The sequence below is a fragment of the Rhodococcus sp. 05-2254-5 genome (genome assembly GCF_002258575.1).
In the GTDB taxonomy this organism is placed as follows: domain Bacteria; phylum Actinomycetota; class Actinomycetes; order Mycobacteriales; family Mycobacteriaceae; genus Rhodococcoides; species Rhodococcoides fascians.
This window is the reverse complement of record NZ_NOZG01000032.1, coordinates 1-57,287: the sequence shown is the minus strand read 5'-3', so window position 1 is coordinate 57,287 and position 57,287 is coordinate 1. Positions and strand designations below refer to the sequence as shown.

The following is a 57,287-nucleotide window of genomic DNA, read 5'->3' as shown; positions in this document are numbered from 1 at the left end:
TCGCAGACGTGTTCGGCACCCGATCCTCGGGGGAGCCGAAGAAAGGAACACATGACCAACGACTGGAATGGCCCGTCACGGAAGATCCTCGTCATCGGAGCCGGTGAACTCGGCATGCCCGTGCTACGCAACGTCGTCCGTCGAGCCGCTGGCGTCGCGGAATCTGTCGTCGATGTCTTGCTCCGTGGGACCACCATCGACTCCACCGTCCCGGCCAAGCAGCACGACGTCGCGGAGATCCGCGAACTCGGGATAGGCATCGTTCGTGGTGACCTGGTCGAGAACACCGTCGATGACCTCGCTGCGGTCTTCGCCGACTACGACACCGTCATCGGCTGCACCGGGATCACCGCAGGATTGGACACTCCGATGAAAGTCGCGCAGGCGGCATTGCAAGCGAAGCTTCCGCGATACTTCCCGTGGCAGTTCGGTGTCGACTTCGACGTCATCGGCCGGGGTAGCCCCCAGGACATCTTCGACTCCCAGCTCGACGTGCGGGATCTCCTCCGTTCACAGCACGACACCGAGTGGGTCATCATCTCCACCGGCATGTTCATGAACTACCTTTTCGACGCCGGCTCCGGGATGGTCGACCTCCCGAACGACACCGTCAATGCCCTCGGGACCGTCGACACTGCAGTGACCGTGACCACGCCGGAGGACATCGGCGCGCTCACCGCGGAGATCCTCTTCGCCGAGCCGCGCATCCGTGACGAGATCGTCTTCGTCGCCGGGGACACGATCACCTATGGCCAACTCGCCGAGACCCTCGAAACAGTCCTCGGTCGTCCGTTCGCGCTCCGGGTGTGGTCGGAACCGCTCCTGATGGCAGAACTCGGTGCAGACCCGGACAACATGACCCGGAAGTATCGTGCCGTCTTCGCGCAGGGACGCGGTGTCGCATGGGACAAGGCCGACACGTTCAATGCCCGGCACGGGATCCCGACCACAACGCTCCGCGAGTGGGTCGCACAGAACCTCGCCGAACGCACCACCCCTGTTGTCAATCGTTGATGGACGCGCCGATCCACTTCTCGAGGTTCGGTCGCCACTCACTGACTTACGGATATCTGGCGGTCGGCACATATGTGTAATACGGTGGACTCACCAGCCCACCACCTCGAGGACGATCCATGAGCGTCGAAGCGAACACCCGGAAGATCGAGAAGAGCGTCGTCACCGATTTCAGTGACCGCATGAGCTACGGGTCCTACCTCGACCTCGATACGCTGCTCAGCGCTCAGAAACCGGTGAGCACCCCCGAGCATCACGACGAACTGCTGTTCATCATCCAGCACCAGACCACCGAGCTGTGGCTCAAGCTGGTTCTGCACGAGACGCTGGCCGCGCGTGCGGCATTGGATGCCGACGACATCGGCACAGCGCTGAAATGCGTGGCCCGGGTCAAGCACATCCAGAAGACGCTGACCGAGCAGTGGTCCGTCCTGGCCACACTCACCCCGACGGAGTACTCCCAGTTCCGCGACTTCCTCGGCAACTCCTCGGGTTTCCAGTCGTATCAGTACCGGGCCGTGGAGTTCGTGCTGGGCAACAAGAATGCGGGCATGCTGACGGTCTTCGAGTCCGATCCGGCTGCTCACGAACAGCTTTCGACGCTGCTGCACCAGCCGAGCCTGTACGACGCGTTCTGGCAGTCGTTGGCGCGGCAGGGGTACGACGTACCGGCGTCAGCGCTCGATCGCGACGTCACCGCGGCGTACACGTTCAACGAGGATCTGATGCCGCTGATCAAGTTCGTCTACGAGAACCACACCGAGCATTGGGCGGTGTACGAAGCCTTCGAGGAGCTCGTCGACTTGGAGGAGAACTTTCAGCTCTGGCGCTTCCGTCACATGCGCACGGTGCTGCGCACCATCGGAATGAAGAGCGGGACGGGAGGGTCGAGCGGCGTCGGGTTCTTGCAGAAAGCACTCGACCTCACCTTCTTCCCCGAATTGCTCGCTGTGAGAACGGACATCGGCCGATGATGGAACGTGCAGTCGAACTCGACGCCAATGACCCGCTCCGGAGCTACCGCGACAAGTTCCTCGGTAGTGACGACCCGTCGATCACCGCATATCTCGACGGCAACTCGCTGGGCCGGCCCACCAAAGCCAGCGTCGAACGGATCAACACCTTCATGACCGACGCCTGGGGTGGTCGCCTCATCCGCGGCTGGGACGAGCAGTGGTTCGACCTCCCCGTCACCATCGGCGACGCCCTGGCCGACGCCACCCTCGGGGCAGCGGCCGGGCAGACCACGATCGGCGATTCGACGACGGTACTGCTGTACAAGCTGGCGCGGGCGGCCATCGCCATGCGGCCCGGCCGCACCGAGATCGTCATCGACCGCGACAACTTCCCGACCGACCGCTATCTACTCGAAGGTATTGCGGCCGAGATGAATATGACTCTCCGATGGATCGAGACGGACCGCCGCGGAGGCATCGAACCGGAACAACTCGCCGAGGTGGTGGGGGAGAACACCGCCTTGGTGGTGATCACCCACGTCGCCTACCGGTCCGGCTTCCTCGTCGACGTGGCCGAGGCGACGCGCATCACGCACGAGGCCGGCGCTCTGATGCTGTTGGACGTGTGCCATTCCGTCGGGTCGGTTCCGCTCGAATTCGATTCGTGGGGAGTGGATCTGGCCGTCGGGTGTACCTACAAGTACCTCAACGGCGGTCCGGGTTCGCCGGCCTTCGCGTACGTGCGTAGTGACCTTCTGGCCGACTTCGTGCAGCCGATCTGGGGCTGGATGGGCCGGGCCGATCCGTTCGAGATGGCGCAGGGTTACGTTCCGGCGCAGGGTATTCGACGCGTCATCAGTGGCACGCCGTCGGTGTTCGGCATGATCGCGATGCAGGACACCATCGAGATGGTCGCCGAGGTGGGGATGGACGCGATCCGTGCGAAGTCCGTTGCGCTCACCGAATACGCCCTCGAGCTCGTGCGCGAGATGCTGGTACCGCTCGGGGTGGAGATCGCCTCACCCGAGGATTCGAATCGGCGCGGTGGTCACGTCACCATCGACCATCCGGAATTCAAGGCCATCACTGCTCGGCTGTGGGAGCAGGGTGTCATCCCGGATTACCGCGCACCACAGGGTATTCGGCTGGGGTTGAGCCCACTGAGTACCTCGTATCGCGAGGTGTATCTGGGTATCGTGGCGATTCGTGACGAACTCCGCGCCTAGCACTGCCGGGGCCATCCTCGACGACTTCGAGTCGCGTCCGGGTAGTGCGACGTCGTTGGTGCGCACGGTGCTCGGTGCCTACGTTCGCCCTCTCGGCGGGTGGTTTGCCATCGCCGATTTCGTCGTCTGGATGGACACGCTGGGAGTGCCACCGGAAAGCACGCGCATTGCGGTGACGAGGTTGAAGAAGAAGGGCGTCGTCGAATCAGCTAATCGAGAGGGCCGCACCGGCTATCGGATCACCGAGCAGGCCGACGCAATGTTCGCTCGGGGAGACGGACGCATCTTCGGCTTCCGGCGGATGGCCGACGGCGATCCATTTCGGTTGATCTCGTTCACCATTCCCGAGACGCAACGCGCGGCGCGGCACCAGCTGAGGCGTCGGCTCACGTCGATAGGTTGTGGGACCGTCTCACCAGGATTGTGGATCGCGCCCGAATATCTCGCGGCGGAGGCCATTGCCATCGTCGACGCGTTGGAGTTGTCGCAGTACGTCACGACGTTCGTCGCGTCCGAGGTCGCGCCTCCCGGCACGCTGCGCGAAAGTGCCGAGCAGTGGTGGGATCTGGCCGGCATCGCTGATCGGCATCGGGCATTTCTCGACGCTTTCGACGGCGGGTCGCCGGCGCGGAACCCGCGCGACGCGTTTGTCACATTCGTGCCGTTGCTCGACGAATGGCGCGTCATTCCCTACGTCGACCCGGGTCTTCCGCCGTGTATGACACCGGAGGACTGGCCGGGCACCCGGGCCGTCGCCACGTTCGAGACGGCCCGGGAGCGCTACTTCGATCTGAGTATGGAATGGGTCGCGTTCTAGCGATCCTGGTACGACGGCTCGCGCTTCTTGATGTACGAGATGACGCGGTAGGTGATGGGCATGACGATGACCTCGGCCAGCGTCTTCCACAGGAATCCGACGATGACGTAATTGACGAAGTCGGTCCACGTGGTGATGCCGATGACTCCGGCGGCGATGGAGCAGAAGATCAGCGTGTCGAAGAATTCGCCGACGATGGTCGAGCCGATCAGTCGCGCCCACAGGTGCTTTTCCTTGGTGCGTTCCTTGATCTTGACCAGGACGACGGAGTTGAGTAGTTGCCCGACGGTGTAGCCGGCGAGACCGGCGAGGACCAGTCGGGGGACAACGCCGACGACGCTCTCGAGGGCGGCCTGGTTCTCGTAGAACGAGGCGGCGGGGAGTTCGATGGCGATCCAGAAGCACACCGAGGTGAGCAGCAGGGAGCCGAAGCCGAGATAGATCGCGCGGCGCGTGGCTTTGAAGCCGTAGACCTCGCTGAGCACGTCGCCGAGGATGTAGGCGAGGGGGAACAGAAAGAATGCGCCGTCGGTATTGATCGGCAGAATTTGGAACGGTCCGAGCATGACGTCGGACGAGGCGAAGAAGGCGACACCTTTGCTGGCGGCCACATTCGAGATCAGCAGCGTCGCGACGAACAACGCGACGATGGTGGGGTAGTAGCCCCGGCTGATGTGAGCGAACGTGGCCTGCCCAGACTCGGTGCCGCCGTCAGGGGCGGTGTGTTGGGTAGTAGTCACCTGACAATCCAAGCACCGAGACGACGATGGGCGCGAATCCCGGGGTAGGGGATTCGCGCCCATCGAGGCGGATTACGGGTCAGGCGACGTTGCCACGCACCGTGACGCGGTAAGCGTAGGTACCGGCGATGATCGTGATCGGAATGGTCACCAGCAGACCGAGGCCGAGGGGGATCGCACCGACGATGTTGAGGCCTACCAGGGCGAGAGCGAGCACGAAGAGTGTTCCACCGTTCGACGCAATGGCCTGCGCGCTGGCCTTGATAGCCGGGATGGGTTCGTCGCCGCGGTCGATGACGAACTGAAAGGTCCACCACGTGAAGAACGTGATGACGATGCCGGGGATGATCAGCAGGACGAAGCCGATGCTCGTTGCAATGCCGACGAGGATGCCGGCGATGATGACGGCGGCGACGTTGCCGAATTGGAAGAAGGACCCGAACGCGGGCTTGATCCCGTCCACCTCGTGCAGAGCGCCGCGGACGAGCGCCGCCTGGATGAGGAGTGCGACGACACCGACGATGATGCTGAAGACCAGGCTGAGGACGATGCTGTCGGAGCTCAGAACGAAGTTCAGGACGCCCTGGATGATCGCGGCGATCAGGACGATGCCGATCCAGACGAGGGCGTTCTGCTTGAACTTCTCGAACGCGTAGCCGATGGCCGTTCCCACGGATAGCTGCGTCGGCATCGGTGAGTTACCGAACGACGGAGGCGGCGGGTAGTTGCCCTGTGGGGGAGGTGGGTAGTTGCCGGGTGGTGGGTAGCCACCTTGCTGGGGATAGTCGCCGGGAGGAGGCGGGTAGTTCCCGGGCGGCGGGTAGTTGCCCTGCGCGGGTGGTGGGTAGTTACCGGGTGGTGGGTAGCCGCCGCCCTGCGGCGGGGGATAACCACCGGGGTTCTGTGGATCCTTGTCGGGGTCGTAGCCGCCTGAGGTCATGGTGTCCTTCTCCCTCGGGATGAGTTGTCGCAGTCACTGTACGTCCGATTCGTCCCCGAGTCGGGTCCTGTCGCGTTGCGACGTGATCTCGATCGGTTCGTGGTCAGACGATCGAGGGGTCGAACACCCACGGTTCGCGCGGCACCAGCCTCGGCTTCCACTGTTCGAGCAGTTCCTCGGCGTTCTTCACGTCCGGCATGCCGAGGGAGCCGGTGATGAGCGCCCACGCATCGGGCCGTTCGCGCAACGTGACGGCACCGTCGCGCTTGGCAAGGCGCTTGCCCTCGACGTTCAGAGCGAGGGGCACGTGGACGTACGTCGCGGGGGTCAGGCCCAAGAGTTGAGCGAGGTAGCCCTGCCGCGGCGCGGACGTGAGCAGGTCGTCGCCGCGCACGATCTGGTCGACGCCTTGCGCGCCATCATCGACGACGACGGCGAGGTTGTAGGCGGGGACGCCGTCGGAGCGACGCAGGACGAAGTCGTCGACCTGGCCTCGGAATAGGCCGCGCAGCTGATCGACGATGGTGAATTCGGTTGTCTGCGAACGCAATCGAATGGCCGGTGGGCGGTCCTTCGCTGCTCTCTGGTCTGCGGTGAGATCGCGGCAGGTTCCGGGATATGCGCCGTCGGGTGCGTGCGGCGCCGACGCGGCCTGCAGGATTTCCCGACGCGTGCAGAAGCATTCGTACGTCAGCCCGGCGGCGGTGAGCGTGCGAATCGTGGCGTCGTAGATATCCCGACGCTCGGATTGCCGCATGATCGGACCGTCCCAGTCGAGTCCAATGGCGGCGAGGTCTTCGAGTTGACGTTGTTCGGAGCCGGGTTTGGCGCGGTCGAGGTCTTCCACGCGCATCACGAAACGTCGGTCGGTGGAGCGGGCGAAGAGCCAGGCCAGTAACGCGGTTCTTAGGTTCCCGAGATGCAAGTCGCCGGAGGGACTGGGAGCGAAGCGTCCGGCGGGCATGGGGACATCGTAGTTTCAGATTCGTTGGGCATTGGCGTGGCGGGCACGGCTTGACTTGCGGTGTCAGGTCCGCCGAGAGCTCTTATCCGTGTGAGCGGACGAGCAGGGCTGTAGCCGATGCGAATTCCAACTGCAGTCCCCTGACACGATAGTCGAAATAGGCTGGCACGGTCAGCTGTACCCAACGCCTGGGTCATCGAACGTTCCGCAGGATTCCTTCTGGTCAAAGTTCTGCACAACCGCCGTCAAACTTCTGTACGTACTTCGTCAAGGGCGTGTCGGTAGGTGCCCCAAATCGCCAAGACCCAGTCGCGGCTGCCCGCAGTGCCGACAGTTTGCTGACTTAATAGGATCGTGCTCAACGGCGTCGTCGGTCAGCGGATGGTACGCAATCCAGTGGTCAGCCCCCGCAAGTTCGTCTGTGAGACCCCCGACTGACATGAGCCAGTCATCGACGGCACGAGCTGCGGCCACGGCGTTTAGAGAAATCACGCTGGGGGCATGGACGTTGTCATCGTCGACGTAACGCTGTCTGTTTCTCTGCACCTCGCTGGTCGCTTCCTCTGTAAGGCGCCATGCCGGAATCAAGCCGTTGCACTGAAGGCATCCGCTCCCGGGACTGCTCATCCTCGAGACGGAGAAGATATCGGCTACGCGACCTTCTACGATTGTCACCTTGGCTCCTACCTGCGTGTGGGGAACAAAGTACTGATGAGTGATCGAGTTAACTAGCCTGCGCGCTAGTGCTGAGTCAGCCGCGAGGAAGATGTGATCACAGTCAGTCAGCAGCGAGGCGACGTCAGCGTCGATCACCGATCGGGCGATCGCGGTTACTCGTACGGTCTTCGAGGATTGACGGGCGACTCTCTTGGCAATGTTCACCTTGCGCCTCGCGAGGCGAGCACCGAGTCGTTGCATCCACCGAGGTCGTGTTTTCCGTTGAAGACTCGGCAAGCAGTCGATTTGGCGGGCGCCGACAACCCTGGGCAGGTTCGTCGGGTCGAGCCGGTCCGGGTCAATTAAGATCAGTTCGCCGACCCCGAGCCGTCCGAGGTACTCAGCAATCAACGAACCGCCTCCACCGAGGCCTACGACAGCAACTTTGCAGTCAGCCAGGATTGCCTGACCACGGTCGCCGAAAATCCGGGCTTGACGGTCGTACGTCGTGTCCGCTGCTGCGTGTGGAACGGGTGCTGGGGTTATTATCAGCTGAGGCCGTCCGACGACGCGTAAGTGCTTGACTGAGTGCCGCTTTCCGTCATCAGTCCAAATGTCGCCGGCCACAGCGTTTCTGGCGAACACCAGAGCGCCAACTGGGACACCATCGTTGATGTCCAGCAGGGCTGGATATCCGCGTACGTGGGAGCCAAGGTCCGTTTCAGAGAAGCTGACGTGGTCCCGTCCACCGTGATTGTGCACCGCAAGGTAGGCGAACCCGCCATCGGCGCACACATCGATGTTGCTGGCAACGAAGGACGCGGTGAGCTTTCTGTAGCCGCGGCTGCCTTCGACGTAGTCGACTCCGTCCACTGCCGGTACTACCTCGTGTACGAGAAGTCTTGTGCCACGGGGTGAGCGGGCAATACCGCACCGCAGAACGGCACCGTGCTCGTCACCGTCGCCAGGGAACAGGTGCCCATTGAGTAGCTGCCACTGTTCCCCGGTCATCACGACTGACCAGGTTTCGCTCACTGTTCGCTCAGCCATTTCAGTACTTTCAACACTTTCGTTGCCGCCGTGTCGATCTGCGGATCCAGCCTGCTACTGCGGCGAGATAGTTGGGTGCCTGGTTCTCCCCGTGGTCCCCAGGTCACCGACTGAATGCCCTCGCCGTGGCCTTGACCGTCCTTGCGGCGTAGATCGTGACGCACAAAGAGCGGATAGACGTCCGCTTCCGGATACGGGAAGGTGATCTGGAATGCGATCCAAGATGTGGCTTGCTCGTAGGCTGATCCCACGGAGACAGTGTCTACGGTGACCCACGCGCCACCCGTTCCGTCGACCTCGTAGGTGACGGCGGCTTCTGGGAAGGTCTGTCGGAGTTGCTCGATCGCCTCCGCGATGGGTTCAGTAGTCGTTGTGGTCATGAGTTGTCGTCCCCATCGTTGGCGCGGAATTCGTCGTCATTGCGGACACGTATGAGTTCGTCGTCGCCGACGGGTTTGAACTTCTGCCCATCTTTGCGGGATAGGAGGAAGTCTGCCTGGATGGGAACCCCTTGTCGGATCGCAGCGTCCTTGATCGACGTGCCGGTGTGTTGGATACCGTCAAGGGTCACGGAGCGACGGTTGACGGTCACACGGATCTGTGTCGGCGGCAGGGGTTTGGTAAAAAATCGGTCGCCGTTGACGATGGTGACGAGCTCGCCGACGTCGATAGGATCATCGAGATCGTCCGGGATGTCTTTCCAAATTCCGTAGTCACGGGAGACCGCGGGACTAGGAACGTTGCGCAGCTGAGTTTCGGTGAGCGCAGCTGTGCGTACCACGTATGGGTTCTTGTCGATGTAGATAGTACGGGGTCGGTCGGTGAAGAACCGGGCGTTGTGTTCTATGGCGACGGTGTCCGACGGCGCGACCAGGTAGTCCTGCGCGTCCGGGACGTCGAGCCACATGGTCTCGGGGGTTGGCGTCACGAGCGTGCGCAGCTCGGTGCCGCTGAGACTTCGCTGATTGACGGTGAGCGGCTCGCCGTCGATGTAGATCTGAGTGTTGTCTTTCTGTGTTGTGCTGTTGTGCATGGGGTCTTCTCCTCGTGTGTTGGCCGATCTGTTGGATCGGCTTCACCAAGGTCTGACGTCACATCGCGAAGATTGTCCGGTAGCCGGTTTCGTCAATCAGGCGCACTCGCGGCAGATCGCATTTCCGCCGTCGAACTGGGAGGGGTGCTTCTGCAAAAAGCACTCCGGACACAACCGATCGCGTGCAGTCCGAGCAGCGTCGCACCCGCAATGGCCGCTTTCGCATCGCGGGTCGCCACACGTTCGACAGCGGTCATTAATAGTGAAGGCGCGATCGCACGTTTCGCAGGTCCACCACTTTCCACCTGCTCTAAAGGCTGTGTCGGGGCGAGGGAGCGCTAGGGGGATCCAGGCAGCGTTGTCCGACACGAGGATGGCGACCAAGTAGTCGTTGTCGAACCACCTCGCTTGTCCGTACAGCGAGTCACTTGTGTTGCCGTTTCGGTAGACAATGTGGGTTTCGTTGCGGGTAGCACCGCCTTCCGTATTTCTGAGTGCAGCAGCGATCAAGTCCGTACCGGACTGATCGGACCCCTTCGCCGGCGGCACGAGGCTCCGAGGCGCAGCAAACCGGACCAAGCCCTCTCGGTCCATAAGCACAACGACTCCAGCCCCCCGGAGCTGCCTAGCCGCCCATACACAACACGCTTCTCGTGACGCTGACGAGAAATTCGTAAATAGATCCACTACGTCTTGAGCAACTGGTCCTCGAGGATCGATCCGCGGCAAGAGGTTCTCATCCGGAAGGAGCACCTGGGCTGCGAACGCGTCGCAGGCTTCCTCTTCGAAGCGTTCTGTATCGCTGTAGCGAAAAACCGTGCTTCCCAAATTAGGATCTGTCTGTTGAAGGTGGTGGCCGAGTTCGTGAAGCGCCGTGAAATTCCTTCGCCGGTAGGACAGCGACTTCGTCACCACCAACGTCGGCGGATCGGACTTGTAACTTCCTGCGACAGAACATCCATCTGCCCCAGTCGTTTCGTCGATCGACTCCACAGCCAGTCCACTCCACCGGTGCAATTCTGCAACCGCGTCGGATTGGAGTCGTTCCAATGCTCCAGGAAGCGTTCTTTCAACTACGGCCATCATTGCTCGGGCCTGTAGTTGAGCTTCGTAGATGTACATCCCCTGCATTGTGGCTACACTTTCTTCCTCGCGGTCCGATATTGAGCGATTCGGGCGGGCCAGTCTGGCTGTTGGACACCGGTTTGTCGGGCAGCCAATGCAAATACTTCATAACTTGTTTGCAACCGCACGGAGAATTCATCAGTTTGTTCCTGCTGAGCTTGTTCTTTCCAGTATGTTCGCCACTTTGGATGGTCAACTTCGATAACGAGCTCGACAGGCAACGGTTGCACTGTTTCCTCAACCAGCTCTCGGTCTACCCCGGTGGCGTCACTTACCGCGTCTACTATCTCCGGAGTCATCGGCCTTTTACCGCGCATTAGTTTCATTACCTCAGGCTGACCTAAACCTAGGGGCTCCAAAGCAGTCATCAGGGCCATCAAGTTTGCATTTTTTCCTAAGACGCTTGCCAACGTCCGAGTTGCTTGCCCTCTTCCTGTCTCGACAGGCAAGGCTGCTGTTGAGTGCAATGTCTCCAGGTCGTCCTCGATTTCGGCCATCACCGACAGTGATCGATCAAATTCCGTCTCGACCGGATTGCCCCGCCTAATTCCGAGTGGAGGCTGTGTTAGTACGGATGCCGTGGGTAATAGCGCGTTTAAGACGTCGGCCGTCCACTCGTCGATAATCTCGTCGAGCACGCGAAGAGGAACCACACTTTGCAGGTCTATCAACAAAGTCGCCTCAACTCCGAACGCAGTGTGGGAAGGGCCGATTATCAGACTGCGGTCGTTGGCGATGTTCGGCTCGACCGTCAATGGAATCACGCCGACGTCGGGTTCGTGAACTGGACGCGTGATCAAAACCAGCAGGCTGACGTCGTCCCAAGCCGCGCGCCACACTTGACCAGGTGCGATCTTCAGATCGCGGGTGTCACCGAACCTCTCCTTTCGACCGCGATCCGTAAGAGCCCGCGGTACTCGCGCTTGCTCTGCGAGCTCGCTCAGACGAATAGGCGCTTCTGGATCGGCCACGATTCACCTCCTGTCGACTCGATGCTTGCTGTACCCCGGCATAGTTCTCTGACGTCCCACCGCGGGGACGATCCGAACATGTCTAGTGAGCCGCGGGGCCTCCGCATAACCAGATCACCTCCAAGGCGACTTGGCGGGCTTCAGGTCCAGTCCCTGCCAAGTTCGCAATCTTCGCCTTGCAACGAGACGCGAGTTGCGACGCTTGACTGCGGCCAAGGCCGAGGCGTTTCTGGACTTCAGCAGGATTGTCTACAACGGGAAGGATCGACCGCTCATCGTCTGAGAGCGTCGAAAAGATCGCCCAGGCAGCACTGGCCGCGTCAACTTCCGAATCCGTCGCGATGACGAGTTCTTCTGGTGACAACCCCTCTGAGCGGAATTCTTCGCTGTCCGCGTCGGAGATCGGCCGTTCGACTGGATCGAGGGCGGCGGCGAATCTGCGTGCAAGAACGTGGACAATTTGTGCGGTTTCGAGGCTGCCGTCAGCAGTCATCAAGATGGCACGAAGGATGCTGACTATCGACGCCCGGTCTGCGATAGGTGGGCGACGGGTGCCGCTCGACCACTTCGGGACCCTCACGTCGGAGACGTTCCACGCAGCAGCGACCAGGACCGCTGGGTCGCCACCCCACGGAGCGTTCCCTGCTAAACCGACCAACCGCCAACGACCAGCCCCTTCCTCACCCGCAGGTATCGTCTCAAAATCGTCCTCCTCCTTCAGAACCTTCTCAAGTGAGCGGCGTATGGCTCCGATAGCTGTCGCTCGAACTTGGTCGATCAGCCAATTCCGTATGGACCGGCGCAGTAAACGGTCAAATGAATCTTGATCCGTCGCTTGGGTCATCAACATGACTGTCAGCGGTTTGACTCTGTCAACCAGGAAATCCTGGACCACGTCATCTAACTCCCGCTGTCCAAAAGCAGGAAACCTGTGGAGCTCCCCGCGAATCAAGCCCGTGATGATCGCGAGACCCTGCGCACCGAGAAACCCGCCATCGTGCAACTCCTCGAACGCAGAGATTGAGCACCTCCTGGCAGCAGCTCGGCCTGGCACCTGATCGTAGCGAAGCGCTCAACCTCATGACCTGTTAATGAGATTTGCAGCTACTGGGCCAGGCCTTTCCCCATCAGACCGCCATGACGTCTTGACGGCGCGGAGACTGTAGTTCTCGTGGGCATTGGAAGACCCATAGCGTCGGATCCCAGAGCAAGGGGACTGCGAACCGTCTCATCCTCAACCTCAACCCGTGACAAACCTCGCCCCACCCGGAATCTGCAATCCCACGGCGTCCCCGACCCGCACAGCAGATCCCGCCGCCAGCTCCACCTTCAGCACTGTCGATCCCACCGTCACATCGGCGATGCTGCGAAATCCGGTAGGCCTCGAGGCAGAAACAGCCCCACGAATCCCGTTGTCATTCAATGTGATCAACTCATGTCGAAGCAGTAGCACGGCACGCCCAGCCGGCAAAGAAACTCCTTCGACCTCCAGCTCCCCGAGCTCGGAGCGATGCACCCCAACCCCGTCCCACTGCCCCTCGATTTCGTTCATCCCACCCATCAGTCGCGACACTGCGAGCGTGCTCGGACGCGTGTAGGCCGTCGCGATATCGGAGTGATGCTCCAGTCGGCCGTCGATGAGTACTGCGACCGAATCGGCCAGCACCGCCGCTTCTTGTTGATCGTGGGTGACGAGCAGCAGGGTCTGATCCAACGTCGAACGCAATTCGCGCACCAGGTCGTGCATCTCGGTGCGCAACACCGGGTCCAGCGCACTGAAGGGCTCGTCCAGCAACAACACTCGCGGTGAACCGGCGAGTGAGCGCGCCAACGCCACCCGCTGGGCCTGTCCACCCGACACCTCGGACACCGCTCGGCCCCCGATGTCGCCGAGATGCACCAGTTCGAGGTACTCCCGGGCACGTTCGCGCGACCTCTTGCGACTCTCCCCAGCAGCGCGGTACGCGAAGCCGATGTTGTCGAGAACCGACATGTGCGGGAACAACATCGGACGTTGAAACACCATCCCGACGCCGCGGTTCTCGGCCGTAACACCGTTCACCTCGTGGCCGTCGATCTGCACCGTGCCGGTGGTGGGTGAATCCAATCCCGCGATGAGCCGCAGCGCCGTACTCTTGCCCGAGCCCGACGGCCCGAGAATCGCCGTGCAGGATCCCGGTGGCACGGTGAGATCCAACGAATCCAGAGCCGCAACCGATTGACCGGCATGTACTTTCGTGAGTCCGTGAACGGACAGTTCGACGCTCATCGTGCACTCCTACGACGCAACCGGGCCAGCATGAGCACCAGCAACAGCGGCGGCACCACAGCGGCGACCGACAATGCAGCCACCACCGAATCGTTACCGGTGCCTGCGGCGAAGGAGGCGACGAGAATGGGCACGGTGACCAGTCTGCCGCCACCGATCAACAACGTGATCACGTAGTCGCTCCACGCGACGAGGAACGCGAGCAACGCCGCACCCGCCAACGCCGGAGCCAACAGCGGAATGCGAATACGCCGTAGCACCATGGCATTCGACGCACCGAGAGTGCGTGCCTCCTCCTCGTAGCCGATGTCGTACGCGCCGAACGCCACTCGCATCAGGTACGTCGTGTACGGAATCGCCGCGACCGTCAGCAACGCAATCACCGCCACCGTGCTCGGAATGCGCGAGCGCAGCACCAGAACATCGAGTCCCAACGCCACAGCAAACGGGGGCAGGGTCAGCGGAGCGAAGAGAACCCCGGCCACGAAAGCGGGGAAACGCACGGAACCGTTCACCAGTGCGCGAGCGGCCAACGCGCCCAATGGTGTTGCGATGGCGGCGACGGCGAGAGCGAGGAGGGTAGACCGCACGAACGCATCGACACCACCGGCGTCGAGGGCGCTGCGGACGCCGTCGAATCCCCATTCCTGGGGAACCGATCCGGGAAACGACCAGCGATTGCTGATGGCCCACAAGACAACCGGAATCAGCGGCAACAGGAACCACAGGACCAGAACGGACCTGCCGACAGCGGGAAGAATCCTGTTCACTTCCACCCTGTTCATTTCCACGCTGCCGATCTGCGCAGATAGTGCAGCGCCACCGCGGCTACGGCCACCGTCAGAGCGGTGGCGACCGTCGCAGCAGCAGCTGCCTGCGGACGCGTCTGAAGATCGATCGAGGTGAACAGTCGAATGGCCATCACCGACAACGGCTCCGGATACGGGCGACCCAGAATGCGGGCTACCTCGTACGAGCCGACCGTGTAGGCGAACGCGATGGCCGCCGATGCGATCAGCGCGGGCCGAGCCAACGGCAGCGTGACCAAACGGAGCCGAGCCCACCGTCCGGCACCCAAGGTCGCGGCCGTCTCGTCGAATGCCGCTACTCGGGTGGCGAGCGTCCCGGCCACGACGACGGCTACGAAAGCCGATTCCTTCCAGGCGTATTCGGCGACAACGGCGATCCACCACCTCCCACCGACCAACTCCGGCCAGCCGCCGTCGGTCATGCCGAGAATGCGCGGCAGCATCCCCGAATCCGCCAGCAACAACGCCATCGCCGCCGCGCCGATCAGGTGCGGCACCGTGACCGTCACCCCAGCAGCGACCAACGCGGCGCGTCCACCCGACAACGCCGTCAGCGCCGCGGCAAGCCCGATCACCGTGGCCAACGCCGTCGAGACGATGGCGATCGACAGCGTCAGCACCACCGAGCGCCAGAGGTCACCGCCCAGAGCGGAGTACGCGTCGACCGATAGTTCGGGGGTTCCGACCAACGGCATCAGACCCAGGCTCTGCAGCACCACGGTTCCCAGGCCGCCGCCGACGACGAGAACAACCAAGACGACGGCGGGGAGGACCGCCGCTGTGCCGCGAAAGCTCCTCGTCGACGCGCTCACTGACCGGCGAGCACGCTTCGACGCCAACCCTCGTCGACCGGCGAGACCCAGTCGGCTGACAGTTCTGGATGCGCGTTGGCCGACAGCTCTTCGTAGGACGGCAGAACCGTCGAACTCGGCAACGCCTCGAACCTGGCGCGGGCGTCATCGGGCAATCGGTCGATATCGAGCACGGTGAACTGCCCCCACACGTCCGGCGTCGCCTTTGCAAGTTGTTGCTCGGGCGACAACGCGAGATTGGCAACCACCTGCGCCGCGGCCGACTTCCCCGACGTCGACGGAATGGCAAGGAAACTCGCATTCCCGACGGTTCCCTCGTCGAGAGTCAGGACGCGGGTCTCCGGCGGGAAGGTGCCGTCGGCGACAAGTTTCGGGAGGGTCGCGGGGCCGTACGTCATGGTCATGTCGACCTGACCGCCGGCGTAGAGGGCGTCGAGCTCGAAGGAGGACTGCGGATACGTCGTTCCCTCGCGCCACAGTGACGGGGCGAGCTCGTTCAATCGATCGAACAATGCCGGGGCGAGTCGGTCGTAGGAGTCCTGATCGAACTGAGCGGGAACCTCGTCGACGCCGCCGGATTCGTTGACCAGTGCCTCGCGCACGAACACCGAGCCGGTGAAGTCCGGGGGAGCGGGATAGGTGAAGCGGCCCGGGTTCGCGCGCGCCCAGTCGAGGACGCCGTCGAATGTCGTCGGCGGATCGGGAATGGCTGCTGCGTTATAGACCAGGGTGAATTGAGCTTTGTGCCAGGGTGATTCGCAGTTCTCGACCGGAGTGCCGAAGTCGTCGCGCAGCAGCGGATCCTCGGGATCGGTCAATTCCATGTTCGGCAGATTCTGCGTCCACCCGCACAGCCACGCGCCGGCCTGCTTACCGGTGCCGAAGTTCGCGCCGTTGACCCACACCAGATCCACCTCGCCGTCGGTGACCCCGGCCTGCCGCTCGGACAGGATGCGGTTGACGGCATCGGTCGTCGATTCCACCGGCACGCGACGCAATGTGACGCCCTCCGCGGCGGCCGCGGGGGTGAGCACGTCGTCGACGTAGGCATTGCCCTGCTCGTCGCCGCCGTACATCCACAGCGAGACGGTCTGTCCTTGCGCCTGCTGTTCGATCTCGCTCCACGACTGCGCCTCGGCTATCGGTGCTTCCGAATCCGGCGCAGCACAGGAGGTAAGCAGCAGCCCTGCGCTCGCCGCAATCGCCACTGCGCACCGTACTGAACGAATCACCCGGGGGCCTCCAGATCAACCGAAGCAGCCGTCGTCGACGCTGCCCTCACCACCGTAATCGGTCGAATGCGACAACCGCTGAACACGCGGGCAGACCGGCCGTGTGCACAATGGATCGTGAACCGTCGGACGAGAGGCACACACCGTGACGCAGGACCGCCCGACGCGTAGTCGCCGCGGCACGACCCTGAAATTGCTCGCGGCTGCCGTGATCGTCATCGCTGTGGTGATCGTGCTGAGCACCGTCGATCTTCCCGATCCGTCGTTCATCCGCGATCGCGTGGCGTCGGCCGGGCCGTGGGGCATCGCGTTGTTCGTCGTGCTCTATGCCGTCCTGTCGGCCACTCCGTTCCCCGCCAGCACGTTGACCATCGCGTCGGGACTGCTGTTCGGGTTGGCAGTGGGCGCGACCGTCGTGGTGTTCGCCGCCACGATGGGGGCATATCTCGGGTACTGGGGAGCGCGGGCGCTCGGCCGTGGACAGGTGGCCCGCACGGAATGGGACAGGCTCCGCCGGCTCGACGCCATGCTCGGACGACGAGGATTGCTGTCGGTACTGCTCGTGCGACTGGTGCCGCTGCCGTTCTCCTTGGTCAACTATGCGGCCGGAGTGAGTGCCGTGGGGCAACGTGACTACGTGGTGGGCACCATGATCGGGATCGTGCCCGCGACCGTCGCGTACACCGCGCTCGGTGCCTACGGGACCTCGCCGCTCTCATGGCCGTTCGCCATCGCATTGCTCGCGGTCCTGGCGATCGCGGCCGGATCGGCGCTACTGGCCCGACGTCTCGGATTGACCGGAGCTGCCGAATGATCGACAGCTTCCTGCGCCGACACCTCGAAGGCCCGCTGGATCGTTGTGCACACGCGCTCGACCGTCCCTCGTTCACCCCGGATCGGATCACCGCCGCGGGACTCGTGCTGGGCCTGGGGAGCGCACTGGCGGCGGGGCTGCAGTTCTGGTGGCTCGCGTTGGCATTGTGGATCGTCTCCCGAATCGCCGACGGCCTGGACGGGCCTCTCGCGCGTAGGCGTTCCACTACGGGCGGTGCCGGTGGATTCTTCGACATCACCGCCGACTTCGTGGTCTACGGCACCACGGTGGTGGGCGTCGCGGTAGGTGCCTCGGCCGGATACGACGCCCCCTGGTGGCCGTTCCTGCTGGTGCTGTTGGCGTACTACATCAACGGCACCGCATTTCTTGCGTTCTCCTCGATTGCCGAACGCACCGGTCGCACCATCGACGACGGCCGCTCGCTGTCGTTCCTCGGGGGATTGGCCGAGGGTGCCGAAACAATTGCGGTGCACAGTCTCTGGTTGCTGCTGCCGGGTATCTCCTGGCAGATCGCCGTGGTGTGGGCGGCGGTGGTCGCTGTGAGCTCCACCCAGCGGATCATCGCCGGGTATCGCGCCCTCTCCTGATCCACCTGCCCCGGACCTTCGCCAGTGCGGCCGTTGCTCGGGAAATTACCGGAGAACCCAACTGCGCCTTCACGTCTGCGATCGCCGCGTTCCACGGACCGTCGTTGTACGTCGGATACGGGTGCGTGGCCCCGGCGAGATCGCGGGTACGCAAACCCTGCTCGATGGCGATGATCAGCTCCCCGATCGTCTCGCCCGCCCGCGGACCCACCACGCAGGCACCGACGATGCGACGCTTGGCGTCGAGCACGAGCGTCGTCGATCCGTTCGTTGCACTCTCGGTCACGGCGCGATCGACGTGGTGGTGCTCGAGTGTCTGCAGCCGCAACCCACGCTGACGCGCAGTCCGCACATCGATTCCGGCCGAGGCGATCTCGGGATCGGTGAACGTCACCCGCGGGGTTCCCGTCGTACTCACCTTTCGGTTCAGGCCCAGTGCCGCATTGCTCGCGGCCAGACTGCCGTACACGCCGGCAGTGTGCGTGAACTGCGGATGACCGGTGAGATCTCCCGCCGCCCAGATGCGGGGATTGGTGGTCCGCAGATTCGCGTCGACATGCACGAATCCGCTGTCGTCCACTTCCACACCGGCCGTGTCCAACCCGAGCGACGCGGTTCGTGGAGTCCGTCCGGTGGCGACGAGCACTCGATCGAATTGGATCTCGACACCTGCGTCGGTCACGGCCGAGCCGTTCTCGATGCGTACGACGGCGGTGGAGGTCAGGACGCGCACGCCCTCGTCGGTCAGGGCCTGCGTCAGTATCGACGAGGCCTCAGGGTGCTCGCGGGGAAGGATCGTCGCTGACCGTCCGACAAGGGTGACGTCGGATCCGAGACGCGAGAATGCTTGCGCCATTTCGCAACCCACCGATCCGGCTCCGACGATGAGCAGCCGCTCCGGCAGGGCCGTCAGATCCCATAGAGTGTCGCTGGTCAGGTAGTCGACGCTATCGATACCGTCGATCGCCGGCACTGTGGGATGCGCGCCGGTGGTCACGATCGCCTGACCGAAATGCAGCATCCGCGTGCCGACATTCACCGTGTTCGGACCGGTGAACACGGCGTCACCGCTGATGACGTCGACCCCGGCCGCAGTGAGTGCCTCGGGTGAATCGATCGGCGCGATCTCGGCGATCGACCCGTGCACGTGCTGCATCACGCGCGCAAAATCTACGCGCGGTGGTTCGGTGTCGATGCCGAACCGGGATGCGGATCGAACCGTCTGTGCCACCGAAGCCGCCGCGAGCAGAGCCTTCGACGGCACACACCCGGTCCAGAGGCAGTCGCCGCCGGTGCGGTCCCGCTCGACCAACACGACGCGAACGCCGAAGCCGGCCGCGGTCTTCGCCGCCACGATGCCGGCGGTGCCGCCGCCGACCACGACCATGTCGGGACGGTCGTCGGGCACACTCGAAGACGAACGACGAATTCCCATACCTCCCACTATGCCCGCGCCTTGGAGCGACCCGAGATGAGACGACCGACCAAGTACACCTTCTCGGCGCGCCTGTACGACGTGATCTCCGCCGAATGGCCGGTGTACCGAGCCGGACGGGACGCGGCGTTCGAGCTGATGAATCTGCCTGTGGGGAGCCATGTTCTGGACCTCGGCTGCGGGACGGGGCTGAACTTCGCCGGGTTGCAGCGGATGATCGGCCCGACCGGCTCGATCACCGGAATCGACGCCAGCCCGCAGATGCTCGAACAGGCGCGACTTCGAGCTACCCGCGCGGGGTGGATGAATGTCACATTGATCCCCGCCGACGCCACCGCCCTGACGTCCGCCGATCTGGGGGAGCAGGCCCCGTTCGATGCTGCGTTGAGCACCTACGCGCTGTCGTTGATGACGCCATGGCAGGCGGCGCTCGAATCGATGATCTCGGCTACACGGGTGGGCGGCGTCGTGGCCGTCGTCGACATGCAGCGGCCCGTCGGACGAGCCGCTGCGTGGACGCCGCTCGCGAAGCTTGCGTGTCGACTGGGAGGGTCGGATATCGAGGCGAATCCGTGGACGGCGATGACGCCACTGCTGCGGGATCTTTCGACCCGCGCTGTCCGCGGAGGCCATATCCAGATTCGCGTCGGGACTGTCAACTCTGGCTCGGCAGAGCCGAGTTCATGAACGGTGGCGTCGAACGGCTCGTCGTCGCGCGAGGTCTGCCTCGTCGACCGGCGATCGAGTCAATTAGTGCGGCCATACCACCAGCGTCCGCGCATCGGGTGCATCGTCACCCGGATATCCGATCGAGCCACTCGGCCAACAACTGCCGCTCCGAATCGCTCAGTACGTCGATGTCGGAAATTGAGGCTCGCAAGGCAATCGCTGCACCGTGCGCAGAGCTTTCGGGATACCGAGGTGTGTCGACGACGATGTGGCGCATGACTGCATCGAACAGCTCGTCGGCGAGTCCGACGTCTCGGCGATCGTGCTGTGTGCCGAGGATGGTCAGGACAGCACCCGTACCCGCGGCATGAATGAGCTCCACCGCGCGCTGCTCGGTGACCCGAAGTCGGCCGGTGCGGGCTATCCGGCGAATCCGTGCCGCGAGAACGGCTTCTCCTTCCCGGACCGCGGGAGAATCGGGCACTCGAGCAGGGTCGCTGAGCAGAGCGAACAAGGTTGGGTTGGCGATCCCGAACTCGATCTGTGCGCGCCATCCGGTTCTCAGATCCTCCACGGGGTCACCGTTCTCGGCGAGCTCATTGTCTGCGATCTCGGACTTGGTGGACACATAGGTGGCCATGACATGTTCGGCCACGGCGTCGAGCAGACCATTCTTATCCCCGAACAATCGGTAGATGGCCGGTGCCTGAACCCCGGCCGACTCGGCGACGCCGCGAGTGGTCACCGCCCCAGGGCCGTTTTCCTGCAGAAGCCGAGCTGCGGCATCGACGATTCGTCGACGGGTGCTGTCTCTGGTGCTCGTCGACGAATCCATCACGTATCGACGATAACGCACTGTTGCTATCGTTGTGTTTCCGGTGTTACCTTCTATTTGATTCCTTTGATAACTGGAGGTTGTCATGATTGTCATCACCGGAGCTACCGGGGCATTGAACGGTGCCACCGTCGACCATCTACTCGACCTCGTTCGCCCCTCGGAGATCGCCGTCGCGGTTCGCGATGTGGCTCGGGCGCAGCGCTTTGCGGATCGTGGCGTGCAGGTGCGTCGAGGCGATTATGACGATTCGGACTCGCTGACGACGGCGTTCGACGGGGCAGACCAGGTGTTGCTCGTCTCGTCCAGCGATCCCGGGGCCGACGCGACAGCGTTGCATCGCAACGCGATCGACGCGGCGGTCGCCGCCGGTGCCGGGCGCATTCTCTATACGAGTCACCAGGGCGCGGGGCTCGACAGTCCGTTCAAGCCTGCGCGCGATCATGCTGCGACCGAGCAGATGTTGGCCGACAGCGGTGTGGCGTGGACGTCGTTACGCAACGGCTTCTACGCACACAGCCTCGATTTCGTCATGGGCGATTGGCGCGAGACCGGCGTTGTATCCATACCTGTGGACGGCCCTGTTTCGTGGACCGACAGAGCGGATTCGGCGGAAGCTGCCGCCGCGATACTCACGTCGGATGGCGCATACGAGGGCCCCACGGTGTTGACGGCCCGCGATGCTCCGACAATGACCGAGGTAGCGGCCATCGCGTCGACAGTCGTGGGTCGAAAGATCGAGGTATCGATCGTGGGTGAGGAGCAGTGGGTCGCCGATCGCGTGGCTGCAGGTGCGAACGAGTTCATGGCTCGCTTCACCCTTGGCATCTTTCTCGCCGCCCACGACGGCCGATTCGCCGGTACCGACCCGCTGTTGGGCGAACTGCTCGGTCGCGAACCACGAACTACGCGTGACTTTCTCGTGTCGAGTGAACGCGCGACGTGACATAGCCGTGCCCGCCGCCGTTGCCTTCAGTTTATCGCTGAGTTGGGGGCTTGCGGCAAGACCCAGTCGGTGGTGCACACTCTTCCGGCTACCGACACGGAGGAATTTCTATGGCAGACATGGCGGATACACCGGAGCGATTTCGGGTGCACGAGTCCGGTGCCTACTTTCATGGCACGAAGGCCGATCTGAAGGCCGGCGATTACTTGTCTCCCGGCTATCGCTCGAACTACCGTCCCGAGCACATCTCGAATTACATCTACATGACCAAGGTGCTGGACGGTGCCGTGCTCGCGGCCGAGATGGCCGTCGGCGAGGGGCGTCCTCGGGTCTACATCGTCCAGCCGACCGGCAGCGTCGAGGACGATCCGAACGTGACGGACAAGAAGTTCCCCGGCAATCCGACTCATTCTTACCGCAGCGCGGAACCGGTACGCATCGTCGAAGAGACGTCCGAGTGGGTCGGGCATTCGCGCGAATACCTGAGCCGGTTTCGTGAAGGTTTGGAGAAGTTGCGACAGACGGGAACTGCGATTCTCTACGACTAGGCGGTGAGTTTTCGCTCGTACCGGGGTCCACCCCAGCATGACGACACACACAGTTTCCGTTCCCGGTGCAACCCTGACGTACGACGTGGTCGGCGAACTCGAGCCCGGGGTCACTCCCTTGGTGCTCATCGGCTCACCGATGGATGCGAGCGGATTCGGGACGTTGGCATCGCATTTCCGCGACCGCGTGGTCGTCACGTACGACCCGAGAAACGTGGGACGCAGTCGACGAGACGACCCGACTGCCGCGGTCACCTTCGACCAACATGCCGACGACCTGCACGCAGTGCTCACCGCCGTCGGCCATGGGCCTGTGGATGTATTCGCCTCGAGCGGGGGTGCAGTCAATGCGCTGGTACTCGTGAGCAAATACCCGTCCGACGTTCGGATGTTGGTGGCCCACGAACCACCCGCCGGAGGCACCCTGCCGGACCGCGAGAACATCGCGACCGTGTGCGCAAACATGGTGGCCGCATACGATGCTCACGGCCGCGGGCCGGCCATGGCCCAGTTCATGGCGTTGCTCATGCACGCAGGACCCATCGACAACACGTTCTTCGATCGCCCGACACCGGACCCGGCGCAGTTCGGCCTCCCGGCCGAGGACGACGGAACCCGCGACGACGCCCTGATGTCCAACATGCGCGGCGGCGGAGTCGATTTCGCACCTGACGTCGATGCAATGCGTGCTGCTCCCACCACGGTTGTGATCGGAGTCGGCGAGGAATCCGGCGGTCCCGAGGACGGTCACATCGCCGCTCGCGCAGCGTATTCCACAGCGGCGCTCCTCGGATCGGAGCCGATTGACTTTCCCGGCGGCCACTCGGGCTTCCTCGGCGGCGAATTCGGTCAGACGGGAAAGCCGACCGAATTTGCCGAGACGCTACGAAAAGTATTGAGCTGACAGAGCTTCCGTCCTACAGAACCAGGAGCAATCATGGGCCTCATCACGTTGGAACTGTTCGCCACCCTCGACCTCGTCGCGCAATCACCCGGAAGCCCGGAGGAAGACCCCGAGAATTTTCCCTACGGCGGCTGGCAGGCTCCTCTGCTCGACCAGGTTTCGGGGGCACAGGTCGCCGCCGCATACGAGGGCACGGATGCGCTCCTACTCGGGCGGCGTACCTACGACATTTTCGCCGCGTACTGGCCGCACCAACACGATTCGTTCGCAACGTTGTTCAACACCATCCCGAAATACGTGGCCTCGCGCGGCACACCCGATCTGCGGTGGGACGGTTCGACTCAACTCGGACCGGACCTGGCCGGGGCGGTGCGTGAGATCCGAGATCGACACGACAACATCAAGGTGGTCGGAAGTCTCGATCTGGTGCAGACCCTGTTGCGCGAGAAGCTCTTCGATCGAGTCGATCTATGGGTGCATCCCATCCTTCTCGGAGTCGGGAAGAGAGTGTTTGCCGACGGCACCGTGCCCAGCAACCTGACGCTGCTCGAGCCACCAGCCGTCGGAGGCAAAGGCACCGTCTACCTGCGATACGGCCTCGACGCCGGGACTCCGGACGTCGGCAACATGGACGACGTACTGGCCGACTAGATCGGAGGGCAATTCACTTCTTCTGCCGCCGGCTCCCGCCGTGCCAATCCTGTTGCACGCCAACCTCGTCCTCCGTCACCCCGAGTGCCTTCAACTGGGGGAGTTCACGCATGCTGCGCTTCATCTCGGCAAATCCAGGGAATCGCGCGAGTCCGATCACGTTGTCCCACAGCGGCACTGCCTCCTCGTCACTGGGGAGCCTGCTGATCACCGGACCGAAGAACGCGACACCGTCCGGCGGCTCGAAGGCGATGATGGGTGTGCCGACGTCCTTACCGGTCAGCGACAGCGCATGATCGGTTTCGGCCCGGATCTCGTCGTCGATCGTCGAATCATCGAGTGCTGCAGTGTGATGGGTGGGCAGCCCGACTTCCTCGAGGATCGGCCCGAGGAATGCCGCGGTGCCGCGATGTCCGTGACTCGCAGCGTCGTCGGGCACCGCCTCGGTGTCGAAGATGTGCGTTCCGAGGGCCCGATACAGCGGCCCGACAGCGTCCGACCCATGCTCACGACGAACAGAGGCAGCGGCCCGCAACAGTCGCAGACCCGCGGTGTGGCCGGCCTCGTACTCGGGTGGGAAATGGGCGTCGTAGTCGATGTGGGAGTTGAGCAGGCGAAGCGAGATGAACCGCCAGTCGACGGTGTAGTCGCGTTGGGCTTGAACCTTGCGAACCCATTTGCTGGTCATCCACGCGAACGGGCATACCGGATCGAAATAGAAATCGATATCGGACATCAGGGGACTCTCCTTGTGGGGCGTAGGTTCCGTGCGTTCATTTCTCACCCAGTAGAGCCGAGTGTTGTTCGGTGACCACCGCACGAATCGCGTCGATCACCGCCGACACTTCGGGGCGTCTGAGAGTTTCGGTGCGGGTGACGAGCCAGTAGGTCAGTGTCACCGCGATGGCCTCGGGCAGGATTCGTTGCAGGTCGGGGTGTCGGTCGGCCATGAAACACGGCAACAATCCGATGCCCGCCGAGGCTCGTGTGGCCTCGACGTGGACGAAGACGTTGGTCGACGTCACCGATTCGCGCATCGTCGGAGTGAAGTTGGGGGCCAGATCCAGATCGTCGACGTGCAGCATCGAGTCGATGAAGTAGATGAAGGGATGGGCGGCGAGGTCGGCCGGCACCTGCGGTGTGCCGTGCTCGTCCACGTAGGTCTGCGACGCGTACAGACCCAGCACGTAGTCGCCGAGCCTGATGGCCTCCGCGCGATGCACCTGTGGTTGTCCGACGACGATCTCGATGTCCAATCCGGACCGTTGCCTCGACGCACGTCTGGTGGTCGCGACGATCTCCACCGACACCAGCGGGTGGGTGCGTTGCACGCGAGCTGCCGCAGGAGCTGCGATGTACGCGCTGAAACCGTCCGTGGCCGAGATGCGTACGACGCCCTTCAGCGCACCCGCGTCGCTCGAGACCAGCGTCTGCAGTGCGTTTTCGACGGCCTCGGCAGCGGCGAGTGCGCCGTGCCCCAGTTGGGTCAGTTCCCAACCTCCGCCGGCGCGGGTGAGCACTCGTCCGCCGAGGGTGTCCTCGAGTGCGGCGATGCGTCGGGAGATGGTCGTGTGGTTGATGCCGAGGTCGTCGGCAGCGGAGCTGTAGCGTCCGGTTCGACTGACGGCGAGCAGGACCAGCAGGTCGTCGGCACTGGGAACCTTCCCGTCACCGCGTGTCATGTGTGCAGTTTTGCAGATCGAACCTGCGTCCATGCCTCTTGCGCAGAAAAAGATCTGCACCAATACTCAGACCAACCCCGCTACATGTGTGGTCTGTCACAAACACGAGCACGCAGTGCCGAGCAACACAGGAGAAGCTATGAGCGTCGACCGACCGCTGGCAGAAAGGTCCGAGCCGGACCCCGATGCCACCCCCACCGGCCTGAAGAAGGTCGTCGGAGCATCGATGGCCGGCACCATCGTCGAATGGTACGAGTTCTTTCTCTACGGAACCGCCGCCACACTGGTGTTCAGCAAGATCTTCTTCGCGGCCGGAACCAGTGAGCTCGACGCCATCCTCGCGGCCTTCGTCACCTACGCCGTCGGCTTCGTCGCGAGACCCCTGGGCGGCATCGTCTTCGGACACTACGGCGACAAATACGGCCGAAAGAAGCTGCTGCAGTTCAGCCTCGTCCTCGTCGGCGGAGCCACGTTCCTCATGGGCTGCCTACCGACATTCGAGGCCATCGGCTACTGGGCCCCGGCACTGCTGGTCACCCTGCGATTCATTCAGGGCTTCGCCGTCGGCGGCGAATGGGGCGGCGCGGTTCTCCTTGTCGCAGAACACAGCCCGAACAAGAGCCGCGGATTCTGGGCCAGCTGGCCGCAGGCAGGCGTGCCCGCCGGTAACCTCCTCGCCACCGTCGCACTGCTCGTCCTGACGACAACCCTGTCCGACGAAGCGTTCCTCAGCTGGGGCTGGCGCGTCGCGTTCTGGCTCTCTGCCGTCATCGTTTTCGTCGGCTACTACATCCGTACCAAGGTTTCCGACGCCCCGATCTTCATCGAGGCACACAAGCAGGCCGAGGTTATCAAGGCCGCGTCGTACGGCGTCTTCGAGGTTGTGAAGCGTTATCCGCGTGGCGTATTCACCGCGATGGGCCTGCGCTTCGGTGAGAACGTCATGTACTACCTCGTCGTCACCTTCTCCATCACGTACCTCAAGGTGGAGGTCGGCACCGACACCAGCACGATCCTGTGGTGGATGCTCATCGCCCACGCGATCCACTTCTGCACAATTCCGTTGGTGGGCAGGCTCGCCGACCGCATCGGCCGCCGTCCGGTGTACTTCGCCGGTGCCCTCACCGCGGCAACGTGGGGCTTCTTCGCCTTCCCGATGATGAACAGCGGCCACAACGTCGTGATCCTGCTGGCCATCATCATCGGCCTGATGTTCCACGCCTTCATGTACGCCACGCAGCCGGCCATCATGGCCGAGATGTTCCCGACGCGGATGCGGTATTCCGGTGTGTCCCTCGGCTATCAGGTCACCTCGATCGTCGCCGGCTCGCTGGCCCCGATCATCGCGGTGAAGCTGCTCGACATTTACGGCTCGTCCGTCCCGATCGCGGTGTACCTGGCCGTGGCCTGCGCGATCACCGTGGTTGCCGTCGTCGTAGCCAGGGAGACAAAGGGACTGGCGCTCGAAAGCATCGACATCGCCGACGCCAAGAACTTGGCCACCGAAGCCGAGCTGGCCAAGGCCGGTCTGCTCGATCCGAGTGTAAAGCGGTGACCGACCTGACCGGACGCTCCGCCCTCGTCACCGGGGGAGCGTCCGGTATCGGGGCCGCCTGCGCGCGTGAGCTCGCCGGCCGCGGTGCCCGCGTCACCATCGCCGACGTGAACGACGTCGCAGCAAAGGAATTGGCAGCCGAGCTCGAAGGCGAGGTGTGGTCGGTCGATCTGCTCGACACCGCCGCACTGGACGACCTTCGGCTCGACGTCGACATCCTCGTCAACAATGCGGGTATCCAAACCGTCGCACCGATCGTCGACTTCGACCCGGGCGCGTTCCGCCGCATTCAGACGCTGATGGTGGAGGCACCGTTCCTGCTGATTCGTGCGGCGCTGCCTGGGATGTATGCACGCCGGTTCGGCCGAGTCATCAATCTGTCGTCGGTGCACGGACTGCGGGCATCGGAATTCAAGGTCGCCTACGTCACCGCCAAACACGCACTCGAAGGACTGTCGAAGGTGACAGCCCTCGAAGGTGCCGCGCATGGCGTGACGAGCAACTGCGTCAACCCCGGATACGTCCGCACACCGCTGGTGGAAAAACAGATCGCCGATCAGGCCAAGGCGCACGACATCCCCGAAGACGAAGTACTCGAGAAAGTACTGCTGACCGAGGCGGCCATCAAGCGACTCGTCGAACCCGCCGAAGTCGCCTCACTGGTGGGATGGCTGACGTCCAAGAACGCAGGCATGGTCACCGGGGCGTCCTACACCATGGATGGTGGTTGGTCGGCTCGTTAGATTCAGTGCCGCCCGTCTGCTGCACCCCCCACTTTGGGATCAATGTGGGTTTCAGTCGCTCAGATTGCAACGAAGTCGCATTCATCCGGATCGGGTCGCCGCACCCCACCGGATGAATGCGGCTTTGTTGCACTCAGACGGACTCGAACGCCCATTGATCCGGAGACGGGTGTGCTGATCGGGAGACGGGTGGGCGCGAACCGGAGCACCCCTCCCCGAACAGCAAGAAGCCCCCGTGACGTGTCACGGGGGCTTCTTTGGCGGAGGATAGGGGATTTGAACCCCTGAGGGCGTTAACCCAACCCGCGTTCCAGGCGAGCGCCATAGGCCACTAGGCGAATCCTCCGTGGGCGAGCTTACCCGGTTACCCCCACCAACTCCCAAATCGGGAGGCGCGAAGGGTGGTGATGCGTTGCTCGACGGGAGGCGGCTACACTTCCTAACGGATCCCGCGCGGCGCGCATCCTGTGAACTCCCCCAGGGCCGGAAGGCAGCAAGGGTCAATGGGCTCTGCCGGGTGCGCGGGGTCCCCTTTATTTCAGTGACATAGACACTGTCCGGGGAACCCAGTCACCGAGAGGCCGCTCCGCATGCCAGCGCAAACCCAGTTGGGTCTGATGAACCATGAGGAGCTCGCCTCCGAGCACGAGCGGCAGAGCGCGAAGTACACGCAGCTCAAAGCCGAGGATCTGAAGCTGGATCTCACCCGCGGCAAGCCGTCTCCCGAGCAGCTCGATCTCGCTGCCGAGCTGCTGACGCTCCCCGGCGCGGACTACAAGGACGGCAACGGCACCGATTGCCGCAACTACGGTGGCCTTGCGGGTCTGCCGGAATTGCGTGCCATCTTCGGTGAACTGCTCGGCATCCCGGTGAAGAACCTGGTGGCCGGTAACAACGCCAGCCTCGAGATCATGCAGGACCTGGTGGTCTGGGCTCTGCTGCACGGGCTGTCGGATTCGCCGCGCCCGTGGTCGGCTGAGCCGAACGTTCGTTTCCTGTGCCCGGCCCCCGGCTACGACCGTCACTTCGCGATCACCGAGAGCTTCGGCATCGAGATGATTCCGGTGCCGATGGGGCCCGACGGACCGAACGTGCACGAGATCGCCAACCTGGTGGCGTCGGATCCGCAGATCAAGGGCATGTGGGTGGTGCCGAACTACGCAAACCCCACCGGAGCCGTCTACTCGGAGGAAGTCGTTCGCGCGCTGGCCACCATGCCGGCTGCTGCGCCTGATTTTCGTCTGTTCTGGGACAACGCATACGCGGTGCATCCGCTGACCGAGGAGTTCGCGCCGTCCTACGACGTCATCGGGATGGCGGCGGAGGCCGGTTTCCCCAATCGCGCGTTCGTGTTCGCCTCGACGTCGAAGGTCACGTTCGCCGGTGCGGGCGTCAGCTTCTTCGGCAGTTCCGAGGAGAATCTTGCCTGGTATCAGAAGCACCTCGGTAAGAAGAGCATCGGACCGGACAAGCTCAACCAGCTACGGCACCTGCGATTCTTCGGTGACGCCGAGGGGGTGCGGGCTCACATGGCCAAGCATCGCGAGATCCTGAAGCCCAAGTTCGCGCTGGTGCAGCAGATCCTCGAGGACCGGCTCGGTGCGTCGAAGATCGCGTCGTGGACCGAGCCGAAGGGCGGCTACTTCATCAGTCTCGACGTGCTCGAAGGCACGGCTGCGCGGTCGATCGCGCTGGCCAAGGATGCCGGAATCGCTCTGACGGCCGCCGGCTCGGCCTTCCCGTACGGAAAAGATCCGGAAGACAAGAACATTCGCCTCGCCCCGAGCTTCCCGTCGCTCGGTGAGCTGGAGAAGTCGATGGACGGCGTCGCAACCTGCGTTCTGCTGGCCGCGACGGAGAAGCTGCTCGAAGGCTGAACGCATGTGAGTGGAAACTCGTAGCAGGCTACGCGTTTCCACTCACATGCGGCGAAGCCGCTCTCAGTGCCCGACGACGACCGCACCCTCGGGAGCGGAGGGCAGTGGCCCCTTCTTCAGGAGCGTGGCCGAGAGAACCGCGCCCAGTAGGAAGATGCCCGACGCCCACCAGAAGGTGGTCGTGTAGCTGGCAATTTCGGCGTTGGCCTGCAGCAGAGCCGCATCGGTTGCCGTCGCCATGTTGGAGCTGACGTAGCTGGTCGCGGCGTTGGCTGCCACGGTGCTCAGCAGTGCGGTACCGATCGAGCCGCCCACCTGCTGCATGGTGTTCACCGTCGCCGACGCGACGCCGGAGTCGTCCGGAGCGACGCCCGAGATTGCGCCCTGCATGGCCGGTGCCATGGTGGCACCGAGTCCGAGACCCATGATGATCAGGCCGGGCAGGATGTGCGTGACGTAGCTGCTGTCCAAATCGATCTGGGTGAGCAGTCCCATTCCTATCGACGCGACGACCAGGCCGGTCGTCATCAGGATCCGCGGCCCGAACCGGGGGAGGATCAGTGCCGTCGACAGTGTCGCGGTGAGGATCAGCGACGCGATCATCGGCATGAACGCGAACCCGGTGGTGATCGGGGTGTACTTCAGCGTGCTCTGCAGGTAGTAGGTCAAGAACAGGAACACCGCGAACATGCCTGCTCCGGTGACGAACACCGCGAGGAAGGATCCGGCCCGGGTGCGATCCAGAACGATGCGCAGCGGCAGCAGGGGGTGTTCGACGCGATTCTGGATGGTCACGAAGACGGCGAGAAGAACGACACCTGCCGCGAGGAAGCCGAGGGTGACGGGGTTGCTCCAGCCGTCGGACTCGGCGTGGGCGAAGCCGTAGACGATCGAGAACAGCGCGGCGGAGACGGCGATCGTTCCGGGGATGTCGAGCTTGGGTCGGACGTCGACCTTGTGCTTGGCCAGGAACAGGAAGGCTCCGACGAAGGCGAGCGCAGCGAAGATCAGGTTGACGTACAGGCTCCAGCGCCAGTTGGCCCACTCGGTGAGCATGCCGCCGAGCAGTAGACCCAGTGCACCGCCGCCGCCGGCGATGGCACCGAAGATGCCGAAGGCCTTGGCGCGTTCCTTGGTGTCGGTGAAGGTGGTGGCCAACAGTGACAGGGCCGCGGGTGCCAGCAGTGCACCGAAGACGCCCTGACCGGCGCGGGCTGCGACGAGCATGCCGAAGTTGACGGCCGCGCCGCCCACTGCCGACATCAGCGCGAAGCCGACGAGGCCGATGAGGAAGGTGTTTCGTCGACCGAAGAGGTCGCTCAGGCGTCCACCGAGGAGCAACAGGCTGCCGAACGCGAGTGCATAGGCGGTGACGACCCAGGAGCGGTCGGCGTTGTCGAAGCCCAGATCGAGCTGGGCGGCGGGGAGTGCGATGTTCACGATGGTCGCGTCGAGCACGACCATGAGCTGGGCCAGTCCGAGAGTGGCGAGAATCAACCAGCGATTCCGGTGCGCACGCTCGTCCGCCGGCGTCGTGGTCGACGTTGCGCCGTCCACGTTCTCCGATGAAAGGGTGGTCATGGTGTCCTCGGGTTCGACTATGCGGAGGTGTATCCTCCGGTTGTAGGGCAAAGGTAGCAGCTAAGTGGAGGAATGTCCTCCGCTTATCGGGTGAAACGGACATCGAATGAGTGTGAGAGCGGACACAGCGGCATCGAAGCCCCTACGGGCGGATGCCGAACGCAACCGACGCCGCATCGTCGACGCGGCTCGCGAGCTGTTCGCTTCCCGCGGTATCGACATCACGCTCGACGACGTCGCCGCACACGCCAAGGTGGGCGTCGGCACCGTCTATCGCCGCTTCTCGTGCAAGGAAGAGCTCATCGACGGCGTCTTCGAGCAGCGCCTCGAGGGAATGCTCGCCAGTGCCGAACGCGCCCTCGAAGCGGAAGATCCCTGGAGTGGGTTGGTGGGCTTTCTCTCGGACGTATGCGAGGAAATGGCCTCCGACCGCGGCCTCGGTGATGTGGTCCTCGGGTCGGACGAGGGGTGCCGCGGCATCGCGGAGATGCGCCGACGGATCGATCCGTTCTTCGCGAAAATCGTCGATCGCGCCCTCGAATCCGGTCAGCTGCGTCCCGATGTGGCCGTCACCGACTTCTATCCGGTACTGGGGATGATCGGCTCGACCGTCGAATTCTCCAGTCATGTCGATCCCGCGAACTGGCGTCGTTACTTCACGGTGCTGCTCGACGGCCTGCGCGGTGATGCGGTACCCCGATCGGAGCTCCCCGGACGTCCCTTCACCGACGACGAAGTGGATACGGCGAAGGCGGCCATGCACGGTCGCCGCCGCTGACTGGTGATTCGTCCAACTTCGGTCTGTACGTTGTGTGCGCCGTCACGTAAGGTGCGTCACGGTAAGTGCTACGCGGGGTAGCGCACACCTGGCAGCAGGTGTTCAGACGTTGGGGGTTCGATTTGCGTTCGACGCGTGTCTTCGGTTCGGCCGTGGCAGTGATGGCAGTGTTCATGGGGGTGACTGCGCCGGCCGTGTCGGCAGCACCGTCGACGGGTTCGACCGTCGAATCCGACTTCTACATTCCGCCGAGCCCGCTGCCTGCCGGCGCGGCGGGCGACGTGATTCGTTCCGAGCCTTCGCATCTCGCGCTGTCGGTGCCGGGCATCGGCGGCACCCTGCCGGGTGAGGCAACCCGAATCATGTACCGCAGCACCGATTCCAACGACGACGCCAACGCCGTCACGGGTACCTACATCGACCCGGCCGCGCCGTGGACCGGTCCGGGGCCGCGCCCGCTCGTGGTGTTGGCACCGGGAACGCAGGGGCAGGGCGATCAGTGCGCGCCGTCCAAGATGCTCAACAACGTCATCACCTACACCCCGCCGCTCGGATTCATGGTCGAGTACGAGGTACTGGCCGCGTATTCGCTTCTCTCCCAGGGCTATGGCGTCGTGATCACCGACTACGAGGGTCTCGGCACGCCGGGCGCGCACACCTATGTGAACCGCGCGTCCGAGGCTCATGCAGTGCTCGACGCGGCCCGCGCAGCTCGGCAGCTGCAGGGCACCAAGATCTCCGGCGACGGCCCGGTCGCGGCCTACGGCTACTCGCAGGGCGGCGGAGCTGCCGCAGCGGCGGCCGAGATCGCCGATGAATACGCCCCGGAACTCGACCTGGTCGGCACCTACGCAGGAGCGCCTCCCGCGGATCTGAAGCAGACCCTCGAGCAGGTCGACGGCACGATCCTCACGGGCGTGATCGGGTACACCCTCAACGGTCTGCTCAATTCCGACCCCGGTCTGCAGCCGATCGTCGACGAGAACATCAACGACGCAGGCAAGGCCATGCTCAACCTGGTCGCGAATCAGTGTGTCGGAGAGACGATTCTGAACGTCGGGCTGCACCGCACCACCGAGTACACCAAGACCGGCGAGCCGCTGTCGGTGGTACTCGACCGACTGCCGAAGGCTCAGGAGATTCTGGCCAAGAACAAGATCGGCGAGCGCACGCCGAACGCTCCGGTGCTGATCCAGTCCGGTACGTCCGACGACATCGTGCCTCACGGGCAGGCCGTCGGCCTGGCCGGTGACTGGTGCGGCGAGGGCGCGACCGTGCAGTTGAGTTCAGCGCAGGTTCCGGCAATCGTGCCAGGATCCGGTGCAGGACACCTGATTCCGGACATCCTGGGTCTCGGCGAGGCGCAGAGCTGGATCAAGGACCGGTTCTACGGAGTGCCTGCACCGTCGAATTGCTGATCGGCAACCGATGATCGAACGGCCCGCGCTCACCGAGCGCGGGCCGTTCGGCGTTCCCTCCCATGTCGGCCATCGATTCGTGTTCAGCAGGCATGACCGACGTCACACCGTCGAGTTCTCCAACGAGCCCACAGCGGTGTGAGGGTGTAGAAGGATGCGCAGCAGGGTACTGCCCTGCAATGCCCTGAGGTTGGGCTGTCGAGCGGTTGGGGTGAGTGAACATGCGGGACAGTTACACGGAGGCGCTCGACACGTTGGCGTCGGAGCTGTCCGAAATGTCGCGAATCGCGGAACGAGCGATGGCTGACGCCACGCGCGCGCTGCTCACCGCTGACATCGTGCTCGCCGAGCAGACGATCGAGTACCGCGAAGAGATCGACACTCTCGCCGTCGAATGGGAACACGAGGCCTTCGCCTTCCTCGCTCGACAGTCACCGGTTGCCCACGATCTGCGCCGTGTCGTGTCCGGGATCAACATCGTGGCCGACCTCCAGCGCATGGGTGGGCTTGCGGTGCACATCGCCGAGCTGGCCCGCCGCCGTCACCCCGCACACGTCCTCCCGCCCGAGGTCGAGGGCGTGTTCACCGAGATGGGTCGGGTAGCCATCGCACAAGCGGAGGCGACCCAACGTGTGCTCGAGACGCGGGACGCCGAACTCGCCGCGAGTCTGCGAACGCAGGACGAGGAGATGGACGCACTGCACCGCAGCCTGTTCATGTTGACCTCCGCGCCCGACTGGCCGCACGGTGTACCGGCCGCCGTCGACATCACGTTGCTCGGCCGCTTCTACGAGCGGTATTCCGACCACACTGTCGAGGTCGCGAAACGGGTCATCTTCCTGGTGACCGGAGCGCGCCCCACCGACGAGTCTTAGTCTGCGAGAACCGCTCGGAGATGGCAGGATCGGCACGATGAAACGTGACGTCTCCGCGTACCTCGATGTCGATGTGACCGAGGCCAGCACCCTCGAGTTCCAGATCGCGATCGCGCCGCACCCAGGAACCGAAGTGTGGGAAGCACTCTCGTTCACGCTCGACGGTCAACCCGTCGAAGCGCAGGAAATCAGCGGCGCGCACGGCACCCGCATCCACAAGCTGCACGCCGATGTCGGCAAGCTCGAAGCGTCGTACTCGGCGACGATCTACGGCAACACCGACCCGGCACCGGTATCCGATTACGACCTGTCGCTGTATCTGCGGCCGAGCCGCTACGCCGAGGCAGACAAGTTCTTCGGTTTCGCAGCAACGGAATTCGGCTCGTACCCGCCGTCGGAGAAGCTTCTCGCCGAGGTGTCGTCCTGGGTGGGAGCTCGGCTGAGCTACGTTCCCGGAAGCAGCGACCCCATCGACGGTGCCGTCGACACCCTCCTCGCCGGTGCCGGAGTATGCCGCGACTACACCCACCTCGTCGTCGCACTGCTCCGCGCAGTGAACGTGCCCGCTCGACTCGTGGCCGTGTACGCGCCGGGCTGCGATCCGATGGACTTCCACGCAGTCGCCGAAGCCTTCGTCGAAGGGCAATGGCGAGTGGTCGACGCTACCTGCCTCGCGCCGCGATCGACCCTGGTGCGTATCGCAACCGGACGCGACGCAGCCGATACCGCATTCCTCGACAATCACGGCGGATCGATCATCCTCAACAGCGCCGTCGTCGGAGCCGTCGTGGATGGGCCGCTGCCCTTCGACGACATCACCCAATTGGTGTCCATCACCTGATCGGGTCGCTACTGCCGGACATGGCAGGATCGAGCCCATGTCTCGCACTCTGAACCTCGTCGGCGATCCGGAGGCCGATGCATTGCTCGCCGAGGATCCGTTCGCGCTGTTGATCGGCATGCTTCTAGATCAGCAGGTGCCGATGGAATCCGCCTTCGCCGGGCCGAAGAAGCTCGTCGACCGCCTCGGTGATCTGAAGGTCGATACCGTCGCCGACGCCGATCCGGACGACTTCGCCGCATTGTGCGCGCAGACCCCGGCCGTGCATCGTTTTCCCGGCTCGATGGCCAAGCGCATCCAGGGACTCGCCGCATTTCTGGTCGAGAACTACGACGGCAAGCCGCAGGAAATCTGGACCCGCGACGACCCCGACGGTGCCGAGGTTCTGAAGCGTCTCAAAGCACTTCCCGGCTACGGCGATCAGAAGGCGCGCATCTTCCTCGCGCTGCTCGGCAAGCAGATGGGCGTGACGCCCGACGGGTGGCGAAAGGCCGCCGGAGCGTACGGCGACGAGGGTGCGCGTCGATCCATCGCCGATGTCGTCGACGAGAAGTCCCTGCTCGAGGTACGCGAATTCAAGAAGGCAGCGAAAGCGGCAGCCAAGAACAAATAAGTCTGTCGGTGCCCGTCGGTACGTTGTGGCAGAACTTGCACCGGGGGGACGAGATGACCGAGAAGATCGGGACGTACGAGGGGTGGCTGGCCTCGCTCGACGAGGACGCACTGACGGATCTGTTGCGACGTCGACCGGACGTGGCAACCGACCCGCCACCCCGCTCGTTCGGGTTGCTCGCGCAACTCCTCGGCTCGCCCTGGCGGGTGGCGGCCTTACCGCGGAAACTCGACAGAGGTGCGCTCGACCTGCTCGAGTTGTTCGCGCTCATGGAAGATCTCAGCCGCGCCGAGATCGGCCACTGGACGGGCGAGGGAATCTCGAACGAGACGGCGCATATCGATACGGCCCTGAACACGCTGATGGCCTACGGCCTGATCTGGCCGCACACGGCAGGGGGCTCGGACGCGGTCGAGTACCGCCCCGTCGATCTGTCCGGCGTGTTCTCGCACCCATTCGGGCTTGCCCGTAGGCAGCGAAAGTTGTTCTTGCACTGCGCCGTCGAGCAGGACCGACTTGCTTTGCTGACCCGCCTCGGAGTCGACTCCTCGCACGATCGAGCCGAACGCGCCGACGCCGTCGCGGCCGCGATGACCCCCGAACGTATCCGAGCTTTGTACGACGACGGCCCGCCCGAAATGCGAGAGATGTTGTCTCGCTTCGTCGATGGACAACCGGCGTCGTTGATCTTCGACGTGCCGCCGACCGCGGGTACCGCAGCCTTCGAGCGCGGATTGCTGTATCGATTGGACGGGCATCGCGTCGAGATGCCGTTGGAAGTGAGCATCGCGCTGCGAGGAGACGGGTGGCGATTGCCCATCGAGCTCAGGCCGCCGGAATTCGCCACTCGTGTTCTGTCGCAGAATGACTCGCGGCGAGCGCGCTCCATCGCCTTGCTGCAGTTCTGTGAGCACACGCAGGCGTTGTTGACGGCAATCGACACCGATGGCCTGGCAATGATGAAGACCGGTGGCCTCGGCGCCAAAGAACTCCGTGCGCTGACTGCTCGTCTGGGATTCGCCGACGAGCATTACACCGCGCTGATGCTGATGCTGGCGCGCGAAGCCGGTTTGCTCGCTGACCGGGGAAAGACCGGTATCGCATTGACCTCGACGTACGAAACATGGTCGACGAGCTCGCGATCCGAACAGGCGGCAGCATTGTTGGCCGCGTGGTGGTGCTCGTCCTTCACACCGACCCACCGGGTGCCGCGATCCTCCCAGAAGACCGCGCCGGTACTCAAGAAGATGCTCGACGATCCCGCGGCCGCAGACGTGCGCTCGACGGCCTTGGCGGCGCTTCTGCGCCTCGACGGATCCGACAGCCCGACGCCGGTGTTGTCCGATCCCGACGAATTCGCCCGCTACCTCGAGTGGCATATCCCGGTGGTCTCGACGAGCGCCGGGCCCGGCCACGTGCGCGCACTCTGGGCCGAGGCCACCCGCCTCGGAGTTCTGGTCGACGGCGCACCGACCGATCTGTGCGCCACCCTGACGGACTTCCGAGTGGGCCGAGACGGCGACCCGCGCCAGATCGCCTCCGCGCTGGCAACGCAGCTACAAGATGTGGCCGAATGGGTGCCGTTCTCGGTGCGCCTGCTGCCCGATTCGACCGCAGTGGTCACCGGGCCGCCGAGCACCGAGGTGGCGTCGATACTCGGTGCGGCCGCGCAACCCGAGTCGCGGGAAGTGGCATCGGTCTGGCGGTTCACGCCGGCGACGATCCGCAGCTTCTTCGACACCGGCGGCACCGGGGAGGAGTTGATCGACGCCCTCGCCGAGATGGCCGCCACCGACGTTCCCCAAGCCCTGGCCTACACGATCCGAGACTGTTGGCGCACCTACGGCGCACTGGCCGTGCGCAAGATCCCGTGCGCCATCGTCTCCGAGGACGTCGTACTGCTGACGAACATCGAGACGGACGAGGCATTGGCGGTGCTGAAGTTTCAGCGGCTCGCGCCGACAGTCCTGATCAGTTCTGCCACACCCATCGACACTCTCGCGGTGCTGCGCAGGCACGGATACTCCCCGGTGCGACATTCCGACACCGGCCGGCTCGAGCTGGACAGCGCGACCAAGGTCCGCGCCAACACCACCCGAACCCCGCACCCGAGCGCACCTGCAGCACCACGTCGACGCGAATCACGCGAGCTGGCACGGCTGCTGCAGACAGGCGACCCCGGCACCGTCGACGACGCACGGGTGCGCTCCGCACTCGGCAGGCACAGCAGACTGCTGCCACGGGAGCTCGATGCGCTGACCGACGCCGCAGCGCGCGGCGCACCCGTCTCGATCGACTATCAGAACTCCAAAGGCGCAATCGTGCGGCACGCGATCTCGGACGCGCTGCAGGACGGCAATTGGCTACTCGCGCTGTCGACGTCCACCGGCACCCGAGAAAGCTTCGCGATCATGAACATCAGAGCGGTGTCCGCCGGTCCACACTGATGCACGATGCAACTCTGTCGTCGGTCGCCGGTACCCTTTCGGGCGTGGCCCTCTACCGGAAGTACCGTCCCGCGACGTTCGCCGAAGTCGTCGGTCAGGAGCACGTCACCGAACCGATCAGCGTGGCGCTCGATTCCAACAGAATCAACCACGCCTATCTCTTCTCAGGCCCTCGTGGCTGCGGAAAGACGTCCTCGGCGCGCATCCTCGCCCGATCGCTGAACTGCGCCGAAGGACCGACCTCCACCCCCTGCGGTGTGTGCAACTCCTGCGTCGCTCTGGCACCGGGCGGGCCCGGCAACTTCGACGTCGTCGAGATGGACGCAGCCAGCCACGGTGGCGTCGACGATGCCCGCGATCTTCGAGACAAAGCCGTGTACGCCCCGGCCGAGTCGCGCTACGTCATCTTCATCATCGACGAGGCACACATGGTCACCCCGGCCGGCTTCAACGCGCTGCTCAAGGTCGTCGAGGAACCGCCGGAGCATCTGGTCTTCATCTTCGCGACCACCGAGCCGGAGAAGGTGCTCCCCACCATCCGCTCGCGAACCCACCACTACCCGTTCCGACTGCTCGCGCCGTCGACGATGCGCGGCCTGCTCGAGAAGATCTGTGGTCAGGAACAGGTACCGGTCGAGGACGCGGTCTATCCACTCGTCATCCGCGCGGGTGGCGGTTCTCCGCGTGACTCGCTGTCGGTCATGGACCAGTTGCTGGCCGGAGCCGGACCGGAAGGCGTCACCTACCCGCGAGCTCTGTCGCTGCTCGGCGTCACCGACGTCGCGCTGATCGACGAGGCCGTCGACGCACTGGCCGCGGGAGACGGCGGCGCACTGTTCGGCACCGTCGACAAGGTGATGGACGCGGGCCACGACCCACGTCGCTTTGCCATCGACCTTCTCGACCGCATGCGAGACCTGATCCTCATGAAGGCGGTACCCGACGCCGGTGAACGTGGCCTGGTCGACGTGCCGGGTGACGTCCTCGAACGGCTCCGCGACGAGGCGGACCTGCTCGGCTCGGCGACGCTGACCCGCTACGCCGAGATCGTGCACTCGGGCCTCGGCGAAATGCGAGGGGCCACCGCGCCGCGCCTGCTGCTCGAAGTGATGTGCGCACGGATGCTGCTGCCCTCGGCCTCCGATGCGGAATCGGCCGTCTTGCAGAGGCTCGAACGCGTCGAACGTCGCCTGGACGTCACCCTTCCTGCCGGTGAGCAGGCGGCAGTGGCACAGGCAGCCGCAGACCCGACACGACCACAGCTGCCCGCGACCGACGAGCCTGCGCCCTCCGGCCCGCCCCCGGTGAACAAATTCCAGCGACCATCCCAACGGCAGCCGGCCGCCGAGTCCGCACCCGCTCCGACACCAGCGCCTGCGCCTGTCGCGGCACCCGAACCCATGGCGGTCCCGGAACCGTCTCCGGTGCCAGAGCCTGCAGCCCCCGAGCCCGCTCCCACACCCGAGCCTGCAGCCCCCGAACCGGCTCCCACACCCGAGCCGGCTCCCGCACCCGAGCCGGCTCCCACACCCGAACCGGCTCCCACACCCGAACCGGCTCCCACACCCGAACCGGCTCCCACACCCGAGCCAGCTCCGACACCTGAACCGGCTCCGACACCCGAGCCAGCTCCGATACCCGAACCGGCTCCGACCCCCGAACCGGCACCGGTCACGACTCCCGTTGCAGCGCAACAGCATTCGGAACAATCACTCGCCCACGAGGATTTTCCGCCGGAGCCCGAGGACGAGTACGGCCCGGAGCCCGAGCCGGTGTACGAATCCGAGTCCGAGCCTGTCGCGGCACCCGCGGCTGCCTCCAACGAGCCTGATGCGGCTGCCGTCCGCGCGGTGTGGTCCGAGGTGCGAACCAAGGTGCGAGAGCGAAGCAGGACCGTCGAGGTGATGTTGTCCGGTGCGTCGGTACGCACCGTCGAGAACGGCACCATCACTCTGGGCCACGATTCGGCACCGCTCGCGAAGCGTCTCGAAGAACCGCGCAACGCCGACGTCATTCGGGACGCGTTGCGTGACGTGTTCGGCGTCGAATGGTCGGTGGTCTGTCTGGTGGGTGCTGCGGCACCACCGGAACCGTCATCAGCAAAAAAAGATGAACCGGCAGCGAAACCCGCGTCGCTGCCGAAGTTCTCGAGGCCGAGCCAGGCAGGGGCTCCCCGTCCGACGTCGGACGGTTTCGGTTCAGCGGGCGATGGATCGGACGCAGATATTCCGATGCCCGAGGCCCCCGACTATCCCGATGATCCCGAGCCGGTAGGTCCGCCGCCTCCGGAGACGCCGGAGGACGAGGAAGAATTGCTCAAGGCCGCGGCCGAACCCGCGGACCCGTCGGTTCGTCGGGACCCGGAAACGGTCGCCATGGAACTGCTGGTGAGCGAACTCGGAGCGGTACCGCTCAAGGAGATCTGAGGCTCAGGCGAGCGTGAGATCGTCGGTGTCGACGAATACCAATCGGCCGCTGTCGAGAGCGACGGCCCAACGCTTGGCGACAGCCCAGTCCCGCGAGGTGCTGTCGGTCGCTTGGACTCCGAAGTCGTCGACGATCGCGCCGGTCTCGTAGGCGTCGGATCCAGAACTGTTTGCTCCGGACTTGTCGTCGTTGCGAGTGCGTACCTTGACGCGAGCGCCCACGGTCGGTTCGTTGTCGGTTTCCATGGTCGGTCTTCTTTCGCCTTCGGTCGATCTGACGCATCGTAATTTCCCATGACGGGGTCGTTCAAACCTGAACCGCATCGTGGGTCATGCGAAACGCTCGTTTCGGTCCTTATGTCGGATCGGTATGCCAACTTACTGTGGCATGAGCTGAGGTCTGTCATGGCCTCGCACCGACGCGATCGGCCGGCACGGCGATCGCGACAAGATCGAGTATGTGGAAGGAACTGCGCGCTGTGACTACAGAGGCATTCATTTACGAGGCCATCAGGACTCCCCGAGGTAAAGGAAAGAACGGCTCCCTGCATTCGGTGAAGCCGATTTCCTTGGTGACCGGGCTGATCGACGAGCTTCGTCGACGTTTCCCCGACATGGACGAGAACCGAATCTCCGACCTCATCCTGGGCGTGGTCTCGCCCGTCGGAGATCAGGGCGCCGACATCGCCCGCACGGCCGTGCTCGCAGCCAAGATGCCCGACACCGTCGGCGGCTTCCAGCTCAACCGCTTCTGCGCGTCGGGCCTCGAGGCCGTCAACCTGGCCGCGCAGAAGGTGCGCTCGGGCTGGGACGAACTGGTCGTTGCCGGCGGCGTCGAGTCGATGTCTCGCGTGCCGATGGGCAGTGACGGCGGCGCATGGGCCATGGACCCGGCCACCAACTACGACACCTACTTCGCCCCGCAGGGCATCGGTGCCGACCTGATCGCCACCATCGAAGGATTCACCCGCGAAGACGTCGACGCATATGCCGTCCAGTCCCAGGAGCGCGCCGCAGCCGCGTGGTCCGGTGGTTACTTCGCCAAGTCCGTCGTTCCGGTCACCGACCAGAACGGCCTGCTGATCCTCGATCAGGACGAGCACATGCGTCCGGGCAGCACCGTCGAGTCGCTCGGCAAGCTGAACCCGGCATTCACCGGTATCGCGGCCATGGGCGGATTCGACGACGTGGCGCTGCAGAAGTACCACTGGATCGAGAAGATCGATCACGTCCACACCGGCGGAAACAGCTCCGGCATCGTCGACGGCGCAGCCCTCGTCCTCGTCGGCAGCGAGCAGGCGGGCAAGGACCTGAACATGGTCCCGCGCGCCCGCATCGTCGCGACGGCCACCAGTGGCGCCGATACGACCATCATGCTGACCGGACCGACCCCGGCGTCGAAGAAGGTTCTCGCCACCGCCGGCCTGACCGTCGACGACATCGATCTGTTCGAGCTCAACGAGGCGTTCGCTTCCGTCGTGCTGCGTTTCCAGAAGGATCTGAAGATCCCGAACGAGAAGCTGAACGTCAACGGCGGCGCCATCGCCATGGGCCACCCGCTCGGTGCCACCGGAGCCATGATCACCGGCACCGTGCTCGACGAGCTCGAGCGCCGCGGCGGCCGGTACGCCTTGATCACCCTGTGCATCGGCGGCGGCATGGGCGTTGCCACCATCATCGAGCGAGTCTGAGGTAGAACGATGTCTGACAACATGATTCAGTGGGACCAGGACGCCGACGGCATCGTCGTTCTGACGATGGACGACCCCAACCAGGGTGCCAACACGATGAACCAGCTGTACAAGGACTCGATGGGCGCGACGGTCGACCGCCTCGAGGCCGAGAAGGACAGCATCACCGGAGTCGTGCTGACCTCCGCCAAGAAGACGTTCTTCGCCGGCGGCGATCTGCACACCCTCATCGAAGCCAAGCCCGAGGACGCCCAGCGGGTGTTCGACGAGGTCCAGGAAGTCAAGGGACAGCTGCGTCGGCTCGAGAAGCTCGGTAAGCCGGTCGTGTCCGCCATCAACGGCGCGGCACTCGGCGGCGGACTCGAGATCGCGCTCGCGACGCATCACCGCATCGCGGCCGATGTTCCCGGCGTACAGATCGGTCTGCCCGAGGTCTCGCTCGGTCTCCTGCCCGGCGGCGGCGGCGTTGCCCGCATCACGCGACTGCTCGGCATCCAGACCGGCTTCATGACGGTCCTGGCGCAGGGCACTCGGTTCCGTCCGGCCAAGGCTCTCGAAATCGGTCTGGTGCACGAATTGGTCGGCAGCATCGACGAATTGGTGCCCACCGCCAAGGCATGGATCAAGGCCAACCCCGAGGGTGGCGTCGCACCGTGGGATGTCAAGGGTTACAAGATCCCCGGCGGCACGCCGTCGAACCCGAAGCTCGCGCAGATCCTGCCTGCTTTCCCGTCCAACCTGCGCAAGCAGATCAAGGGCGCACCGATGCCGGCTCCGCGCGCGATTCTCGCTGCGGCAGTGGAGGGTGCGCAGGTCGACTTCGACAATGCGTGCACCATCGAGTCGCGGTACTTCACCGAGTTGGTCACCGGTCTGGTGTCCAAGAACATGATTCAGGCGTTCTTCTTCGACCTGCAGGCGATCAACGCCGGTAAGTCTCGTCCCGACGGCATCGAGAAGACCACCTTCACCAAGGTCGCGGTTCTCGGCGCAGGCATGATGGGCGCGGGCATCGCGTACGTGTGTGCCAAGGCCGGAATCGACGTGGTGCTCAAGGACGTTGCGATCGAGTCGGCGCAGAAGGGCAAGGCGTACTCCGAGGCCATCGAGGCCAAGGCACTCTCGCGTGGCAAGACCACCCAGGAGAAGTCGGACGCTCTGCTCGCACGCATCCACCCGACCGCCGATGCCAAGGACGTCGAAGGTGCCGACCTCGTCATCGAGGCCGTCTTCGAGTCGGAAGAGTTGAAGCAGAAGGTCTTCCAGGAGATCGAGGACCTCGTCGATCCGACGGCGCTGCTCGGTTCCAACACCTCGACGCTGCCCATCACGAGCCTCGCTCAGGGCATCAAGCGTCAGGAAGACTTCATCGGCATCCACTTCTTCTCACCCGTCGACAAGATGCCGCTGGTGGAGATCATCCGCGGCGAGAAGACGTCGGATGCAGCCTTGGCCAAGGCATTCGACCTCGTGCAGCTCATCAAGAAGACCCCGATCGTCGTCAACGACAGTCGTGGATTCTTCACCTCTCGCGTGATCGGTACGTTCATCAACGAGGCCATCGCGATGCTGGGCGAGGGCGTCGAGCCGTCGACCATCGAGCAGGCCGGTCTGCAGGCCGGTTACCCGGCTGCGCCACTGCAGCTTTCGGACGAGCTCACGCTCAACCTGATGCAGAAAATCCGCAAGGAAACCTACGACGCCATCAAGGCTGCCGGTGGAACCCCTCCCGAGGATCCGGCCGGCGAGGTCATCGACAAGATGGTCGACGAGTTCGAGCGTCCGTCGAAGGCCAAGGGCGCGGGCTTCTACGAGTACGAAGACGGTAAGCGCGCCGGCCTGTGGCCCGGACTGCGTGATGCGTTCAAGTCGGGTTCGGCGGACATCCCGTTCGAGGACCTCAAGGAGCGCATGCTGTTCATCGAGGCCATCGAGACGCAGAAGTGCTTCGACGAGGGTGTTCTGAACACCACCGCCGACGCCAACATCGGCTCGATCTTCGGCATCGGCTTCCCGGCATGGACGGGTGGCGTGCACCAGTACGTCGTCGGCTACCCGGGTGGTCAGGCCGGATTCGTCGCTCGCGCGGACGAATTGGCCAAGAAGTACGGAGAGCGCTTCCAGGTTCCGGCCTCGCTGCGCTGACCCCATGTGAGTGGAAACGCGTAGCAGGCTACGAGTTTCCACTCACGTGCGCGTAGCGCTGTCACCCGCGATGCGCGATCAACCTCTCGGCGCCGTCTGTGAATTGTTGCTTCATCAATTCGCAGGCGGCGTCGATGTCGTTTCGAATCAGGGCCGCGATCAGCTCCTCGTGATTGCGCACGGCTGCTCGGCCCCAGTCACGGTCGGTGGCGTAGAGACGGGTCGGGGTATAGCGGGTGGCGTTGTTGAGAAACCACGCCAACTTGGCCGACTCGGCCAGACGGTTCAGCACACGATGGAACTCGAACTCGATGTTCTCGACGTCCTCGGCCTTGCCGTTCTCGACGGCGACCGACAGTGCGTCGGTGAGCTCGGTGAGTCGATCCAGTTCGACCTCGGTGATCTTCGGTGCCGCCCGGCGCACGAGTTCGACCGCGATCTCACCCTGCAGCCAGAAGATGTCGACGATGTCGCTCGGCGTCAGCGCAGACACCACATAGCCGCGGTGGGGGACGAGCTCGACGATGCCCTCACCGCGCAAGGTCAGTAGCGCCTCACGCACCGGGGTGACGCTGACGCCCAGCTGGGCTGCGGTCTCGTCGAGCCGGATGAAGTCTCCCGGACTCACCTCTCCGGACATCACCAGGTGCCGGACGTGGCTGGCGACTTCCTCGGACAACTGCGGCCGTCGCCTCAGAGCCGTCCGCTTGTCTGCCATGTCGAAAAGCCAATCACACCGCGGGCTTGGTCCGGAGCACAACCTTCGCGACGGGTTCGACGACGCGGGCAGCAATCGGCCCCAGGATGGCCATCAGCAGCACGTACGCCGTCGCCAGGGCCGCCAGTTCGCCTTCGACAGCTCCCGCGGCGACGGCCAGTCCGGCGATGACGATGGAGAACTCTCCGCGCGCCACCAGAGCCGCACCGGCGCGTAGTCGTCCCGGCCTGCCGATTCCCTGCCGACCTGCTGCCCACCAGCCCGTCGCGATCTTGGTCGCGGCGGTGGTGACGGCGAGTACGACGGCCCAGCCCAACACGGGCGGGATGGTCGACGGGTCGGTGCCCAGACCGAACACGACGAAGAACATCGCAGCGAACAGGTCGCGTAGGGGTTCGAGGACGCGGGTCGCGTTGTCGGCCGTCGAGCCGGAGATCGCGATTCCCAACAGGAACGCGCCGACGGCCGCCGAGACCTGCAGTTCCGACGCGATGCCGGCCACCAGCAGGGCGGATCCGAGGACTTTGAGCAGGACGACCTCACGGTCGGGACTGTCGACGATCGCGGAGACGAATCTGCCGTAGCGCAGCGCGACCACGAGCACGAAGGTGATGACCAACAGTGAGATGCCGAGGGCTTCGAGTCCGCCGAGGAAGCTGACTCCGCTAAGTACGGCGGTGAGGATCGGGAGGTAGATGGCCATCGCGAGGTCCTCGAACACCAGAATGGACAGCACGACCGGGGTTTCGCGGTTTCCCAGACGGCCCAGATCGGTGAGAACTTTGGCGATGATCCCCGACGACGAGATGTAGGTGACGCCGCCCATCACGAGCGCGCCGACTCCGCCCCAGCCGAGCAGCAGCGCGACGACGGCACCGGGCGCGAAGTTGAGGACGATGTCGACCAGACCGGCCATCCACGATCGACGCAGGCCGGTGACGAGCTCGGTTGCGGTGTATTCGAGGCCGAGCAGCAGCAACAGCAGAATGACGCCGATTTCGCTGGCGATCTCGCTGAACTCGTCGATGCCGCCGAGGTTGACGAATCCGCCGTTGCCGAAGGCCAGTCCGCCGAGCAGGTAGAACGGGATGGGGGAGACGCCGATTCGCCCCGCGAGACGAGCGAGAAGTCCGAGAACGAAGAACACGGCACCCAGCTCGGTGAGGGCGAGCGCGCTCTCGGCCACGGGTCAGCCCCGACTGATCTCAGGCATTGCCGAGCAACTTGGCTGCTGCGTCCAGTCCGTCCGCGGTGCCGACGGCGACCAGCAGGTCACCTGCGGCGAGCGTGAAGTCGGGGGTGGGTGACGGTTGTACCTGGCCGGCGCGCATGACAGCGACGACGGATACTCCGGTCTTGGTGCGCATGGCGGTGTCGCCGAGTGTGCGGCTGACGAACCGTGAATTCGCGCGAATGGGGAGTTGACGAGTGTTGATTCCGGGGAGGTCGCGATGCTCTTCCCCGAGCTGAGCAATGAGTTGCGGCGACCCGAGCAGATTGCCCAGGGCCGCCGCTTCCTCATTGCTCAGGGTGATGGACGCTTGCGTCGCATCGGGGTCGTCCTTGCGCGAAACGATCAACTCGTTCGCGCCGTCCTTGCGGGTGATGACGCCGATGCGGCGCCCGGAAGCGAGGGCAAAATCTTTCCGCACCCCGATTCCGGGTAGCAGGGTCACTTCGACGTTCATGGTCGAAATGCTAGCCCTGCAGGCAACGCGTTATCGCAGGATCAGGCGTGGAGCCTGCAGGAACGACCCGTGAAAATGTGAATCAGGATGCGACGGCAGCGAGCAGCGCTTCGCGCTGGTTTGCGCCGAGGCCGCCGATGCGGCGCGTATCTGCGATGGACAGCTGCTCGAGCAGCTGTGCGGCGCGCACGGATCCAACGCCCGGCAGGGCCTTGATCAGCGCGGACACCTTGGTCTTCTTGACGATCTCGTCGTTCTCCGCCTTGGCGAGGACGTCAGCGACGCTCAGTTCGCCGGACTTGACGGATGCGAGCAGCTTCGACCGCGCAGTGCGTGCCTCGGCCGCCTTGGCCAGCGCCGCGGTGCGCTGTTCCGGTGTCAATACTGGTAAAGCCATGGCCTGTTCTCCTCGATTGTGGTGACCCGTCGCTCGTTGACAGGTCTCGACCCTCTTGCATCGTGCCTGGTGGCTCTTCCAATCTAACCGAACAACACGGGTGTCATTCACGGTCGAACCACCGAACCTCCCTCGCCAGGCTACGTCCTATCCGATTCGGGGTGTGCCCCGACCAGCACTTCGGCCTTCCGGAGCCGGTGTGTGCTGGGTGTTCGACGCCTCGAGCCGGCTCGGTCGGGAGCGGTCGCATGCGTTTTTCGATGGGCGACGCGAGCGTCGTGCCGTGGGCGCTACGGCCAGTGACGCCGTATCCGAACGGTCGGTCGGATTGTTATTCTGGCGGCATGATGCGCACCCGAGGACTGCTGGCCGGACTGGCCGCGTCGATGCTCCTGCTCGTCGGCGCGGGTACCGCGGCCGCTGCTCCGATCAACGTTCCGTGGTCACCCGACGACGCGCTCGATTCGGAGGTCAGCTTCGAGTCCGGTGGCATCACCTTCTACGGCAGCCTTCGCATGCCGGTCGGCGACACCCGCGGCGTGGCATTGGTGCTGCCGGGCAGCGGGCCGACCGACCGCAACGGGAACTCGGGTGATCTGCAGCTGAATACGACCGCATACGTCGCCGACGAGCTGTCGCGACGCGGTATTGCGAGCCTGCGTTTCGACAAGCTCGGGAGCGGCCGCACCGGCCTGGCCGGGGTGGATCCGAACAATCCGCCCGGCTTCGATGCGCAGGTCGACAATGCTGCGGACGCACTGGCGTTCCTGCAGCAGCGCACCGGTGTCGGGGCGGATCGCACGACGGTGATCGGGCACAGCGAGGGCGCACTGACGGCGCTGCGCCTTGCTGATGCAGACAGCGCGGCGTTCACCCATGTCGGCCTGCTCGAGCCGTTGTCGATCCGCTACCTGGATCTGCTGACCGCACAGGTCGATCGCAACATCGGCGAGGCCGTGGCGGTCGGCCAGTTCACCGAGGAGCAGGCCGCGTCGTCGAGGGATCGCTTCGCCCAGGCCGTCACCGATATTCGCGCGGGACGACCGCTGTCCGCGGAGCCCGACCCGATCGTCGACGGTCTGGGACTGCGGCAGAGCGCCACCTTCCTGCGTGAAGCGGATGCTACGGACCCGGCGGATCTGGCTGCCGCGCTACCGGACTCGTACTCCTCGTTCCTGACCTGCTCGGACAAGGACCTGAACGTCTCCTGCGGCCAGGTCGAGAACGTGCGAGTGGCCCTGGGCCACACCGATCTCCACTTCGCGCACTTCGCCAACAGCTCGCACATGCTGGGCGAGCTCGGCCCGCTGCCCGCCGATCCGAACACCGCTTTGGCACCGCTGCCGCTCTCGGGGGAGTTTCGCGATGCGTTCGGTCGGTGGGTGGACGGACTCTGACCCGTCGAGTTGGCAGTTACGTCGTCGGTACCGGACAACCGCGAATCGGTGATGCGGCCTGGGTGCCCAGATCTTTCGGGCTGTACCCGACGGGATAGCCGGGGTAGGTCTTGTTGCCTGCGTCGGCCGTAGTGCGTGAGTGTTTTCTCGTGGGCAGGAAACGCTCCACGCGGGCCTTGGTCCGCAGCGCCCGCACCGCGGCCCGTTCCAGCGTGGGTGAGCCGGCGGGGAAGCCGAATGCGTTCGCCATCCGATCGTCGAGCAACGCGAACACGCCCTGCCGAACGGCCGGGGTGAGCGCGGCGCGAAACCACGAGCAGTAGAGATCGAGGGTGTAGGTGCCGATGCGACGGTTGTCCTCGCTGAAGCGGAACGTGCGTTCTTCGTAATCGAGCTTGAACTGTGCGAACTCGGTGTACGACTCTGGAATGTCCTTGATGCCCATGCGTTTACCCACTTCGCTGTAGAAGTGGAAGGTTGCGAGCCGCTCCTTGGGATGCAGGCGACGCCACCCATAGGTGTCGATCCATTCGATGGGCTCGTAGATGAACGTCGTGAGCACGTACAGCATGTCGTCGTTGGAGATGTCGTACTGCGCGTGCATTCGATTGACCGTCCGCAACGATTCGCGACCTCGTTCGGAGTCGTATCCGTGTTCGACCATTTCCGACATCAGCAGCGAGGTGTCGTCGTACCGCTTTTGCGGTCGCTTCTCGAACTCGCCGGTCCGGGCCAGCAGAGCGGAGATCGTCGGCACGCAATAGGTTCGGAACAAGGCGAATTCGAGGGCCCGCTGATAATCCCAGGGGAACTCGTACCCCGCGGTGATCCGGTGAATGGTGTGACAGTCGCGGACCGGGTCGAGTTCCTCGACGCGGCGCAACCACCCGTATCGACCCCGACCCGGCGCGATGTCCATGGTCAGCCTCGTCCGTGGCGGAGTTTGAGCGCCAGCGCCGAGAGTTTCATGTTCCGGGCTTTGCGCTTCATCGTCAGCAGATCGATCGGTGCCGCGAAGCCCTGCACGGTCAGTGATTTGACGGTGCTGAATTCTCGAAGGCCGTCGTCGCCGTGGATGCGCCCGAAGCCCGAGTCGCCTGTTCCGCCGAACGGTAGGGCCGGGACGCCGGCGAAGCCCAGCACCGAATTGACCGTCACGACACCACAATCGAGCTTCTCGGCGGCGCGTCGCCCGACCGCGGTGTCCTTGGTGAACACCGATGCACCCAGACCGTAGGAGGACGCGTTGGCACGGGCGATGGCCTCGTCCAGGTCGCGCACCTTGTTGACGACGACGGTGGGCCCGAACGTCTCCTCGGTGATCGCGGTCGAATCCTCGGGAACGTCGGTGAGGACGACGGGGTCGATGTACGGCCCGTGCAGTGAGTCGAGACCTCCCACCAATGCGGTGCCGCCCTTGGCCAACGCATCCTCGATCTGGCCGCGGACGATGTCGCTCTGCTTGCCCAGCGTCATCGGACCGTAGGACGAGGTCTTCGATCCACCGGGCTTCAATTCCTTGACCGCCCTGGTGAATTCGGCGACGAACCGGTCGTACACCGGGGCGGCGACGTAGATACGTTCGACTCCGGCGCAGGTCTGCCCGGCATTGCCCATCGCGCCGAACGTCGCGAACTCCACGGCCGCAGAGATATCGGCGTCGGCGTCGACGAGCATCGCGTCCTTACCGCCGCACTCGGCGATCAGTGGCGTCAACGACTTCGCGCAGGTGGCCATGACTTTCTTGGCCGTCGCGGTCGAGCCGGTGAACGCGATCTTGTCGACGCCGGCTTCGACCAGGGCAGTGCCGGTGGAACCGTCGCCGGTGATCGTCTGGAACACCGGGTGGGGAGCGGCGAGCGACTGCCACTTCTCGGCCAACCAGACTCCGACGCCCGGGGTGAGTTCGCTGGGCTTGAAGACGACGGTGTTGCCTGCGGCGAGGGCGTACGCGATCGACCCCATCGGGGTGTAAAGCGGGTAGTTCCACGGCCCGATGACGCCGACGACGCCGAACGGGCGGTAGCTGACGTAGGCCTTCTGGTTGATGGCGAGCAGGCCCGATCCGACCCTGCGCTGCTTCAGCGTCTTGCCGGCGTGGCGCGCCGCCCAATCGATGTGTTCGACGCCCAACATGACTTCCAGCAGGGAGTCCTCGTCCGGCTTGCCGGTTTCGGCGGCGATGACGGCGGCGAGGCTCGCGGCGTCGCGGGCGATGGCGGTCTTGAATTCGAGGAGCCACCGCTTGCGGCCCTCGAATCCCTGCGCGTCCCACCACCGGGCGGCCGAGCGGGCGCGGGTCACGGCGATCTCGACCTCGGCGGCGTCGGCGATCGGGTACGTGGCGAGTGCGAGACCCGTTCTGGGATCGAGGCTTTCGAAGGTGCTCTCGTTCGTTCGTTCGATCTGGTCCGTCACGGGCTCTATCCTCCAGCAGATCGCATCACATATATTTGATGTGATTCAATGTTGTCCAGGACACACTATGCGTCCGTCACCGTTGCAACAACCCCCGCCGCCCCGCTGTGCAGGAGATGTGGAATGAGCCTCGATCTCACGCGCACGGCGTCGTCGAAACAGCCGATTCTGCGACGACCGCAGTTGTCCGAGGACGTCGCCGTGAGCATCCGCCGAAGGATCGTCGCCGGTGCGCTGAAGCCGGGGACGTTCGTCCGCATCGACGAGACCGCAGCCGAGTTGGGAGTCAGTGCCACCCCGGTACGCGAGGCACTGGTGTCGTTGCGCGGCGAAGGACTCCTCGAATCCGTTCCGCATCGGGGCTACCGCGTTGTCGAACTGACACAGCAGGACATCGACGACATCTTCTGGTTGCAGGGCACGATCGCCGCGGCCCTGGCCGAGCGCGCGTCTCGCCGAGTCACCGCGGCGCATCTCCAGCAGTTGACCACCCTCAACGACGATCTACGCGACGCCGTGACACGCGCCGACGCCGATGCCGTCGAACGGTGCGAGTTCGAGTTTCACCGTGCCATCAACAAGATCGCAGGCGGCACCACGTTGGCGTGGTTCCTGCTCGGTGCCGTCAAGTACACCCCGACGCATCTCCATGCGTCCGACACCGACTGGGGACGACGGGCGGTACGCGGCCACAAGGAATTGATCGAGGCGATGCGTCGAGCCGATCACCGGGCCGCCGGTGAACTGATGCGGCATCAGTTCACCGACGCAGCGACCCTGGTTCGATCGTTCAGCTGAGTCCGCTCAGCTGAGGTGATGCGGCTGCGGGTGCGACTTGTGTCCCTCGTCCGAACCCTCGTTGTCCTGATGACCGTTCGACGTGCCCTGCGCTCCTGTTCCCGCCGGAACCATCGAGATGATCACCGACTTCGAGGTGGGGCAGTTGCTCTGCAGCGCAGTCGAATCCAACGGAATCAGCGGATTGGTCTCGGGGTAGTACGCAGCAGCCGACCCACGCGGGGTGTCGTACTCGACGATGCGGAACGACGGCGCGCACCGTTCCACGTCGTCGTCGTCCCACTTGGTGACGAGATCGACCATGTCGCCGTCGCGGAAGCCGAGCGTCGAGATGTCTTCTCGGTGCACGAAGATGACGCGTCGGCCGTTCTCGATGCCGCGGTAGCGATCGCTGAGGCCGTAGATCGTCGTGTTGAACTGATCGTGGCTGCGCAGCGTCTGCAGAATCAGATGGCCGGGCGGAACCTGCAGCACGTCGATCGGCGAGACGGCGAATTCGCCCTTCCCGCTCTTGGTTTCGAACGTCCTGCTGTCGCGAGGGGGATGCGGTAGGACGAAGCCGCCGGGGCGTCGAACATTGACCTCGTACCCTTCGCAACCGGCGACGACGCGCGAGATGTGCGTGCGAATGTTGCGGTAGTCGTCGCGGAAACCCTTCCAGTCGAGACCGTATCGATCGCCGAGTGTCGCCTCGGCGATTCCGCTGACGATCGCGACCTCCGAGCGCAGGTACGGGCTCGCGGGCTTCAGCGGTCCTCGTGACGAGTGCACCGAGCAGGTGGAGTCCTCCACCGAAATCCATTGCTCGCCACTGGCTTGCACGTCCTTCTCGGTGCGTCCGAGGGTCGGCAGAATGAGAGCGGTTTCGCCGCAGACGAGATGCGAACGGTTGATCTTCGTGGAGATCTGCACGGTCATGCGCATCTTGCGCAGCGCCTCGAACGTGACGTCGCTGTCGGGCGTCGCCTGTACGAAGTTGCCGCCGAGACCGAGGAAGAAATGGGCCTTGCCGTCGCGCATGGCGCGGATCGAGTCGACGGTGTCCAAGCCGTGCTCACGGGGCGGCTCGAAGTCGAACTCCGCCGCCATGGCGTCGAGGAAGGCCACCGGAGGGCGCTCCCAGATGCCCATCGTTCGGTCGCCCTGCACGTTCGAGTGGCCACGGACGGGAAGCAAACCGGCACCGGCCTTACCGATGTTTCCTTGCGCGAACGCGAGATTGGTGACTTCCTTGATGGTGGCGACGGCATTGCGATGCTGCGTCAGACCCATCGCCCAGCAGAAGACGGTGGCCTTGGAATCGCGCAGCATCTCGGCGGCCTCGGTGATCTGCTGCATCGACAGGCCGGTGACCTCGGTGACGAGATCGAAATCGACCTCGGCAACGTGTGCCTTCCACTCGTCGAATCCGACGGTGTACTCGCCGAGGAATTCGTGATCGAGGGCGTCCCACTTCACCAACAGCGCCCCGAGGGCCTGGAACAGAGCAAGGTCGCCGTTGAGCTTGATCGGCAGGTGCAGATCCGACAGATCGGTACCGGGACCGACCATGCCGCGCGGGGTCTGGGGGTTCTTGAAGTTCAGCAGTCCCGCTTCGCGAAGGGGATTGATGGACAGAATCTTTGCGCCGTTCTGCTTCGCCAGCTCGAGGGCGGAGAGCATGCGCGGGTGATTCGTGCCGGGATTCTGGCCGGCCAGGATGATCAGTTCGGCGTTGTGAACGTCGTCGAGCGTGACGCTGGCCTTGCCGATGCCGATGGATTCCTGCAGCGCGATGGACGTCGACTCGTGACACATGTTGGAGCAGTCGGGCATGTTGTTGGTGCCGAACGACCGAGCGAACAACTGGTAGATGAACGCGGACTCGTTGGACGCACGACCCGAGGTGTAGAAGATGGCCTCGTCCGGGCTGGCGAGGCTCTTCAGCTCGTCGCCGATCAGACGGAACGCATCGTCCCATTCGATGGGCTCGTAGTGGCTGCCGCCGGGGAGCTTGATCATCGGATGCGTGATGCGGCCCTGCTGACCCAACCAGTGTTCGGTGTGCGCATCGAGCTCGGCAATGCTGTGCTGCGCGAAGAACTCCGGAGTGGCCCGCGTGGTCGTCGCCTCCTCGGCGACGGCCTTGGCACCGTTCTCGCAGAACTCGGCGGCGTGCCGATGACCCGGATCGGGATCGGGCCACGCGCAGCTCATGCAGTCGAAGCCCTCGGCCTGGTTCAGCTTGAGGAGCGTCTGCGCGGTGCGCTTGGGACCCATGTGTCCCAGCGCGCGCTTCATCGACACCGCGACGGCGGTGGCACCTGCCGCATGGGTCTTCGGCTTCTCGATGTCGAGCTCGGCCTCGTCGACGTCGCTGTCGGTGCGTCTCATGCGGGTCCCTTCGTTGCGTTACCCCCGCCCTCGACCATAGCCGTAGGCTCAGCCGGCGAGGAGTGCGGTCACCAAATCCACGTACTGCTGTTTCGCCGAATCCTGGCTCGTGCCTTCGAGCTTCGCCCAGGCATCGAACTTTGCGCGGTTCACCATGTCCAGCCGTCCGGGACGCTTACCCGTCACGTCTCCGATCGAACCTTGCTTGAAGAGCGAGTACAGGCGCAGCAGATCGTCGTTGCTCGGCTTGGACGTGAGCTTTTTGACGTCAACCTGCGCATCGGCGAACGACTGGTCGAGATCGGACATGAACGAGCTCCTTCGGCTGTAGGTGCCGTCATCCTTGCACGGCGGCCTGCTCGAGGATGCGAATACAGTGCGCGACGAGAGCGTCGCGAGTGGCGTCGAGGGTGCCGTCCAGAAAACCGATGAACAGCGCCGTCAACGCGCCGACGGTTCCGACGGCGACGAGCTGCCGGTCGGCGGACTCGGGTAGCCGGGCACGAACCAGTTCGACGAACCCGGGCAGTAGGTCGAGTCCGCGTCGGCTCAGCGCAGGTTCGGCCAACGGAGCGATCAGCAGCACTCGTCCCATCCGAGGCTCGTCGACGACGATTTCGACGAACGCCCGGACGGGCGCGGCCACGACGTCCTTCGGTGATGCTCCGGCGACGGCGTTCTCCAGGGCCTCCTGCGCTCGGGCCCCTACCCAGGCGTAGACCGCGCGAACGAACGTGTCGCGATCGGTGAAGCTCTCGTAGAAGTAGCGCTCGGTGAGTCCGGCTGCGCGGCACACGGCGCGGACGTTGACCGCGGGTCCCTCCTGCGCGCCGAGGAGTTCGATCCCGGCGTCGAGCAACGCGTCGTATCGCTTGGATCTGCGCTCTTCCAACTGTTGACTACGCATGTTGTCGAGGCTACTTTGACAACATGCGTAGTCAGTTCGATCGACCCGTCCCACTCGGTCCCGACTCGCTCACCTGGAAGTACTTCGGTGACTGGCGCGGGATGCTGCAGGGCGTGTGGGCGGGGTCGATGCAGAACATGCACCCGGGCCTCGGAGCGGGCGTCGAACAGCATTCGAGGTTCTTCGACGAGCGATGGCAGCGCCTCTACCGCTCCCTGTATCCGATCGGGGGAGTGGTGTTCGACGGCGACCGCGCCGAGGAGACAGCCCACCAGGTTCGCGGCTACCACAACGACATCAAGGGAATCGACTCGAAAGGGCGCACGTACCACGCCCTCGATCCCGACACCTTCTACTGGGCACACGCGACGTTCTTCATGGGCACGGTGCTCACCGCCGACCGTTTCATGGGCGGACTGACCGAAACGCAGAAAGTGCAATTGTTCGACGAGCACGTGCAGTGGTATCGGCTCTACGGCATGAGCATGCGATCGGTGCCCGAGACCTGGGCCGAATTCCAGAAGTACTGGGAGCACATGTGCACACACGTGCTCGAAGACAACATGGCTGCACGTGGAGTACTGGATCTGTCCGCGCTCGGCCCGCCGCCGTATGCCTCCTGGCTGCCGGAACGAGTGTGGGCCGTGCTGCGCAGACCGGTGGCATCGTTGTTCGTCTGGATCACCGTCGGGCTCTACGACCCGCCCGTCCGGGAGCTACTGGGATACACGTGGTCGGAGCGGGACGCACGACGGTTCGCGGTGTTCGGCAGGGCGGTCAACCTGGCGTTCGGGCTGGTGCCGCGTCGTCGCCGACTCCATCCGCGCGCCCGGGCCGGCTGGGATCGCGTGGCGGGCCGCAGGCCGGCAGCGGCTCCTCTGGTGCACACGCCTGGCCGCAATCTGCCGCCGGCGCAGCGTCGCTCGCACCCGTCGCACTACAGCCCGAAAGTGTAAGTTTCCGGTCTCCGGGTACGACGCGGGTATGTACAACGTCAGAACTGGCAGCGGGTCGCCGCTGGTCCTCGTCCACGGGCTCGGGTCCTCGTACCGCAACTGGGATCCGATCGTCCCGGCACTCGCGGAGCACCGCGAGGTCATCGCCCTCGATCTCCCCGGGTTCGGACGGACACCGCCGCTGGCCGACGTGTCCATCGCGTCGTTGACCGATGCCCTGCGCGCGTACCTCGACAGCGAGGGATTGTCCGACGCCGATCTCGTCGGCAGCTCGATGGGCGCGCGGATGGTCGTCGAGCTGGCTCGGCGGGGTCACCGGGGGTCGATGGTGGCCCTCGATCCGGGCGGCTTCTGGAACGACCGTCAGGTCAAGGTGTTCGGGGCGACCATCACCGCATCGCTGGCGTTGATGAAGCGGGCGCAACCGCTGGTGCCCTTCCTGGCCGGGAACCCGATCACCAGAACCGCTGCACTGGCGCAGTTCTCGGCCGCGCCGTGGAAATTGCCGAGCGGACTGGTCGAACGGGAGCTGAAGGGCTTCTCTGCCAAGACTTCACCCTCGCTCGATGCCGCTCGCAAGGCGCTGACCCACGGGCCGAAGCAGCAGGGTGCCCCGAAAGGTTCCCTGCAGGGGTCGCTACTCATCGGCTGGGGCCGTCAGGACAAAGTGACGACGCCCAGCCAGGCAGAAGTGGCACTGCAGCGTTTCCCCGACGCCACCCTGCATTGGTTCGACAAATGCGGACACTTCCCGCACTGGGACCAGCCGACCGAAACCGCCCGAGTCATCCTGCGGGCGACCGGTCGCTAGCTCCCATGTGAGTGGAACCTCGTAGCCTGCTACGGGCGGATTCGAGCGGTGGTTGCAACGTGCCTGATCATTAGGGATGTTTGCGATGGTTCACCCGGGTTTCTCACATCAGGTTCGGATGACGTTC

The 57,287-nt window shown here is 64.3% G+C and carries 55 protein-coding genes, 1 tRNA gene and 1 other RNA gene; 28 read left to right on the top strand and 29 right to left on the bottom strand.

Annotation, left to right across the window (positions count from 1 at the left end; genetic code table 11):
• The first annotated feature begins 51 nt into the window (after positions 1–51).
• The 4 genes from CH278_RS24310 (at position 52) to CH278_RS24295 (ending at position 4,013) form a co-directional block, all read left to right on the top strand.
• On the top strand, positions 52–1,014 hold the full coding sequence (locus tag CH278_RS24310) for an aromatic alcohol reductase (protein WP_094623061.1): 963 nt from the start codon (positions 52–54) through the stop codon (positions 1,012–1,014).
• A 119-nt stretch (positions 1,015–1,133) separates the two neighbouring features.
• Positions 1,134–1,988 (top strand): tryptophan 2,3-dioxygenase, encoded by an 855-nt coding sequence (locus CH278_RS24305; protein WP_094623060.1) that lies wholly within the window; start codon positions 1,134–1,136, stop codon positions 1,986–1,988.
• Positions 1,988–3,196 carry a kynureninase gene (locus CH278_RS24300; protein WP_094623059.1) on the top strand — a complete coding sequence of 403 codons (1,209 nt, stop codon included), beginning with the start codon at positions 1,988–1,990 and terminating at the stop codon, positions 3,194–3,196. Before CH278_RS24305 ends, CH278_RS24300 begins: the two co-directional genes overlap by 1 nt.
• Complete coding sequence (locus CH278_RS24295) at positions 3,177–4,013, top strand: PaaX family transcriptional regulator (protein ID WP_032392831.1); 837 nt, start codon at positions 3,177–3,179, stop codon at positions 4,011–4,013. Before CH278_RS24300 ends, CH278_RS24295 begins: the two co-directional genes overlap by 20 nt.
• Here the strand turns inward: CH278_RS24295 and CH278_RS24290 are convergent.
• From CH278_RS24290 to CH278_RS24230, 13 genes are all read right to left on the bottom strand, one after another.
• Positions 4,010–4,753 carry a queuosine precursor transporter gene (locus CH278_RS24290; protein WP_032368634.1) on the bottom strand — a complete coding sequence of 248 codons (744 nt, stop codon included), beginning with the start codon at positions 4,751–4,753 and terminating at the stop codon, positions 4,010–4,012. The genes CH278_RS24295 and CH278_RS24290 overlap by 4 nt on opposite strands.
• 79 nt (positions 4,754–4,832) lie before the next feature.
• Entirely contained in the window at positions 4,833–5,693 is an 861-nt protein-coding gene (locus CH278_RS24285) for a hypothetical protein (protein ID WP_094623058.1), read from the bottom strand.
• Between the two features lie 103 nt (positions 5,694–5,796).
• The gene (gluQRS, locus tag CH278_RS24280) at positions 5,797–6,657 is read right to left on the bottom strand and encodes a tRNA glutamyl-Q(34) synthetase GluQRS (RefSeq protein WP_094623057.1); all 861 of its coding nucleotides are present in this window, start codon (positions 6,655–6,657) and stop codon (positions 5,797–5,799) included.
• Between the two features lie 267 nt (positions 6,658–6,924).
• Complete coding sequence (locus CH278_RS24275; RefSeq protein WP_256991916.1) at positions 6,925–8,187, bottom strand: ThiF family adenylyltransferase; 1,263 nt, start codon at positions 8,185–8,187, stop codon at positions 6,925–6,927.
• Positions 8,188–8,345: 158 nt separating this feature from the next.
• On the bottom strand, positions 8,346–8,744 hold the full coding sequence (locus CH278_RS24270) for a hypothetical protein (protein ID WP_094623055.1): 399 nt from the start codon (positions 8,742–8,744) through the stop codon (positions 8,346–8,348).
• Positions 8,741–9,397 carry a multiubiquitin domain-containing protein gene (locus tag CH278_RS24265; RefSeq protein WP_094623054.1) on the bottom strand — a complete coding sequence of 219 codons (657 nt, stop codon included), beginning with the start codon at positions 9,395–9,397 and terminating at the stop codon, positions 8,741–8,743. The genes CH278_RS24270 and CH278_RS24265 overlap by 4 nt, the downstream gene beginning before the upstream one ends.
• 96 nt (positions 9,398–9,493) lie before the next feature.
• The gene (locus CH278_RS28275) at positions 9,494–10,480 is read right to left on the bottom strand and encodes an ImmA/IrrE family metallo-endopeptidase (RefSeq protein ID WP_373557345.1); all 987 of its coding nucleotides are present in this window, start codon (positions 10,478–10,480) and stop codon (positions 9,494–9,496) included.
• 53 nt (positions 10,481–10,533) lie between these two features.
• The gene (locus tag CH278_RS24255; protein ID WP_094688654.1) at positions 10,534–11,493 is read right to left on the bottom strand and encodes a hypothetical protein; all 960 of its coding nucleotides are present in this window, start codon (positions 11,491–11,493) and stop codon (positions 10,534–10,536) included.
• 82 nt (positions 11,494–11,575) lie between these two features.
• Positions 11,576–12,445, bottom strand: coding sequence for a hypothetical protein (locus tag CH278_RS24250; RefSeq protein WP_143536302.1), 870 nt, complete (start codon positions 12,443–12,445; stop codon positions 11,576–11,578).
• Positions 12,446–12,733: 288 nt separating this feature from the next.
• On the bottom strand, positions 12,734–13,762 hold the full coding sequence (locus CH278_RS24245; RefSeq protein ID WP_094623050.1) for an ABC transporter ATP-binding protein: 1,029 nt from the start codon (positions 13,760–13,762) through the stop codon (positions 12,734–12,736).
• Positions 13,759–14,532 carry an ABC transporter permease gene (locus CH278_RS24240; protein WP_228139295.1) on the bottom strand — a complete coding sequence of 258 codons (774 nt, stop codon included), beginning with the start codon at positions 14,530–14,532 and terminating at the stop codon, positions 13,759–13,761. The genes CH278_RS24245 and CH278_RS24240 overlap by 4 nt, the downstream gene beginning before the upstream one ends.
• An 11-nt stretch (positions 14,533–14,543) precedes the next feature.
• Complete coding sequence (locus CH278_RS24235; protein WP_027494578.1) at positions 14,544–15,383, bottom strand: ABC transporter permease; 840 nt, start codon at positions 15,381–15,383, stop codon at positions 14,544–14,546.
• Positions 15,380–16,615, bottom strand: a complete 1,236-nt coding sequence (locus tag CH278_RS24230; RefSeq protein WP_094623049.1) for an ABC transporter substrate-binding protein — start codon at positions 16,613–16,615, stop codon at positions 15,380–15,382. The genes CH278_RS24235 and CH278_RS24230 overlap by 4 nt, the downstream gene beginning before the upstream one ends.
• A gap of 145 nt (positions 16,616–16,760) precedes the next feature.
• Between CH278_RS24230 and CH278_RS24225 the strand changes: the two genes are divergently transcribed.
• Positions 16,761–17,429, top strand: coding sequence for a TVP38/TMEM64 family protein (locus CH278_RS24225; protein ID WP_256991915.1), 669 nt, complete (start codon positions 16,761–16,763; stop codon positions 17,427–17,429).
• A complete protein-coding gene (locus tag CH278_RS24220) occupies positions 17,426–18,037 on the top strand; it encodes a CDP-alcohol phosphatidyltransferase family protein (RefSeq protein WP_094623048.1) in 612 nt (203 codons plus the stop codon). The genes CH278_RS24225 and CH278_RS24220 overlap by 4 nt, the downstream gene beginning before the upstream one ends.
• Here CH278_RS24220 and CH278_RS24215 read toward each other — a convergent pair.
• Positions 18,009–19,472: a dihydrolipoyl dehydrogenase family protein gene (locus CH278_RS24215; protein WP_094623047.1), complete on the bottom strand. Its 1,464-nt coding sequence runs from the start codon at positions 19,470–19,472 to the stop codon at positions 18,009–18,011. The genes CH278_RS24220 and CH278_RS24215 overlap by 29 nt on opposite strands.
• Before the next feature lie 36 nt (positions 19,473–19,508).
• Between CH278_RS24215 and CH278_RS24210 the strand changes: the two genes are divergently transcribed.
• The gene (locus CH278_RS24210; RefSeq protein ID WP_094623148.1) at positions 19,509–20,159 is read left to right on the top strand and encodes a class I SAM-dependent methyltransferase; all 651 of its coding nucleotides are present in this window, start codon (positions 19,509–19,511) and stop codon (positions 20,157–20,159) included.
• Positions 20,160–20,265: 106 nt separating this feature from the next.
• On the opposite strand, the gene CH278_RS24205 is transcribed toward CH278_RS24210, so the two are convergent.
• Positions 20,266–20,976: a TetR/AcrR family transcriptional regulator gene (locus tag CH278_RS24205; RefSeq protein WP_094623046.1), complete on the bottom strand. Its 711-nt coding sequence runs from the start codon at positions 20,974–20,976 to the stop codon at positions 20,266–20,268.
• A gap of 85 nt (positions 20,977–21,061) precedes the next feature.
• Between CH278_RS24205 and CH278_RS24200 the strand changes: the two genes are divergently transcribed.
• From CH278_RS24200 to CH278_RS24185, 4 genes are all read left to right on the top strand, one after another.
• Positions 21,062–21,922, top strand: coding sequence for an NmrA family NAD(P)-binding protein (locus CH278_RS24200; RefSeq protein ID WP_032387983.1), 861 nt, complete (start codon positions 21,062–21,064; stop codon positions 21,920–21,922).
• Between the two features lie 119 nt (positions 21,923–22,041).
• Complete coding sequence (gene arr, locus CH278_RS24195; RefSeq protein WP_094623147.1) at positions 22,042–22,470, top strand: NAD(+)--rifampin ADP-ribosyltransferase; 429 nt, start codon at positions 22,042–22,044, stop codon at positions 22,468–22,470.
• Between the two features lie 37 nt (positions 22,471–22,507).
• Positions 22,508–23,374: an alpha/beta fold hydrolase gene (locus CH278_RS24190; RefSeq protein WP_094623045.1), complete on the top strand. Its 867-nt coding sequence runs from the start codon at positions 22,508–22,510 to the stop codon at positions 23,372–23,374.
• A gap of 33 nt (positions 23,375–23,407) precedes the next feature.
• Positions 23,408–24,025, top strand: a complete 618-nt coding sequence (locus CH278_RS24185) for a dihydrofolate reductase family protein (RefSeq protein WP_094623044.1) — start codon at positions 23,408–23,410, stop codon at positions 24,023–24,025.
• Positions 24,026–24,038: 13 nt separating this feature from the next.
• On the opposite strand, the gene CH278_RS24180 is transcribed toward CH278_RS24185, so the two are convergent.
• Together CH278_RS24180 and CH278_RS24175 are read right to left on the bottom strand one after the other, a co-directional pair.
• Positions 24,039–24,761: a mycothiol-dependent nitroreductase Rv2466c family protein gene (locus tag CH278_RS24180; RefSeq protein WP_094623043.1), complete on the bottom strand. Its 723-nt coding sequence runs from the start codon at positions 24,759–24,761 to the stop codon at positions 24,039–24,041.
• A 37-nt stretch (positions 24,762–24,798) separates the two neighbouring features.
• Positions 24,799–25,707, bottom strand: a complete 909-nt coding sequence (locus CH278_RS24175) for a LysR family transcriptional regulator (protein ID WP_094623042.1) — start codon at positions 25,705–25,707, stop codon at positions 24,799–24,801.
• A 139-nt stretch (positions 25,708–25,846) separates the two neighbouring features.
• Here CH278_RS24175 and CH278_RS24170 point away from each other — a divergent pair, with 139 nt between their 5' ends.
• Together CH278_RS24170 and CH278_RS24165 are read left to right on the top strand one after the other, a co-directional pair.
• The gene (locus CH278_RS24170; protein ID WP_027494565.1) at positions 25,847–27,262 is read left to right on the top strand and encodes an MFS transporter; all 1,416 of its coding nucleotides are present in this window, start codon (positions 25,847–25,849) and stop codon (positions 27,260–27,262) included.
• On the top strand, positions 27,259–28,005 hold the full coding sequence (locus CH278_RS24165) for a 3-hydroxybutyrate dehydrogenase (RefSeq protein ID WP_094623041.1): 747 nt from the start codon (positions 27,259–27,261) through the stop codon (positions 28,003–28,005). Before CH278_RS24170 ends, CH278_RS24165 begins: the two co-directional genes overlap by 4 nt.
• A 258-nt stretch (positions 28,006–28,263) precedes the next feature.
• Here CH278_RS24165 and CH278_RS24160 read toward each other — a convergent pair.
• Positions 28,264–28,351 (bottom strand) — tRNA-Ser (locus tag CH278_RS24160).
• A 95-nt stretch (positions 28,352–28,446) separates the two neighbouring features.
• Here CH278_RS24160 and ffs point away from each other — a divergent pair.
• Positions 28,447–28,541, top strand: an RNA gene (gene ffs, locus CH278_RS24155) — signal recognition particle sRNA small type.
• Positions 28,542–28,595: 54 nt separating this feature from the next.
• Positions 28,596–29,882 (top strand): aminotransferase class I/II-fold pyridoxal phosphate-dependent enzyme, encoded by a 1,287-nt coding sequence (locus CH278_RS24150; RefSeq protein ID WP_032387978.1) that lies wholly within the window; start codon positions 28,596–28,598, stop codon positions 29,880–29,882.
• A 63-nt stretch (positions 29,883–29,945) separates the two neighbouring features.
• On the opposite strand, the gene CH278_RS24145 is transcribed toward CH278_RS24150, so the two are convergent.
• Entirely contained in the window at positions 29,946–31,463 is a 1,518-nt protein-coding gene (locus CH278_RS24145) for a DHA2 family efflux MFS transporter permease subunit (RefSeq protein ID WP_032364593.1), read from the bottom strand.
• Between the two features lie 106 nt (positions 31,464–31,569).
• On the opposite strand from CH278_RS24145, the gene CH278_RS24140 reads away from it, so the two are divergent.
• The 7 genes from CH278_RS24140 (at position 31,570) to CH278_RS24110 (ending at position 40,861) form a co-directional block, all read left to right on the top strand.
• Positions 31,570–32,241: a TetR/AcrR family transcriptional regulator gene (locus CH278_RS24140; RefSeq protein WP_032364592.1), complete on the top strand. Its 672-nt coding sequence runs from the start codon at positions 31,570–31,572 to the stop codon at positions 32,239–32,241.
• 161 nt (positions 32,242–32,402) lie between these two features.
• On the top strand, positions 32,403–33,659 hold the full coding sequence (locus CH278_RS24135) for a lipase family protein (RefSeq protein WP_256991924.1): 1,257 nt from the start codon (positions 32,403–32,405) through the stop codon (positions 33,657–33,659).
• A gap of 221 nt (positions 33,660–33,880) precedes the next feature.
• The gene (gene phoU, locus CH278_RS24130) at positions 33,881–34,534 is read left to right on the top strand and encodes a phosphate signaling complex protein PhoU (RefSeq protein WP_027494559.1); all 654 of its coding nucleotides are present in this window, start codon (positions 33,881–33,883) and stop codon (positions 34,532–34,534) included.
• Positions 34,535–34,571: 37 nt separating this feature from the next.
• Positions 34,572–35,375 (top strand): transglutaminase-like domain-containing protein, encoded by an 804-nt coding sequence (locus CH278_RS24125; protein ID WP_045841454.1) that lies wholly within the window; start codon positions 34,572–34,574, stop codon positions 35,373–35,375.
• A 37-nt stretch (positions 35,376–35,412) separates the two neighbouring features.
• Positions 35,413–35,988, top strand: a complete 576-nt coding sequence (locus tag CH278_RS24120; RefSeq protein WP_027494555.1) for an HhH-GPD-type base excision DNA repair protein — start codon at positions 35,413–35,415, stop codon at positions 35,986–35,988.
• Positions 35,989–36,041: 53 nt separating this feature from the next.
• On the top strand, positions 36,042–38,435 hold the full coding sequence (locus CH278_RS24115; RefSeq protein WP_032374638.1) for a helicase-associated domain-containing protein: 2,394 nt from the start codon (positions 36,042–36,044) through the stop codon (positions 38,433–38,435).
• Between the two features lie 44 nt (positions 38,436–38,479).
• Positions 38,480–40,861, top strand: coding sequence for a DNA polymerase III subunit gamma and tau (locus CH278_RS24110; RefSeq protein WP_094623146.1), 2,382 nt, complete (start codon positions 38,480–38,482; stop codon positions 40,859–40,861).
• Positions 40,862–40,864: 3 nt separating this feature from the next.
• Here the strand turns inward: CH278_RS24110 and CH278_RS24105 are convergent, their stop codons facing one another.
• Positions 40,865–41,107 (bottom strand): hypothetical protein, encoded by a 243-nt coding sequence (locus CH278_RS24105; RefSeq protein ID WP_094623038.1) that lies wholly within the window; start codon positions 41,105–41,107, stop codon positions 40,865–40,867.
• Between the two features lie 233 nt (positions 41,108–41,340).
• Between CH278_RS24105 and CH278_RS24100 the strand changes: the two genes are divergently transcribed.
• Complete coding sequence (locus CH278_RS24100) at positions 41,341–42,552, top strand: acetyl-CoA C-acetyltransferase (protein WP_027494551.1); 1,212 nt, start codon at positions 41,341–41,343, stop codon at positions 42,550–42,552.
• 9 nt (positions 42,553–42,561) lie between these two features.
• Entirely contained in the window at positions 42,562–44,697 is a 2,136-nt protein-coding gene (locus CH278_RS24095) for a 3-hydroxyacyl-CoA dehydrogenase NAD-binding domain-containing protein (protein WP_032399301.1), read from the top strand.
• Positions 44,698–44,758: 61 nt separating this feature from the next.
• On the opposite strand, the gene CH278_RS24090 is transcribed toward CH278_RS24095, so the two are convergent.
• The 4 genes from CH278_RS24090 to mihF form a co-directional block, all read right to left on the bottom strand.
• Positions 44,759–45,415, bottom strand: coding sequence for a GntR family transcriptional regulator (locus CH278_RS24090; protein WP_052060936.1), 657 nt, complete (start codon positions 45,413–45,415; stop codon positions 44,759–44,761).
• Positions 45,416–45,428: 13 nt separating this feature from the next.
• Entirely contained in the window at positions 45,429–46,601 is a 1,173-nt protein-coding gene (locus CH278_RS24085; RefSeq protein ID WP_032385973.1) for a cation:proton antiporter, read from the bottom strand.
• 19 nt (positions 46,602–46,620) lie between these two features.
• Positions 46,621–47,103 (bottom strand): cation:proton antiporter regulatory subunit, encoded by a 483-nt coding sequence (locus tag CH278_RS24080; protein WP_027494547.1) that lies wholly within the window; start codon positions 47,101–47,103, stop codon positions 46,621–46,623.
• A gap of 82 nt (positions 47,104–47,185) precedes the next feature.
• Positions 47,186–47,500, bottom strand: a complete 315-nt coding sequence (gene mihF, locus CH278_RS24075; RefSeq protein ID WP_008712632.1) for an integration host factor, actinobacterial type — start codon at positions 47,498–47,500, stop codon at positions 47,186–47,188.
• Positions 47,501–47,844: 344 nt separating this feature from the next.
• Between mihF and CH278_RS24070 the strand changes: the two genes are divergently transcribed.
• On the top strand, positions 47,845–48,897 hold the full coding sequence (locus CH278_RS24070; protein WP_094623037.1) for an alpha/beta hydrolase: 1,053 nt from the start codon (positions 47,845–47,847) through the stop codon (positions 48,895–48,897).
• 16 nt (positions 48,898–48,913) lie between these two features.
• Here CH278_RS24070 and CH278_RS24065 read toward each other — a convergent pair whose 3' ends face one another.
• On the bottom strand, positions 48,914–49,816 hold the full coding sequence (locus CH278_RS24065) for an oxygenase MpaB family protein (protein ID WP_094623036.1): 903 nt from the start codon (positions 49,814–49,816) through the stop codon (positions 48,914–48,916).
• A 2-nt stretch (positions 49,817–49,818) separates the two neighbouring features.
• Positions 49,819–51,315 (bottom strand): aldehyde dehydrogenase family protein, encoded by a 1,497-nt coding sequence (locus CH278_RS24060; RefSeq protein WP_094623035.1) that lies wholly within the window; start codon positions 51,313–51,315, stop codon positions 49,819–49,821.
• Between the two features lie 123 nt (positions 51,316–51,438).
• Here CH278_RS24060 and CH278_RS24055 point away from each other — a divergent pair, with 123 nt between their 5' ends.
• Positions 51,439–52,113 (top strand): GntR family transcriptional regulator, encoded by a 675-nt coding sequence (locus tag CH278_RS24055; protein WP_094623034.1) that lies wholly within the window; start codon positions 51,439–51,441, stop codon positions 52,111–52,113.
• Between the two features lie 6 nt (positions 52,114–52,119).
• Here CH278_RS24055 and CH278_RS24050 read toward each other — a convergent pair whose 3' ends face one another.
• The 3 genes from CH278_RS24050 to CH278_RS24040 are packed head-to-tail and all read right to left on the bottom strand — an operon-like array spanning position 52,120 to position 55,393.
• Complete coding sequence (locus tag CH278_RS24050) at positions 52,120–54,486, bottom strand: FdhF/YdeP family oxidoreductase (RefSeq protein WP_027494542.1); 2,367 nt, start codon at positions 54,484–54,486, stop codon at positions 52,120–52,122.
• 48 nt (positions 54,487–54,534) lie between these two features.
• Complete coding sequence (locus CH278_RS24045) at positions 54,535–54,795, bottom strand: acyl-CoA-binding protein (RefSeq protein ID WP_032364582.1); 261 nt, start codon at positions 54,793–54,795, stop codon at positions 54,535–54,537.
• Positions 54,796–54,823: 28 nt separating this feature from the next.
• A complete protein-coding gene (locus CH278_RS24040; RefSeq protein ID WP_094623033.1) occupies positions 54,824–55,393 on the bottom strand; it encodes a TetR/AcrR family transcriptional regulator in 570 nt (189 codons plus the stop codon).
• 23 nt (positions 55,394–55,416) lie between these two features.
• Here CH278_RS24040 and CH278_RS24035 point away from each other — a divergent pair, with 23 nt between their 5' ends.
• Positions 55,417–56,349, top strand: a complete 933-nt coding sequence (locus CH278_RS24035) for an oxygenase MpaB family protein (RefSeq protein WP_094623032.1) — start codon at positions 55,417–55,419, stop codon at positions 56,347–56,349.
• Between the two features lie 28 nt (positions 56,350–56,377).
• A complete protein-coding gene (locus tag CH278_RS24030) occupies positions 56,378–57,160 on the top strand; it encodes an alpha/beta fold hydrolase (protein WP_094623031.1) in 783 nt (260 codons plus the stop codon).
• Positions 57,161–57,287: the final 127 nt, after the last annotated feature.

Coding starts and splice junctions, on each gene's coding strand:
- CH278_RS24185 (WP_094623044.1), top strand. CDS start 23,408: ATGGGCCTCATCACGTTGGAACTGTTCGCCACCCTCGACCTCGTCGCG.
- CH278_RS24305 (WP_094623060.1), top strand. CDS start 1,134: ATGAGCGTCGAAGCGAACACCCGGAAGATCGAGAAGAGCGTCGTCACC.
- CH278_RS24190 (WP_094623045.1), top strand. CDS start 22,508: ATGACGACACACACAGTTTCCGTTCCCGGTGCAACCCTGACGTACGAC.
- CH278_RS24070 (WP_094623037.1), top strand. CDS start 47,845: ATGATGCGCACCCGAGGACTGCTGGCCGGACTGGCCGCGTCGATGCTC.
- CH278_RS24040 (WP_094623033.1), bottom strand. CDS start 55,393: ATGCGTAGTCAACAGTTGGAAGAGCGCAGATCCAAGCGATACGACGCG.
- CH278_RS24095 (WP_032399301.1), top strand. CDS start 42,562: ATGTCTGACAACATGATTCAGTGGGACCAGGACGCCGACGGCATCGTC.
- CH278_RS24205 (WP_094623046.1), bottom strand. CDS start 20,976: ATGGATTCGTCGACGAGCACCAGAGACAGCACCCGTCGACGAATCGTC.
- CH278_RS24210 (WP_094623148.1), top strand. CDS start 19,509: ATGAGACGACCGACCAAGTACACCTTCTCGGCGCGCCTGTACGACGTG.
- CH278_RS24140 (WP_032364592.1), top strand. CDS start 31,570: ATGAGTGTGAGAGCGGACACAGCGGCATCGAAGCCCCTACGGGCGGAT.
- CH278_RS24285 (WP_094623058.1), bottom strand. CDS start 5,693: ATGACCTCAGGCGGCTACGACCCCGACAAGGATCCACAGAACCCCGGT.
- CH278_RS24245 (WP_094623050.1), bottom strand. CDS start 13,762: ATGAGCGTCGAACTGTCCGTTCACGGACTCACGAAAGTACATGCCGGT.
- CH278_RS24265 (WP_094623054.1), bottom strand. CDS start 9,397: ATGCACAACAGCACAACACAGAAAGACAACACTCAGATCTACATCGAC.
- CH278_RS24170 (WP_027494565.1), top strand. CDS start 25,847: ATGAGCGTCGACCGACCGCTGGCAGAAAGGTCCGAGCCGGACCCCGAT.
- CH278_RS24145 (WP_032364593.1), bottom strand. CDS start 31,463: ATGACCACCCTTTCATCGGAGAACGTGGACGGCGCAACGTCGACCACG.
- CH278_RS24035 (WP_094623032.1), top strand. CDS start 55,417: ATGCGTAGTCAGTTCGATCGACCCGTCCCACTCGGTCCCGACTCGCTC.
- CH278_RS24105 (WP_094623038.1), bottom strand. CDS start 41,107: ATGGAAACCGACAACGAACCGACCGTGGGCGCTCGCGTCAAGGTACGC.
- phoU (WP_027494559.1), top strand. CDS start 33,881: ATGCGGGACAGTTACACGGAGGCGCTCGACACGTTGGCGTCGGAGCTG.
- CH278_RS28275 (WP_373557345.1), bottom strand. CDS start 10,480: ATGGCCGTAGTTGAAAGAACGCTTCCTGGAGCATTGGAACGACTCCAA.
- CH278_RS24050 (WP_027494542.1), bottom strand. CDS start 54,486: ATGAGACGCACCGACAGCGACGTCGACGAGGCCGAGCTCGACATCGAG.
- CH278_RS24135 (WP_256991924.1), top strand. CDS start 32,403: ATGGCAGTGTTCATGGGGGTGACTGCGCCGGCCGTGTCGGCAGCACCG.
- CH278_RS24200 (WP_032387983.1), top strand. CDS start 21,062: ATGATTGTCATCACCGGAGCTACCGGGGCATTGAACGGTGCCACCGTC.
- CH278_RS24180 (WP_094623043.1), bottom strand. CDS start 24,761: ATGTCCGATATCGATTTCTATTTCGATCCGGTATGCCCGTTCGCGTGG.
- CH278_RS24125 (WP_045841454.1), top strand. CDS start 34,572: ATGAAACGTGACGTCTCCGCGTACCTCGATGTCGATGTGACCGAGGCC.
- CH278_RS24090 (WP_052060936.1), bottom strand. CDS start 45,415: ATGGCAGACAAGCGGACGGCTCTGAGGCGACGGCCGCAGTTGTCCGAG.
- CH278_RS24045 (WP_032364582.1), bottom strand. CDS start 54,795: ATGTCCGATCTCGACCAGTCGTTCGCCGATGCGCAGGTTGACGTCAAA.
- CH278_RS24080 (WP_027494547.1), bottom strand. CDS start 47,103: ATGAACGTCGAAGTGACCCTGCTACCCGGAATCGGGGTGCGGAAAGAT.
- CH278_RS24220 (WP_094623048.1), top strand. CDS start 17,426: ATGATCGACAGCTTCCTGCGCCGACACCTCGAAGGCCCGCTGGATCGT.
- CH278_RS24115 (WP_032374638.1), top strand. CDS start 36,042: ATGACCGAGAAGATCGGGACGTACGAGGGGTGGCTGGCCTCGCTCGAC.
- CH278_RS24150 (WP_032387978.1), top strand. CDS start 28,596: ATGCCAGCGCAAACCCAGTTGGGTCTGATGAACCATGAGGAGCTCGCC.
- CH278_RS24120 (WP_027494555.1), top strand. CDS start 35,413: ATGTCTCGCACTCTGAACCTCGTCGGCGATCCGGAGGCCGATGCATTG.
- CH278_RS24270 (WP_094623055.1), bottom strand. CDS start 8,744: ATGACCACAACGACTACTGAACCCATCGCGGAGGCGATCGAGCAACTC.
- arr (WP_094623147.1), top strand. CDS start 22,042: ATGGCGGATACACCGGAGCGATTTCGGGTGCACGAGTCCGGTGCCTAC.
- CH278_RS24300 (WP_094623059.1), top strand. CDS start 1,988: ATGGAACGTGCAGTCGAACTCGACGCCAATGACCCGCTCCGGAGCTAC.
- CH278_RS24310 (WP_094623061.1), top strand. CDS start 52: ATGACCAACGACTGGAATGGCCCGTCACGGAAGATCCTCGTCATCGGA.
- CH278_RS24055 (WP_094623034.1), top strand. CDS start 51,439: ATGAGCCTCGATCTCACGCGCACGGCGTCGTCGAAACAGCCGATTCTG.
- CH278_RS24065 (WP_094623036.1), bottom strand. CDS start 49,816: ATGGACATCGCGCCGGGTCGGGGTCGATACGGGTGGTTGCGCCGCGTC.
- CH278_RS24215 (WP_094623047.1), bottom strand. CDS start 19,472: ATGGGAATTCGTCGTTCGTCTTCGAGTGTGCCCGACGACCGTCCCGAC.
- mihF (WP_008712632.1), bottom strand. CDS start 47,500: ATGGCTTTACCAGTATTGACACCGGAACAGCGCACCGCGGCGCTGGCC.
- CH278_RS24175 (WP_094623042.1), bottom strand. CDS start 25,707: ATGACACGCGGTGACGGGAAGGTTCCCAGTGCCGACGACCTGCTGGTC.
- CH278_RS24030 (WP_094623031.1), top strand. CDS start 56,378: ATGTACAACGTCAGAACTGGCAGCGGGTCGCCGCTGGTCCTCGTCCAC.
- gluQRS (WP_094623057.1), bottom strand. CDS start 6,657: ATGCCCGCCGGACGCTTCGCTCCCAGTCCCTCCGGCGACTTGCATCTC.